The following is a 57671-nucleotide window of genomic DNA, read 5'->3' as shown; positions in this document are numbered from 1 at the left end:
GCCGGGCAGCACCCCTGCCGTGCTCGGCGGCAGGTCGAGGCGCAGCCGAAAGGCGTGGCTCTGGCTGTCGGCATAGTTGAAGCGGGTCAGTTTGAGGGGGGTAACGGCCTTGCCATCCGGCAATAGCACCTGCGCATCCGACGGCTGGCCGGCGAGGGCCAGCGCGGACTGGGGCAGCTCCACCTCCACCCGCAGGGCATCAAGGGAAAAGCCCGAGAGCAGCGGCGTCCCTGGGGCCACAGTCTCCCCCAACTCCACCAGCCGCTTGGTGACCACCCCGGCGTAGGGGGCGAGGATGCGGGTATAGCCGTAGGCCTCCCGAGCCTGGGTGAGGGCCGCCTCGGCGGCGTTCACCTCGGCGCGGGCAGATCTGTCGCTCGCCAGGGCGCTGTCGAGCTGGGCGCGGGTGATCACCCCCTTGGCAATCAGCGCCTGGAAGCGGGCGAGCTGGCGCTCGGCTTCCACCTGCTGGGCCTGGGCCCGGGCCAGTCGCGCCTCGGCGCCGGTCACGGCGGCAAACTGCTCCTTGCCGCTGATCTCGAGCAGGGGCTGTCCGGCCACCACCTCATCGTTCACATCCACCAGCATGCGGGAGACCCGACCGCCAGTCTGGGCCGCCACCGTCCCCTGATGGATGGCACTGACGGTGCCATCCAGAGTGAGCCAGTCGGTCACCTGACGGGGAGCCAGTGTCAGGGCCGCCTCGCCATTCGTCTCGGCAGACCATGCCGTCGACAGCGTCATGGGAGAGACAAGCGCAGAGGTCACGGCCAGCAGAATGGCCCCCGGCAAGCGGATCGGTTCCATGATAGTTCTCCTTCCCCGGCAGCGGGGGCAATCCATTCAGGCGGAGCGGGCGTGGCAGCGCTTCTCCCGCACCTTCACCAGGACCCGATCAACCAGCAAGATCCCGGCCACCATGGCGGCTACGAACAACAATATCATGGGCTGGCCACTGGAAATGAGACTCAAGGCAGGCCCCGGACAGATCCCCACCAATCCCCAACCTATACCGAACAGGGCAGATCCCCCGACGAGACGGCGATCCAGCTTGGGGGCTGGCACCACAGCCATGGGCTCTCCCAGCAGGCTCAGGCGCCGCGGCTTCACCAGCAAGAAATAACCCGGCATGAAGACCAGCAGGGCGCCCCCCATCACGAACCCCAGGCTGGGATCCCAGGCGCCGGCCAGATCGAGAAAACCGGTGACCCGGGCGGGGTCTATCATGCCTGAGATGGCCAGACCCAGACCAAACAGCAAACCGGCGAGCAGACTTGTCAACAAGGTCATCGCAATAGCCTCCTAGAAGAGATGATGAGTCAGAAACACGGTCAGCACACCGGTTGCCATGAAGGTGAGGGTCGCCACTATGGAGCGCACGGAGAGCCGCCCCATGCCACAGATGCCGTGGCCGCTGGTACAGCCATTGCCAAAACGCGTGCCGATGCCCACCAGCAGACCGGCCAGCAGCACCAGCGGCCAGGCGGGCAGCGCGGTGAATGCAGGCATGCTGGCCCAACCCAGCGTCAGTGCCAGCCAGGCTCCCGCTCCCAACCCCAGCAGGAAGAGCAGTCGCCACGGCGCTCTGTGTTGCAGCGCACCGGCCAGGATGCCGCTGATCCCGGCCACCCGGCCGTTGCACAGCATCAGGATCAGGGCCGCGAGCCCCACCAGCATGCCTCCCCCCAGGGAGAGCAGCCATTGGCTTTCCATCATCAAGATTCCTTATTTTCTGAGTGACAAAAATGGGTTTGCAGCGCCGCCAGCACATCGACGGCAGCCTCGCTCACCAGCGAGTAGTAGATCTGCTGGGAGACCTTGCGCGAGCGGACAAGACCCTGGCGCTTCAATACCGACAGTTGCTGGGAGAAGGCCGACTGGCCAAGCTGGCTGCGGGCCAGCAGCTCCCCGACTCCCTTCTCCCCCTCCACCAGCTGACAGAGCACCATCAGGCGTTCGGGATGAGCCAGCGCCTTGAGCAGGGAGGCGGCGGCCGTCGCGTGTCTGTTCATCTCGTCGAATTGGCTCATGGGAGTAAATTAGCAATTGCTGATATTTGGTTCTATTGTATAAAGTGACACTAAATTAGCAATATCTAAATTAACTAAGGAGAAGGTCATGACAGTAGAAAACGGAGTAAGAGTGGTCGCGGGCTGCATGTTGCTGCTGTCGCTGCTGCTCACCGCCTGGGTACACCCGGGCTTTGTCTGGCTGAGCGTCTTTGTCGGGGTCAACCTGATCCAGAGCGCCTTCACCGGCTTCTGCCCGGCCGCAATGATCCTCAAACGGCTGGGGTTGAAATAGCGGCGCGCCAAGGTAGAGAAAAACCTGCCATCTGAGGCGGGGTGAGGGGGCGGGGCATCTCGCCGCCCTCTTATGGCCACAGAGGTAGCCAGCCGGCCCCAACTATTGACGAACTTGTATCTAAATGTTGCTAAATGGGCGATGAGGCTTTACCCCACCGCTCTGGATGAGTACCATCAGGCCGTCCATCAACAGCGGAGACCATCAGTGGGCAACTCATCAAGTGACAGTTGTAGACCGACCCTCGTCGTCGGTCCCCGGGTCGCGAGCTAGCCGCAGGTCATCCTCTGCCGCATGCTCGCAGCCCTGCGAGAAGCGGAAATCCACTCCCCTCTTCTCTTTTTACACTTGACGTCTGGTGACCATTGGCCAAAAGCCATGGCCGCCATGCCTGCATAGTTTCTGCTTCCCACAAGGAGGCTGCTATGCGTTTTATTTCAACCCTGTCCGTAACCAACCGGACTCACCCCCTGCTGAGCAGACTGGGGCGCGGCCTGTTGCCGCTCTGGCTGCGTGGCAAGGAGCGCCAGCACCACTACCGGCTGCAGATCCGTTGCGAGGATCGGGCCGACATGGAGCAGGTGCTGGATCTGGTGAACCACACCCTGCAACCGGCGGGCCTGCACCCCCTGCAGTCCCTGCGACCCGGTCGCAGCGGCGGGCGGGAGCTGGTGCTCAATCTGCACTGCACCCCGCCCCAGCGGCGCTATCTGGTGCAGTTCGTGCACCAGGTAGGGGTACATCACCCGGTCCGCTGGGAGCTGCATCCCCGCCGCGACCCTGAACCGGCGCTCAATTGAGCAAGCCATAACCGGGGCCAGCCACGCTGGCCCCTTTCAATCCGTTTCGCAGCCCAGCCCGCCATCCAGCATGGCCGGGCCGGGCTTTCCGTGCGTTTTTTTGATGAGGTGGTGGCCTTCACGCACGGGGAGCAGACAAGGGAACCCTCGCTCGCCTTCAGGAAGGCCATCTGCAACAGAAGGAGTACGCCATGAGAATGTGGCAACAATTGGACATGATTTCCCTGCTCGACACCCTGGCCAGCCTGCTGCTCGCCTTCGTGCTCGGCAGTCTGGTGGGGCTGGAGCGTCAGTACCGCCAGCGTACCGCGGGCTTGCGCACCAATGTGCTGGTGGCGGTGGGCGCGGCCCTGTTCGTCAACCTGGCCCAGCGTATCTATGACCTGCACGGCGGCACCTACGGGGTAGTGCACGTGGTGGCCTACATCGTCTCCGGCATCGGTTTTCTCGGCGCCGGCGTCATCATGCGCGAATCCGGCAACATCCGCGGCATCAACACCGCCGCCACCCTGTGGGGAGTGGCCGCGGTCGGTGCCGCCAGCGGGGCCGGGCTGGCCATGGAGGCGATCCTCGGCGCCCTGTTCGTGCTGGCCGCCAACACCCTGCTGCGCCCGCTGGTGAACCAGATCAACCGCCGCCCGGTGGACAACACAGACACAGAGGTGACCTACCGGGTGACCGCCCTCACCCAGCGCGAATACCAGAAGGAGGTGCTGCACTGGCTGGAAGAGATGCTGGAGCAGGCCAACTATCCGCTGAGCGAGCTCGACATCGAGCCTTTTGGCGAGCGGGATCTGGAGATCTCGGCGGTGCTGCTGGCCACCTCCATCGATGGCGACGAGCTGGACGCCCTGATGGTGAAGCTCGGCATCCACCCTCACATCAAGCAGGTGTTCTGGCGCGCCAGTACCACGGATTGAGGCAAGCCCTCGCCCCACAGCAAAAAGCCCCGCACTGGCGGGGCTTTTTCATCTTTTCGGGTTAGCGGCGGCTGCGCCAGCGCACCCTGGGGGGGATGACCTGGGCGGTCTGGGTGGGGGGATTGCCCGCGATAAGTTGTTGCATCAGTTCGAAGGCGGCGCGAGCCAGGGCCGGGCAATCCTGGGCCACCGAGTCGATGCGCATGGGGATGCAGTCGAGCAGGTCGTGGTCGTCGAAGGTGCACAGCCGCATCCCTGTCTCCATCAGCCCCGCCTCGTTGAGGTAGCGCAGCACCCCCTCGAGCAGGGTGAAGGAGGCGGTGAAGAGCCCCTTGGGCGGTGCCCCGAGCTCGGCCACCAGCTCGGCCATCAACTGATAACCCGAGCTTGGCTGGTAGTCACGGTGACGGACCCGGTCTGATGTGGCCTCCAGCCCGGCGCGGTGCAACCCCAGCTCGTAGCCCGCCAGCCGGTGGCGGCTGGGGGAGAGATCCAGCAGGCCGCCGAAGTAGTAGATCTCCTCCCCGCAGCCGGCCGCCATGTCCTGCACCAGCTCGGCGGTGGCCTTGCAGGCATCCGAGATCACCATGGGCAGGCGCGACTCGCCGATGTGGCGGTCGAGCTGCACCACCGGCAGACGGTCGTGGATGCGAGCATAGATGTCGTCGCTGTGGCCGCTGGAGGCGACAATGAGGCCGTCCACCTGGCGGCTGATGAGGTTGTCCACCACCCGCTGCTCCAGGGTGGGGTCATCCTCCGAGCAGGCAATGAGCAGCTGGATCCCCGCCTCCCGGCAGTGGGCCTCAAGGGCCCGGGCGATGCTGGCGAAACCAAAGTTGGTGAGGTCGGGGATGACGAGTCCCCAGGTGTAACTGCGCGCAGCCCGCAGGGAGCGGGCATGGATGCTCGGCTGGTAGTGGCACTCGTCCGCCACCGCCTGGATCCGCTTGCGGGTATCGTCGGCGATGCGGTACTCCGCACTCTTGCCGTTGAGCACCAGGCTGGCGGTGGCCTTGGAGACCCCCGCGAGCGTGGCTATCTGGGCAATCGTGATCCGTTTCTTCTTCTCCACCTGACCTCCCGGCAAACTGACACCGGGCTATTGTACAAGGCAGGCCGCCAGCGGCCAGTGATCGAGGCAAATTTTGCTGTCGTTACCGTCACAACGTGCGGAAAGTATTGGGTTTTCACCGGGGAAGTAGCGGGTCGACAGGGTCTGGCGACCGCCATCCACGAAACACTCCAGGCTGGAGCTGTCGCACAAGACGGTGATGCTCCCCCCAAGCCAGGGGCAGCATCGCTCCTCCCACTCCCCGCTCTGCCAGTTCTGGCGGCGCAGGACAAGACGCCCCGGCTGCCACACCAGCTCGGCCACGGCGCCAAACCCGAGACGCCCCTCCCCGCTCAAGGCCAGGTCCAGCCAGGCCGAGTCGATGGCCAGGGCTGGCAGCTCGCCCGGCGCCCCCTCGAAGCGGGTCGGCTCCCCCTTGAGGGCTGAAATCTCCGCCACCGGCCGCTGGCAGAACCAGTCGTCCTGCCAGAACAGCTCCCGCGGGCAGCTCATCTGGTGGATCCAGCCATGCTCGAGGGTCGGCTGGCTCATCTCATTCTCCTCCGGCAGCCCCAGCCAGGCAAACAGCAGGCGGCGCCCCTGGCTGTCCTGGGTGGTCTGGGGGGCATAGAACTCGAAGCCCCGGTCCAGCTCGTGGAAGGCACCGTGCTCGAACTGAGTGCCATCGAAGTGGCCCGCCAGCCAGCCGCACTGGTAGAGGTTGCGATAATCCTCCCCTTGGGGCGCTATGCCCTGAGGGCAGCTGATCAGTACATGGCGCTCACCAAGTGCAAACAGATCCGGGCACTCCCACATATAGCCGAACTCGCCGAGGCCCCCGCGCCCGCTGCCGGCGATGGGGCCGACCAGCGTCCAACCATCCAGCGCGTCGCCGCGATAGAGCAGCACTTCCCCCTTGTCATCCAGGGTGCGGGCCCCCAGCACCATCAGCCACTGCCGGCCGTCGTGCCACACCTTGGGGTCGCGCACGTGGCCGCTGTAGCCTGCGGGCAGATCCAACACGGGCCCCAGCTTGGCAAAGCCCCCCATGCCGTCGGCGCGGGCCAGGCACTGGTAGGCGGTGCGGCTGCCGTCCGGGTACTTGACGTTGCCGGTGTAGATGAGAGTCAGGCGCCCCTGCTCGTCGCTCACCGCCGAGCCGGAGTAGCAGCCGCTCTGCTCGTAGGGCTCGATGGGCAACAGGGCCGGCGGCTCGTGCTGCCAGTGCAGCAGATCGCTGGAGGTGACGTGACCCCAGCCTTTGTTGGCGTGTGCGCAACCCAGCGGGTTCCACTGGTAGAAGAGGTGATAACGCCCGCCGTGCTCGATAAAGCCGTTGGGGTCGTTGAGCAGCCCCACCGGGGCTGCCAGGTGCCAGTGGGGCCGATGGGGATCGGCCGCCGCCTTGAGCTGGCCGGCCAGCAGGGACCGGACAACCTGTTTGAGGAGATGGCTTTCCTTCATCACTCCACCTTGTACTTGAGCAGGTAGGAGGCGGCGAAGGCGGCGCCAAAGGCGATCACCAGGCCGATGACGTAGTGGATAAGGCTCATGGGCTGGACGATGGCCATGCCCGGGATGCCGGTCAGGCCCACCGCCGTCATGCCGACCTTGGCCGCCACCACGTAGGCACCGCCGCAGGCCCCGCCGAACAGACCGGCCAGGAAGGGCTTGATGTAGCGCAGGTTGACCCCGAAGATCGCCGCCTCCGTGATGCCGAGCAGGCAGGACATGGCCGCTGGCACCGTGATGGCCTTGATCTTCACGTCCCGGGTCTTGAAGTAGACCGCGAGACAGGCGCCGCCCTGGGCCACGTTGGCCATGGCCCAGATGGGCAGCAGGAAGTTGACGCCGATGGCCGGGTTCGCCAGCAGGCCCGCCTCGATGGCGTGGAAGCTGTGGTGGATGCCGGTGATGACGATAAGCGAATAAGTACCGCCAAACACCAGACCCGCCAGCCAGCCCGCCTGCTCATAGAGGGCGCTCAAGCCGAACGAGATGCCATCCCCCAATACCCGACCTGCCGGGCCGATAAAGAGCAGCGCCACGAAACCGGTGATGATGACGGTCAGGAACGGGGTGAGGATGAGATCCAGGGCGTTAGGGACGCGCCTTCTCAGCTGTTTCTCCAGGTGAGACATGAACCAGACCGCCAAGAGCACCGGGAAGACGGTGCCCTGATAGCCGATCATGGCCACGTCCAGCCCGAAGAAGTCCATGGTCTTGAAGCCACCGGCCACCCCCCAGGCGTTGGTCAGGGCCGGGTGGGTGAGGATGCCGCCGAGGGTCGCCCCGAGGTACGGATTGCCGCCAAACTCCCGCGCTGCGGTGAACCCGATGAGGATCGGCAGGATGACGAAGGCCGCCGAGCTGAACATGTCCAGCATGATGAACAGCGCGCTGTCGGCATTGACCCAGCCATAGGTGCGCACCATGCCGAGCAGCCCCATCAGCAGGCCGGAGGCGACGATGGCCGGAATGATGGGCACGAAGATGTTGGATAGCGTCCGCGCCAGGCGCTGGGCCACGTTGAGCTTGGCCGCCGCCAGGTCGGTCAGCTCCGCCTTGCTGGCGGTGCCGGCGCCGGTCAGCGCTACGAACTCCGCATGGACCTTGTTGACCAGGCCGGTGCCGAAGATCACCTGGATCTGGCCGGCGTTGCTGAAGCACCCCTTGACCCCCTCCAGCTTGTCGATGGCGGCCTTGTTCACCTTGCTGTCGTCCGCCAGCACCAGCCGCAGCCGGGTGGCGCAGTGGGCGGCGCTGACGATGTTCTCCTTGCCCCCGAGCAGGGGCACAAGATCCTTGGCTATCGCACTGATATTCATATTCTTCCTCTTATGGCCCGCCGTCGGCAGGCCCGTGTCACATGAGAGTAGGGTCTGTCGACCCGCGGTTCTAGCCGCGGATCAACAACCGCTTGCCCCCGATCGCAAAAAGGCATCCAGTTCGGTGCGACTCGGCAGCGCCGTCATCGCCCCCTTGGCGGTGGTGGCCAGCGCCCCGCAGCCGTGGGCCCGGGCCAGGATGGCAGGCAACTCATCCAGAGCGGGCAGCGAGGTCCGTTCGGCCAAGGCCGCCAGCAGGCCGGCGACGAAGGCATCCCCCGCCCCCGTGGTGTCGATGGGCGTCACTTTGGGCCCCACCCACTCCAGCAGCTCGCCGCCGAGACGAGCCACCACGCCCCCCGCCCCCCGGGTCACCAGCACCAGGGCCGGGCCTGAAATGGTGGCGAGCCCCGCCGCCAGATCGTCCAGACCGCTCAGCAGTTGCAGCTCCTCCAGCGAGAGCTTGACCACGTCCGCCTGCGCAATGGCCTCGCGCACCACGGACAGCATCTCGGCCGGGTTGCCCCACACCTCGGACCTCAGGTTGGGGTCGAAGCAGACCCGCCCCCCGACGGCCCGGATGGTCGCCATGGCTTGCAGGCAGCTGCCACGCACCGGCTCGTTGGCAAGCGCAATGGAGCAGGTCAGCAGCCACTGCCCGGCCTGGAAGACCGGCAGATCGGCGGGGGTCAGGAACTGATCCGCGCTGGGCCTCACCATAAAGGTAAAGCTGCGCTCCCCAGCCTCATCGAGCTCCACCAGCACCGTGCTGGTGCGATAGGCCGGATCCTGGATCAAGTGATGGGTGTCGACTCCTTCGCTGGCCAGGGTGTCGGCCATAAAGCGGCCGAAGGGATCCGCGCCAACCCGACCGATAAAGGCCGACTCACCGCCAAGCCGGGCCACCCCGACCGCCACGTTGGCCGGCGCGCCGCCCGGACACCTGAGGTAGTGCTGCTCCCCTTCCGGGATCAAGTCCACCACCGCATCCCCCATTACCCACACACGATTCGTCACCTTGCTACTCCACTGCTGCATCGGATCGACTGTCAAACCCGGACTCTGTTTTGTTGGCTGGCATTATCAGCTAAACCGTTTTAGCCAACCAACAGATCCCGACGCCGACTGCCATTTTTGTGATCGGGATAACGAACTAGAACCAGGTTTCCATCTGCACGCCAAAGTTCCACTCACCGCCGGCGGTGAAGTTGCTCTGGCCCATGGCATCGGTGCTGGCGTAGTTGTCAAGCTCGGAGGACCAGTCCATCCAGGTGGCGAATACCCGCAACTCGGGCCGCTCGAAGAAGCCGGCGGTCTGCGCCTTGAAGGTGGGGGCGAAGGTGAGCTTGGTGAAGTCGCCGCTCACCGCCTGACGCCCCTTGTAGCCCTTGGGATCGAGATCCATGTACTGCCAGGTGGCCTCGTAGACCAGCTCGACGTTCTGGCTCAGCACCTGGGCCAGCCGGCCATTAAGGGTCACCCAGCGGTACTCGTCCCCCTTCACGTAACGGTCCTTGCTCTGCTCGGCCAGCAGGGCCGGGGCGACACGCCAGCGCGGACTGAGATCCGTGGCGCCAAACACGGCGACCCGCACCGCATCGGCGTCCGCCAGCAGCTCGCTGTCGGAACCCAGCCCCTTGAGTTCGGCACCCAGGCCGTGGCCATACAGCACGGCCGCCTTGGAGAAGCCGGGGTTGATGCCAAAGAAGCTGTCGGCGTGGTAGGCCAGCAGGGTGTGCGCCCCCTTGTTCGCCGCCTCGCTGCCAGCGCCACCGTCGTTGATGCGCGCCTCGTTGTCCTTGGCCGACAGGCCGTTCACCATCCACTGCCAGTTGCCGACGCGGTTGTTCATGGTGAGGATGTAGCTCTCGATGTCGGAGAGGCCGCTCGCACTGATGTCGCCGTAGTCGCGCCCGTAGAGGGAGAAATTCGCCTTCCAGCTGTCGGCCAGCTGCACGTCGTAGACGCCGCCGCCGGTGCCGGCCAGGAACAGCACGTCCGAGTCAAGCCAGTGGATGTCGAAGTTGTCCCGGTCAAAGCGCTTGCCCGCCCACAGCACAGCATGCTTGAAGGGACCGTCGAAGCTCGCCAGATCGCCGATCTCGGCAAATACCTGGCGGGTGTTGAGGCTGGAATCGCTGGCGGTCCAGTCGTTGCTGGTCTCCACCCCGTCCGCCAGCATCAGCTTGTAGCGGGCCCAGCTGCCATCGGCGAAGGTCTGGGTCTTCAGCAGGTTGGCCTCCATGTAGGTGTCATCCTCGTTGCCAAGGCGACCCACGGCGCCCCCCACCGAGCCGGCCGGGGTGATGTAGGGGCCGCCGCGACCGCCGTTGCCATTGCCGTTGACCAGCAGGCCCGAGCGGGCATAGCCGTGGAACTCGAAGCCCTGGGCCCCGGCGGTCTGCTTGTCCACCTTCTCGCTCTGGGCCTTGGCCACCACGGCCGTCTCGCGGGCTTCGTTTGCCTTGCTCTGGGCCTCATCGGCCCGCGCTTCGGCAGCGGTGGCGCGCGCCTCGGCCGCCTGCACCCGTGCCTCCAGCGCCGCCAGACGGGCCTCGATACCGCCATCCGCCGCCCACAGCGGGCTGCTCATCCCCAATCCCAGCGCTACCGCCAGCGCCAACTTGTGCTTGCACATCGTCATCGTCCTCACCTGTCATCTGTCGCCCGGTCGGGCCTGTTGTTATCGACGAAGAGAGCATAGCTAAACCAATTTAGCTAACTCAATACATCAGCTAAACCGTTTCAGCTCAAGTGTGAGCGGGATAACATTCGTACAGCAGGAATTGGCGGAAGTTGTGAGGAAGATCCCTCATCGGGATCCACTCAATAAGCGGGGATCTTGCTAAAGCTGGGGCAAAAAAAGAGCCGGCACAGGGCCGGCTCTTGATATCAGGGTCGCGAACATCAGCTGGTCAGATCGTCGAAGAAGCGTTTCACCCCTTCGAAGAAGCCTTCCGATTTCGGCTTGTGAGTCTTGGCGGCGGCACCGCTGAAGGATTCGTCCAGCTGGCGCAGCAGCTCTTTTTGCTGCTCGGTCAGCTTGACCGGAGTCTCCACCACCACCTTGCACATCAGATCCCCCACCTGGCCGGAACGCACGGACTTGACGCCCTTGCCCCGCATGCGGAACATTTTGCCGGTCTGGGTCTCAGGGGTGACCTTGAGCTTGACCCGGCCATCCAGGGTCGGCACTTCGATCTCGCCGCCGAGGGCAGCCGCGGTGAAGCTGATGGGCACTTCGCAGTAGAGGTTGTTGCCGTCACGCACGAAGATCTCGTGCTCCTTGACGTGCACCTGTACGTACAGATCGCCCGCCGGTGCGCCGGCCTCCCCCGCTTCCCCTTCGCCGGAGAGACGGATGCGATCGCCGGTGTCGACGCCAGCCGGGATCTTGACCGACAGGGTCTTGGTCTTCTGGTAGCGACCTTCGCCATGGCACTTGCGGCACGGATCCTTGATGATCTTGCCGCGGCCGTGACAGTGGGGACAGGGTTGCTGCACCGCAAAGAAGCCCTGACGCATCTGCACCTGGCCGGAGCCGTGGCAGGTCGGGCAGGTCTGGGCAGAGCTGCCGGTGTGAGCACCGGAGCCGTTGCACACTTCGCAGTGGACCAGGGTCGGCACCTTGATCTCCTTGGAGACCCCGCGCACCGCCTCTTCCAGAGTCAGCTCCATGGTGTAGCGCAGGTCGGAGCCACGGGCCGGACCGCGACGGCCACCACCACGGCTGCCACCGAAAATATCGCCAAACACGTCGCCGAAGATGTCGCCGAAATCGGCGCCACCGCCAAAGCCACCGTGGCCACCGCCACCCTGGCTCTGATCCACGCCGGCGTGGCCGTACTGGTCATAGCGGGCACGCAGGTTGGCATCGGTCAGGATCTCGTAAGCTTCCTTGACCTCTTTGAACTTCTCTTCAGCACCGGCATCCCCCTGGTTGCGATCAGGGTGATACTTCATGGCCAGACGCTTGTACGCCTTCTTGATCTCGCGCTCGTCGGCATCTTTCGATACCCCCAGCACTTCGTAGAAATCGCGCTTCGACATACTTATCCTGTTGCTATATCAGCAGTTACGCAGACGGGCGTTGGTCACCCAACGCCCGTAAATTCATAGAATCAAGCCGATGGGCGAAGCGGACTTCGCCCATCTGGGTCGGGCTTATTTCTTGTCGTCTTTCACTTCTTCAAACTCGGCGTCGACCACGTCGTCGTCAGCCTTGGCGGAAGAGGAGGACTGACCGGCGTCAGCACCGGCGGCGCCTTGCGCCTGAGCCTGCTGCTGGGCAATCTCCATCAGCTTCTGGGACGCTTCCAGCAGTGCCTGCTGCTTGGCCTCGATAACGGCCTTGTCGTCGCCCTTGATGGCGGTTTCCAGCTCGCTCAGTGCAGCTTCGACCTTGGTCTTGTCGTCGGCAGGCAGAGCTTCACCGGCTTCGGTAACCTGCTTGCGCACGGAGTGGACCAGACCATCAGCCTGGTTGCGGGCCTGCACCAGCTCTTCGAACTTCTTGTCCTCGGCCGCGTTGGCTTCGGCTTCACGTACCATGCGCTCGATCTCGTCATCAGACAGACCAGAGGAGGCCTGGATGGTGATCTTCTGCTCCTTGTTGGTCTCCTTGTCTTTGGCGGAGACGTGCAGGATGCCGTTGGCGTCGATGTCGAAGGTCACTTCGATCTGCGGCAGACCGCGCGGTGCCGGACGGATGCCTTCCAGGTTGAACTGGCCCAGGGACTTGTTGTCGCTGGCGCGCTTGCGCTCACCCTGCAGCACGTGAATGGTCACGGCAGACTGGTTGTCTTCGGCAGTGGAGAACACCTGGGACTTCTTGGTCGGAATGGTGGTGTTCTTCTCGATCAGCGCAGTCATCACGCTGCCCATGGTTTCGATACCCAGGGAGAGCGGGGTAACGTCCAGCAGCAGTACGTCGGTCTTGTCACCGGACAGCACGGCACCCTGGATGGCAGCACCCATGGCCACGGCTTCGTCCGGGTTGACGTCTTTGCGCGGCTCTTTGCCGAAGAACTCGGCAACTGTCTTCTGAACCAGCGGCATACGGGTCTGACCACCAACCAGGATGACGTCGTCGATCTCGCCAACCGCCAGACCGGAGTCTTTCAGGGCGACGCGAACCGGCTCCAGAGAGTCCTTCACCATGTCTTCCACCAGGGATTCCAGCTTGGCGCGGGTCACCTTGATGTTCATGTGCTTCGGACCGGTGGCATCGGCAGTGATGTACGGCAGGTTGACGTCGGTCTGCTGGGCGGAAGAGAGCTCGATCTTGGCTTTCTCGGCGGCATCTTTCAGACGCTGCAGGGCCAGCTGGTCGTTGCGCAGGTCGATGCCCTGCTCACGCTTGAACTCGTCAACCAGGTAGTTGATGACGCGGTTGTCAAAGTCTTCACCACCCAGGTGGGTGTTACCGTTGGTCGCCAGTACTTCGAAGGTGGTCTCGCCTTCCACTTCGTCGATCTCGATGATGGAGATATCGAAGGTACCGCCCCCTAAGTCATACACGGCAACCTTGCGCTCGCCCTTGACCTTGTTGACGCCGTAGGCGAAAGCCGCGGCAGTCGGTTCGTTGATGATGCGTTTTACATCCAGACCGGCGATGCGACCGGCATCCTTGGTAGCCTGACGCTGGGCGTCGTTGAAGTAGGCCGGTACAGTGATGACGGCTTCGGTGACCGGCTCGCCCAGATAGTCTTCGGCGGTCTTCTTCATCTTTTTCAGCACTTCGGCAGAGATCTGCGGCGGTGCCATTTTCTTGCCTTTCACCTCGACCCAGGCGTCACCGTTGTCGGCCTTGGCGATGGCGTACGGCATGATTTTCAGGTCACGTTGTACTTCGTCATCTTCGAAACGACGGCCGATCAGACGCTTGATGGCGAACAGCGTGTTCTTCGGGTTGGTGATGGCCTGACGCTTGGCCGGCTGACCAACCAGGATTTCGCCGTCATCGGCATAGGCAATGATGGACGGAGTAGTACGGTCGCCTTCCGCGTTCTCGATCACGCGAGCATGGTCGCCATCCAGAATAGCGACGCAGGAGTTGGTAGTACCCAGGTCAATACCGATGATTTTACCCATTTGACGAATCTCCAAATACTTTGAATAAACTGGCGAGGGGCTCGCCTTAATGCGTTAACGGCTAGGTGGGGCCTGCCAATCTGGCTTTCAAGCTCCCGGCATCAAATTTTTTGTGCCGCCGTGGCCTTGCATCCTATATGGGGTCGCAAGTGGCCACTTCAAGCCCCGCCCTGCAAAAACCCCGCCTTTTGTCATGGCCGGGCCATGACGCACCGCAGGGATACACAACAAAAAGCCCGCCAAGCGGCGGGCCTGGGCATCAAGCACCGACTCAGTCGACGGCCTTGGATACCATGACCATGGCCGGACGGATCACGCGACCGTTCAGCTCGTAGCCTTTCTGCATCACGGCGATGACGGTGTTCGGCACCACGTCGGCACTCGGCACCATGCTCATCGCCTGATGGGCGTTGGGGTCAAACGGCTGGTTGGTCGGATCCAGCGCCGCCAGACCGAACTTGGCCACGCCGCTCTGCATGGATTTCAGGGTCAGCTCGACCCCTTCGATCATCGGCTTGAGGGCGTCGTTTTCCTTGTCGGCCAGCTCGATGGCGCGCTCCATGTTGTCCAGCACCGGCAAGAGCTCGGCGGCGAACTTCTCCAGCGCGAACTTGTGCGCCTTCTCCACGTCCTGCGCCGCGCGACGACGCAGGTTCTCCATCTCGGCGACGGCACGAATGGCGCGCTCGCGCTCTTCGGCAGAGGCTTGCTGGGCAGCTTCCAGCTGCGCCTCCAGCTCGGCAATGCGGGCCTGCTCGGCTGTCACTTCACTGTCTACATCGGTCGGCTCGACTGGCTGGGCTTCCACTTGCTCCATCGCTTCAACCTTTTGTTCTTCGTGGTTCATGACATCTCCAATTGCGGGTTACTTATGAGGGCCCGTTCTCCGGTTGCGCGACCGGACGGCAACGGGCCGACTATGTTGGCGCTATTATGGGGATGGATCCCCGGCTTTCAAGGGGAAAAAGGCGCCATTATCGCCAAGGAGGTGACGCGACAGGCAATTTACGGTGTTTTCCCGCCCCATGACGCAAGCGGGCACGCCGGCAGCAGACAAATCCCCCCCAAAGCGCTGTATACTCCCCCCAATACTCATCCCAGACCCGACAGACCATGGATTCTCCGTTCAAAACCATCGCCCTGATTGGCAAGCCCCACCACGAAGGGGCCAACCAGACCCTGACCGGCCTGCATCAATACCTGACCACCCGCGGTTTTCGGGTGCTGGTTGAGAGCCGGGTGGCCCATGCCCTCGGCATCATGGACGAGAACGTGATGGATCTGGTGCAACTGGGCCAGCAGGCGGATCTCGCCATCGTGGTCGGTGGTGACGGCAACATGCTGGGGGCGGCGCGGGTACTGTCGCGCTTCGACGTGGCGGTGATCGGGGTGAACCGGGGCAACCTCGGCTTTCTCACCGATCTCTCGCCGCAGGATTACCTGCTGCCGCTGGAGCAGGTGCTGTGCGGCCATTACAAGAGCGAGCATCGCTTCCTGCTGGAGGCAGCGGTCTATCGCCACGGCGAGCGCAAGTCCAACAACCTGGCGGTCAACGAGGCGGTGCTGCACCCGGGCAAGATTGCCCACATGATCGAGTTCGAGGTCTACATCGATGGCAGCTTCATGTACAGCCAGCGCTCGGACGGCATCATAGTGGCCACCCCCACCGGCTCCACCGCCTACTCCCTGTCGGCGGGCGGCGCCATCCTCACCCCCAAGCTCAACGCCATCACGCTGGTGCCCATGTTCCCGCACACCCTGAGCAGCCGCCCCATCGTGCTGGACGCCGACAGCGAGGTGCGGCTGCTGGTCTCACCGGACAATCAGGACGACGCCATGCAAGTGAGCTGCGACGGTCAGGTGACCCTGGCGGTCCACCCGGGGGACGAGATCCTCATCAAGAAGAGCAGCCACAAGCTGCATCTGGTCCATCCGCTGGATTACAGCTACTTCCACGTGCTGCGCAACAAGCTCGGCTGGGGCAGCAAGCTGTTCTGATCCCCAGCCCTGCACTCCATCTCCCTCACAAAACGGTCCCTGGCGCGGGCCGTTTTGCATTCCGTCCCGCGGCGACATCTTTACTGTATGGAAAACCAGTATATACTGGATACATACACAGTAATGTTGGCCCATACAGGATGAGACCATGCTGACCCAGCTGACCGTCAACAACTTCGCCATCGTCAAGTTTCTCGAACTCGATCTGCAACCGGGCATGACCTGCATCACGGGTGAGACCGGGGCGGGCAAATCCATCGCCATCGATGCCCTGGGCCTGTGCCTGGGGGAGCGTGCCGAAGCGGGCATGGTGCGACCGGACAGTGACAAGAGCGAGGTCAGCGCCCGCTTCCTGCTGGACGGCAACCCGGCCGCTCGCGCCTGGCTGGCCACCAACGAGCTGGAAAACGAAGGGGAATGCATAGTGCGGCGGGTCATCTCCGCCGAGGGGCGCTCACGCAGCTACATCAACGGCGTGCCCGTGCCCCTCACCCAGCTCAAGAACCTGGGCCAGCTGCTGGTCAACGTCCATGGCCAGCATGCCCACCAGATGCTGCTCAAACCCGATTACCAGCTCGCCCTGCTCGATGGCTACGCCGGCCACCATCTGCTGCTCGATGAGGTGCGCCGCCAATACCAGCAGTGGCGCCAGCTGCAGAACGAGCTCAACCGGCTCAAGGCCGAGCAGCAGCAGCGGGAGGCCCGCCGCCAGCTCATCGAATACCAGGTGCAGGAGCTGGATGAATTTGCGCTGCAACCGGGGGAGTTTGAAGAGATCGAGGAGGAGCATCAGCGCCTGGCCAACGGCACCGAGCTGATGCAGGAGTGCGGCGCCTGTCTGGATCTGCTCTATGACAACGAGGAGACCACCATCGCCGGTCTGCTGCAGACCGTCGTCGATCGGGCCGAGGGGCTGGTCGCCATGGACAGCCGGCTGGGCGACGTGCTCGGCATGCTCAACGAGGCCCTGATCGGGGTGCAGGAGAGCCACAGCGAGCTGCGCAGCTACCTGGATCGGCTGGAGCTGGATCCCGAGCGCTTCAACGAGCTGGAGAGCCGCCTCTCCAAAGCCATCAACCTGGCCCGCAAGCACCACGTCAAACCGGCGGAGCTGGCCCTGCACCATCAGGAGCTGGCCGCCGATCTGGCGCGCCTCAACTCAGACGAAGAGCGGCTGGAGGGGATGGAAGACGAGCTGGCCGAGGCCCGCCAGGCCTTCGTGCAGGCCGCCGAGGCCCTGAGCCAGAGTCGCCAACGCTATGCCGAGGAACTCGGCGCCAAGGTGAGTGCCAGCATGCACGAGCTGGCGATGCCGGACGGCCGCTTCGCCATCGAGGTGCGCCCCGATGCCCAGAGCAGCCTGTCACCGCTCGGCATCGACCGCGTAGAGTTCATGGTCACCACCAACCCGGGCCAGCCCATCCAGCCGCTCGGCAAGGTGGCCTCCGGCGGTGAACTGTCGCGCATCAGTCTCGCCATCGTGGTGATCAGCGCCCGCAAGATCTCGACGCCGACCCTGATCTTCGATGAAGTGGACGTGGGGATCAGTGGCCCGACAGCGGCCGTGGTTGGTCGCCTGCTGCGCCAGCTCGGCGAGTCGACCCAGGTGATGGTGGTCACCCACCTGCCCCAGGTCGCAGGCAAGGGGCACCAGCACATGGTGGTGAGCAAGCACACCGACGGCAAGACCACCGAAACCCAGATGCAGGCGCTGGATCAAAGTGCCCGTCTCAACGAGCTGGCCCGTCTGCTGGGAGGCGATCAGATCACCGACAACACCCTGGCCAACGCTCGCGAACTGCTGGCCTGCTGAGGCAAAGGTCAGCCATCTGCACGCGGGGCCCACGTTGAGGATCATGTTCCCCGCGTAACCCCGCCTGCTGGTGACGGCGGTTTGCTGCGCCGCGGCGGGTGCATCATCACCATGCCGCCGTTGCCGCATTCTGGAGAGCTCCCCCCCCGAGAGATCACTTTCTGGCGGTTTGAATGGTCACGGCCTGCCTGGCCGGATCGAAGCCTCATAGCCTCTCGCTCATACCGAGACCCGGCCTAATCTCCTTGCTTGCCCATCCCCCTATCCACCTCTTGCAGCGTGAACCTTGCGGTCATGGGCGATCCCCCGGCGCTTGCCACACAGCCATCTCCTTCCGCTTGTCTCCCTGTCCGAGTGTGCCTCCCTGCCCTAATCTGCAACCCTGGTCTGCCTCCCTACCCAGCCCCAAGGCGATTCCGCTGCTAGTGTGCGCGCCCCTTTTACAACAGGGTCTCGCCCGGTACATAGCGGCCTGCGCCGGTTGCCATCAGCGGGGACGGCGCATAGAGTGAATCCAGAGCAGGGCAACCCCCTGTTTTCCCGTTTGCCCCGCATACCTGATCTTGCCTCAGGTACGTCATCAACCGCAGGAATGGCACCATGCTCCACGTGTTTGGCCACAAGAATCCCGATAGCGACAGCATCTGTACCGCCCTGGTGGCTGCCGACTGGCTCAATCGCCAGGGCCGCCCTGCCCAGGCCTATGCCCTCGGCGAGCCCATCGCTGAAACCCGCTTCATTCTGGAAACCGCCGGCGTCGCCGCCCCGCCCCTGCTGCAGGGCAGCGTGGCCAACAAGCAGGTGTTCCTGGTGGATTTCAGCGAGCTGGAGCAGGGGCCGGAGGGGCTGGCAGAGGCCGACGTGCAGGGCCTCATCGACCACCACCGCATCGGCACTCTCATTACCCGTGGGCCGCTCGATGCCTGGATCCGGGCCGTGGGCTGCAGCGCCACCGTGCTGCTGGAGCTGATGGGTTACCATACCCTCTCCCGCGCCCAGGCTCGCCTGCTGCTCGGGGCCATCATCAGCGATACCTTCAGTCTCACCTCGCCCACCACCACGGCGCGAGATCGCGCCGCCGTCCATGCCCTGCTGCCGCTGGCGGATCTGGCGCTGGAGCCCTTTGCCCAGACCCTGCTGGAACGCCGCACCCAGCTCGGTGACGCCCCAATGGCCGAACTGCTCGCTGCCGACGAAAAGGCGTATCGGATCGCCGGCTACCAGCTCTATGTCAGCCAGATCTGCGTGATGGATCCAGGTCAGTTGCACAGCCGGCAGGCGGAACTGGAACAGGCGATGCAACTGCGGCTGGCAGAGGATGGGCTGGATGCCTATGTCCTGATGCTGACCGACCTGGCTCAGGGGGGCAGCCAGCTCCATTTCGCCAGCAACGGCATCCTGCCCGCCCACCCTATCCAGCTCATTGGCGCCGTCAGTCGCAAGAAAGAGGGGCTGCCCTGGCTGACGAACTATCTGGCGGGCAAGCCACTCTGACGCTAACCCGGCGAGTCCCGTTTCACGCCGGACTCGCCGCTCTGCTCACCCGTCCCGCCCTCTCTCTTGTTATCTTGCCATCTGCCAGCCAACACTGTCCGGCATGGCTCCAGAGAGGGGCCAATTCCAGCTTTGCTCACACTTTTGACGGCTCGCACGTCATTTGCCCACCCAGCCCCGCTTTTCCTTCATTTTCCATTCAACTCAGTCTGTTATGATGATGTAAACGAACATGCCCTGGCGCTGCATCAGCGACACCCGGTGACACCGGCAGCCACAGAGACAGGTTCGTGCTATGCGACACATAGCGGGTACACAGTGATATGGGACAGGCCATTTGTCCCGGGTGACCCGCACCATGCCAAGGGAGAACTGCTTATGACCTCAACCAATATCGTGCTGTTGCTGGAAGGCAAGGATTACGAGCAGGAGACGCTGGCCAAAGCGAGTCAATTGGCACAAGGAATGGGGGGCGAGCTCACCCTGCTGCACCTGACCCACAGCAGCAAGATGCGCCGCAACAGCCTGTCGCTGTCGGAAGAGGAGCGCAGCGCCCAGGGTACGCTGGACGCCAAGGCCATCATCAGCGAGCTCATCACCACTCTGCAACACCCGGTGGATTACCAGTGCCTGGTGGTCGATGACGTGGTGCCCGACCTGAAACGCTGGCTGGCCACTCACCCGATGGATCTGCTGCTGGTCGGCAGCCGCCACCACTGGATGGAGGGCTCCTTGGCCCGCCTGCTTATCTACAAGCTGCCGCTCGACATCCAGATCTGCCACGAGCCCTACGCCGAACAACTCAAGGCCGTCGGCTGACGACCGGCCCCCGCCGACTCAGGCCGGGTGCCCGAATGACCTCCCGCAGCGGGCTTTTTCGCCCGCTGCCCCCCACCCCGTCTGCTCGCCAGGAAGCCCGGCCAGGGCATGCTAGTGACAAGACTATCTACATGTTTTCTTACATATTCATCACTGTTTTTTGAGCCTCGTTTGCTGCAGGATGTTGCCCTTGCACGCCTTCGTTCGCTTCTTTCAGGTGAAAAATGAACATCACTCCCAAGCAGAGAAAAATTGCCCTGCTCGCCCTCGTGCCCGTGCTCGCCATCGGCTGGCTGGCCTGGCCGAGCAAGGCTCCCGAGCCGGTACTGACCGCCGAGGTGACACGCCAGGACGTGGAGCAGACCGTGCTGGCCAGCGGTGTGCTGCAGGCCATCGAGCAGGTAGACGTCGGTGCCCAGGTCTCGGGCCAGGTCACCTATCTGGCGGTAGAGGCAGGTCAGAAGGTCAAGCAGGGAGACCTGCTGGCCGAGATCGATCCGCTGATCGCCCAGAACAACCTCAAGACCGCCGAGGCGGATCTCGCCAGCCGCCGCGCCCAGCTCAAGATCAAGCAGGCCCAGCTCAAGCAGAACGAGCTGAGCTGGCGTCGCCAGCAGCAGATGTTCAGGCAGGAGGCGAGCTCGCGCGCCGATCTGGAGAGCGCCGAAGCCCAGCTGGCCGTGACCAGAGCCGAGCTGCAGGGGGCATTGGCTGAAGTCGACAATGCCCAGATCAAGGTGGAGCGAGCCAAGACGGAGCTCGGCTACAACCGTATTCAGGCGCCCATGGATGGTACCGTCGTCAGCATAGTGACCCGCCAGGGGCAGACCCTGGCCGCCAGCCAGACGGTGCCGACCCTGCTCAAGCTCGCCAACCTGGAGACCATGACGGTCAAGGCGCAGATCTCGGAAGCGGACGTCACCCGGGTCAAGGCCGGCATGCCGGTCTATTTCACCCTGATGGGGGATCCGGACACCCGCTACCACGGCACCCTGCGCACCGTCGAACTGGCCCCCACCAACATCAACGAGCAGGCCACCAGCACCACGGCCACCAACAACGCCGCCGTCTACTACTACGCCCTGTTCGACGTGCCCAACCCGGATCACACCCTGCGGGTCGCCATGACCACCCAGGTCACCATAGTGCTCGGTGAGCGCAAGCAGGTGCTGACCATTCCGCAGACCGCCCTTGGCAAGAAGCTCGGGGAGAACGAGTACGAGGTCACCCTGCTCAAGGAGGATGACCAGAAAGAGACTCGCCGCATCAAGACCGGCATGAAGGATGACATCAAGGTGGAGGTGGTCAGCGGCCTGAGCGAACAGGAGAAGGTCACCCTGAACCAAGGTTCGCCGGTCAGTGGCAATGACGTGGAGATCATGTTGTGAGCGAGCCTCTGATCCAGCTCAAGGGGATCGAGCGCCGCTACCAGAGCGGAGAGCAGGAAGTGACCGTGCTCCACCCCCTCGATCTCGCCATCGAGGCGGGAGAGATGATCGCCATCGTCGGCGCCTCCGGCTCCGGCAAGTCGACCCTGATGAACCTGCTCGGCTGCCTCGATCGGCCGAGCAGCGGCCAGTACCTGTTCCGCGGCCAGGACACCGCCACCCTGGACGCCCTCTCCCTCGCCAGGCTGCGCTGCCACCACTTCGGCTTCATCTTTCAGCGCTACCACCTGTTGCCGCACCTCAATGCCGCCGCCAACGTGGAGATCCCGGCCGTCTACGCCGGCACGCCACGGGCCGAGCGCCAGGCCCGCTCGCAGGCACTGCTGGCGCGACTGGGGCTCAGTGAGCGCAGCCATCACACCCCGAGCCAGCTCTCCGGCGGCCAGCAGCAGCGGGTCAGTATCGCCCGGGCGCTGGCCAACGGCGGCGAGGTGATCCTGGCGGACGAACCCACCGGGGCCCTCGACAGCCAGAGCGGCAAGGAGGTGATGGCCATCCTCAGGGAGCTGCACGCCCAGGGCCACACCATCATCCTGGTGACCCACGACATGGAGGTGGCCAGCCACGCCGACCGGATCATCACCCTGAAAGATGGCCGGGTGCAGGAAGACAGCGGCCGCAAACCGGCCGCCGCCCCCGTGACCCCGACCGCCGCCCCCGCCGGCAAGGAAGGGGCAGGGCACGACTGGGATCGCTACCGGGAAGCGGCACGCATGGCGCTGCACGCCATGCTGGCCCACCGCATGCGCACCTTCCTCACCATGCTCGGCATCATCATCGGCATCGCCGCCGTGGTGAGCGTGGTGGCGCTCGGCCAGGGGGCCCGTGCCAAGGTGATCGACCAGATCAATGCCATGGGCACCAACACCATCGACATCTTCCCCGGCAAGGATTGGGGGGACGAGAAGGCCGCCAGCATCCAGACCCTCAACAAGCGGGATCTCGACGCCCTGCTCGGCCAACCCTACCTGGAAGGGGCCAGCCCCCAGATCGCCGCCTCCGGCCAGCTGCGCTATCGCAACAAGACCAACAGCGGCAGCATAGTCGGGGTCGGCAGCGACTTCTTCCGGGTCAAGGGGATGAAGCTCACCAACGGCCGGCTGTTTGACGAACGCGACATCCAGAACCGGACCGCGGTGGCGGTGGTGGACGGCAAGACCATAGAGAGCCTGCTCGGCAAACAGGATCCCGTCGGCCAGGTGGTGCTGGTCGGCACCCTGCCGGTGCGCATCGTCGGCGTGGTGGAAGAGGAGACCGGGTTTGGCCGCAGCGGCCAGTCGGTGAACGTCTGGCTGCCCTACAGCGCCGTGATGAGCCGCCTCATCTCCCAGAACCACTTCAGCCAGCTCACCATCCGGGTCAAGGATGGGGTGCAACCGGCGCTGGCCGAGCAGGCCGCCATCGAGCTGCTGACCCAGCGCCACGGAATGAAGGACTTCTTCACTTTCAGCAGCGACAGCATCATCAAGTCGGTGGAGAAGACCACCGCCACCATGACCCTGCTGGTCTCCGCCATCGCGGTGATCTCCCTCATCGTCGGCGGCGTCGGGGTGATGAACATCATGCTGGTATCGGTGGTGGAGCGCACCCGCGAGATCGGCATCCGCATCGCGGTCGGTGCCCGCCAGTCGGACATACTGCAGCAGTTTCTGATCGAAGCGGTGATGGTGAGCCTGCTGGGGGGCATGCTCGGGGTGGGGGTCTCCCTCTTCATCGGCCTGCTCTTCTCCCTGTTCGTGGAGAGCATCCAGATGCACTTCTCGCTCTTTTCCATCCTGATGGCGTTTGGCTGTTCCTCGCTCATCGGGATCCTGTTTGGCTATCTGCCCGCCCGCAATGCCGCCCGGCTCGATCCGGTCGAGGCGCTGGCGAGGGAATGACGATGTACCACTTATCCAAACTGGGGCTCTGCCTCACCCTGGCGCTCGGCCTCGGCGCCTGCAGCCAGCAGAGCAGCTATCAGCGGCAGGAGCTGGCATTGGCCGATCATTGGCAGCAGCCAGAGGACGGGCTCACCCGCCAGCTGGCCGGCCCCTGGTGGCAGGGCTTCCACGATCCCGAGCTCAATCGGCTGATCGAGGCCGTGCTGGCTGCCAACCCGGACATGCAGGTCGCCGGCCTGCGCCTGCGCAGCGCCCTGCTCAGTGCCGATCTGGCCGATACCAACCTGACCCCCTCGGTCGATGCCAGCCTCGGCGGCAATGGCACCAAGAATCTGAAAAGCGGCAAGAGTGAAGGCAGCATGGGCCCCTCCCTGACCCTCGGCTACGAGGTGGATCTGTGGGGCAGGCTGGCCTCGGTGCTGGATCAGGCGAGCTGGGAGGCCGAGGCGTCCGCCCAGGATCTGGCCGCCACCCGCCTGATGCTGATCGGCAAGGCGCTCGAGCAATATTGGCAGCTGGCCTACCTCGGCTCGGCCATTACCCTGGGCCAGCAGCAGCTCGCCAACTATGTGCGCGCAGAGCAGCTGACCCAGGCCAAGTACCGGGCCGGCGCCGTGACCCGGCTCGATCTGGTGCAGGCCAGCCAGCAGAAGGCCGGCAAGCAGGCGGAGCTCAGCTCGCTCCTGATGCAGCAGGAGCAGGCCCGCAACGCCCTGCGCCTGTTGCTCGGTCGCAGCAGCGGTCCGCTGGCGTTCGAGCCCAAGGCGCTGCCGACGGCCGCCATCCCCACCCTGGCGGTCGGCATTCCGGCCGACGTGCTGGCGCGGCGTCCCGACGTGCGTGCCGCCGAGCTGCGCCTGCGCAAGACCCTGGCGAAGGGGGACGAGATCCGCACCGGTCTCTACCCCACATTGAAGCTGACCGGCGGCGCCAACAGCAGCTCGGACACCCTGACCCAGGTGCTGCAAAACCCGGTGGGCACCCTGGGCGCCACGTTGGCGCTGCCCTTCCTCGAGTACAACAAGACCCGGCTCGCCATCGCCGGCGCCAAGCTCGATTACCAGATAGCCGAAGCGGAGTTTCGCAAGCAGCTCTACGGCGCACTGGTGGAGGTGGAGGATGGTCTGACCGCCCGCCACCACGGCGAGCAACGCCTGAGCTACCTGGCCGAGCAGCTGGACTTTGCCAAAGAGGCGGAGCGGCTGGCGAGAGCCCGCTACCAGGCTGGCGCCACCGGGGTACAACCCTGGCTGGATGAGCAGAACCGGCTGTGGGACGCCGAGCTCGCCCTGCTCGGCCAGCAGAAGGAGCAGCTCAACACCATGGCGAAGATCTACAAGGCGCTGGGGGGCAGCGATCGCCCCTGAGCCAGAGCCCCCCCTCGCCCCATGGCGAGGGGGGGCTATTTATCTGCACGCCACTCAACTTCCCTTCGCTTTCCCCTCTCTGACTCTGTCACACAAACCAATTGATAATAATTTTCATTTAATGAAGAATGAGCGCCATTATCAGTCAGGAGTATGCCCATGTCCCAGTCCGCCCCGGTCAACCGCCCCCGCCTGCTCACGGTCAAGCACATTCAGGATGTGAGCCCGCACCTGCGCCGGATCTGCCTGACCAGCCCGGAGCTCGCTGACTACCCCTTCACCTGTGGCGGCGCCCATATCAAGATCATGCTGCCCCAGCCGGGCCAGGCCCATGCCGTGCTGCCCACGCCCACCCCGCAGGGGCCGCGCTGGGAAGACCCGAGCCAGCGTCCCATCATGCGCACCTTCACCATTCGCGCGTTTCGCCGCGAGGCGCTGGAGCTGGATATCGACTTCGCCCTGCACGATGATGGCGGCCCCGCCAGCCGTTTCGCCAGCCAGGCCAAGCCCGGCAATCTGCTGGCCATCTCGGGCCCCGGTGGCCCGGATCCCATGCTGCAACCGGCCAGTTACTACTACATGGTGGGGGATCTCACCGCCCTGCCCGCCATCAGCGCCATGATTGAGGTGATGCCTGCCGATGCCCGCGGCCACATCGCCCTGCTGGTGCCCTATCAGGAAGATGTGCAGGATCTGTCGCTGCCCGCCGGGGTAAGCCTGCGCTGGTTTGTCGGCACCCCTGAGCAGACGGCGCCGCTGGTGGAGTACTTCACCGCCCTGCCGCTGGAGGAGCAACAGAGCTACTTCTGGTTTGGCGGGGAAGAGGGCTTGGTGGTCCCCATGCGCCGTCACGTACGGCGCACGCTCGAGGTGGATCGCACCCGGGTGTACGCCGTGCCCTACTGGCGCCACGGCAAGGATGAAGAGGCCTATCACCATGCCCGTCACGACGTGATGGACAGCTGAATCAGCTGATTTTGTCCTGAAATATCAAGCCCATGGCCTGCCGGTCATGGGCTTGATTGCCATTGGAGCGGCCTTGCCCGCCGGCGCTCTCCCCCCATTCTGGTGTGCCACTCGGTTGTGCTTGCATTTGCGGCCGACAACAAGATAATGATAATCACTCTCAACAATAACAGGTGATGACGCCCCATTGCAGCTCCCGTCCGGGTTCCGGTGTGGAGTGCACGTCACTCACTCCTATGCACAGCAAGGTAATCCAGATGGCAGTTTTAAACTCGGTAATGCGCGCCTTCGCGGTGGAGGTACTCCCCACTCCTGCCGACCTGTTGGCACTTCATCCCTGTCCCGCCGAGCTGGCGACCCGGATCGACCAGCACCGCCAGCAGGCTCGCCGGATCCTGGCAGGAGAGGACGATCGCCTGCTGGTGGTGATTGGCCCCTGCTCCATCCACGATCCCCTCGCCGCCCTCGACTATGCCAGACGGCTGGCCTCGCTGGCCCACGCCTATCAGGATCGGCTGCAGATAGTGATGCGCACCTATTTCGAGAAGCCCCGCACCACGGTGGGCTGGAAGGGGCTGGTGTTCGATCCCCATCTGGATGGCAGCAACGACATCAACCACGGCATGCGGCTCGCGCGCCAGCTGCTGCTCGACATCAACCAGCTGGGGCTGGCCACCGCCACCGAGTTTCTCGATACCACCAGCTTCCTCTACCTGGCCGATCTCATCAGCTGGGGGGCGATCGGTGCCCGCACCACCGAGTCGCAAGTGCACCGGCAGCTGGCCTCAGCCCTGCCCTGCCCCGTCGGCTTCAAGAACGGGACGGACGGCAACATCCGGGTGGCCATCGATGCCATTCAGGCGAGCGAAGCCTCCCACCTGTTTACCGCCCCCGGCAGCCAGGGCGGCATGGTGGTGATCAAGAGTGAAGGCAACCCGGCCGGCCACATCATTTTGCGCGGTGGCACCCGCCCCAATTACCACCAGCACGACGTGGAAGAAGCGGCCGAGCGGCTGGCACGGCAGGGGCTCCCCCCCCGGCTGATGGTGGATTGCAGCCATGGCAACAGCCAGAAGCTGCACAAGAACCAGATCCGGGTGGCGGGAGAGCTCTGCCGCCAGCTGGCAGAAGGCAGCGACGCCATCGCCGCCGTCATGGTCGAGAGTTTCCTGCAGGGTGGCAGCCAGAAACCGGCCCCTCTGAGCGAGCTGGTCTACGGCCAGTCGGTCACCGATGCCTGCCTCTGCTGGGACGATACCCAGACCCTGCTCGCCATGCTGGCGGATGCCGTCGAGCGGCGCCGCCAATATCCGGGACAGCCCCGGCCGGACCCTGTTCGCTGGCCGGCCCAGCTGGCAAGTTGAATCTATAGGGTGAATAAGGCTCTCGTAACGGGAGCCTTATTATTTCCCCACTCTCCTTTTCCAATCTCCCCGCCATACCACCGATTAAATGCCCAGGGCATCTCTTTCCCATAAAAAGTGCGCAGGTATCTTGCTCCCGCCGCAATAAAACAACCGGGGTAATACACTGTGGTTCGTCCAATCAGGTCGCTGACAGTGACCCGACCGATTAATGCCATGGGCACAACCAAGGGGAGAGGCAAGGCGCCAGAAACAGGCGATCTCTTAATGCTGATGGTATCGTCCTGGAATGACCTACCTAATACTTGACGGGCTATATGAGTCCAGCAACAGGAGGAGAAGAAGGCAGCCAGTCACACCATAAAAACGATGTCGGTGATGAAAAAACCAGCCAAGTGGAAATTAATCGTTCAATCAGGCGGCAACAAATAGGGGTGACATCATGCGAGTGTCATGCGACAAAAACCAGTCGGATAAAACAGCATGGGGAATTGACAGGGGCGGCTTTCAATGAGCACAAATAATAATGCCGCCTCATGGGCGGCATCATTCATGATCGACCCTCAGGGATCAGATCAGGAAATCATTCAGATCCTTGCCCAGCGCAACTTGCTCGGCAATGGCCTTGGGCATACGGCCCTGACCGGTCCAGGTCTTCTCCTGGCCATCTTCCTGATACTTGTACTTGGCAGGACGCGGAGCACGCTTGCTCTTGGTCGCGCCGGCAGCGGCAGCCGGGGCGGCAGCGCTGTTCAGCAGTTCACGGGGATCGATACCGGCCTGCTGCAGCATTTCGGTAAACTCGTTCAGCTTGCGCTGACGCTCTTCCTGCTCGGCACGCTCCTGTTCAACAGATTCGGCGCGCTCGTTATATACCAGATCGAACTTCTCTTTTGCTTCTTGCAGCTGTTCAAACGGCAATTCACGGATGGCCGCACGCAGGCTGCGAATGTTCAGCAGAACTTTCAGAAACTCGTTCATTACTTCCTCACAGAATTATTTTTGTTTGTCACAGGGATAACACAGCTTGAGAATAGCACGGCAGTTTGAGAACAACATAATGTTTTTATAAGAGCTGTCACTTTCTTAACAAAAAAGTTCTGGCTGAATATAGCGGCTACTTTATTCAGCCATTACTCATTGGCCCGCCTGCAAGATGGTTTACCATGCAATTCCCCCATGTAACGCATGGCAAATAGATCCGGCACAGCTTGTCATATTTTCCGGCAGGTGATGCCAGCTATTTTTACAATTAGCCACGGCTGTTAATTTTTCCGCCACTCACACGAGACTCTAGGTAGACAATTGACACTATATATTGCCGGCGATGGCTGCCGGCAACCTCCCCAGTGCGAATAGGCAAACGGGGCATGGCAAACCGGCTTATTCCAGGATCAGTCGCCGCCAGGGGCCGGTGATCTCGCAGTGGCCGGTTTCCGCCGTATTCTGCCAACCCAGCCGGTGATAAAACGCCAGCGCCGCCGTGTTGTTGGTGGCCACCTTGAGGGATGCAGGCTTGTTGAAGGGGGCCAGCCCCTGATTCAGCAGGGCCCGTCCCATGCCCTGGCCATGCCAGTCAGCCGAGACATAGAGGTGGTGTACGAAACTCTCATCGCCCCAGATGGAGATGAAGCCGCAGGGTGTTCCCCCCTGTTCGGCCACCCAGATCTGCTCGCCCCGGGTCTGCTCGTCAAAGTCTTCCAGCCGGAACTGGGCGGGGTCGACCCAGTGAAAGGTCTGCCGCCGCCCTTTCAAAAACAGCTGCGCCAACTGGGGAATATCCGTCTCTCGCATGGCTCTGATCATCAAACTGTCCCTGTCATATGAGTACCACCCCACTCTCCACGGAACACGGGGGCCCTGTCAAATCGCCGGCACAGAATAACGCCGCCGCGATGGCAGGGGTGTGACACACCTCTGTCCATTTCATGAGCCATGGGACTATACTGCCTGAGTCCCGTGTATGGATGTTTTGAGGCTCGCTGATTTATGGATAACAAGCAGATAGAAGGCAATATCTTTGTTCCGGCCCATATCGACGACGTCTGGCGTGCCTGGACAACCGAAAGCGGCCTGCGCAGTTTTCTGGCGCCGGAATGCCTGATGGTGCCGGAACCGAATGGTCCCTTCGAAATCTATTTCAGACCCGATGCCCCGCTGGGCGAGCGTGGCAGCGAAGGTTGCCGGGTGATGGCCGTCATGCCCCACGACCTGCTCAGTTTCAGCTGGAATTTTCCCCCCTCCCTGCCCCATATCCGCCAACAGAAGACCCAGGTCTGCCTGCGCTTCGTGCCGGAAGGTCAGGGCACCCGACTCTACTTCCTGCAGACCGGCTGGGCTAACGACCCGGACTGGGATCAGGGCTACGCCTATTTTCGGGATGAGTGGCTGGAGACCAGCCTGCCCCGCCTGCAATACCGCTTCACCCATGGCCCCATCGACTGGAACAACCCGCCGGACAAGCAGCAGTTGAAATCCCTGGCCCAATAAGCGCCCATAGAAAGCAAAACACCGCCAGCTGGCGGTGTTTCTTTTTCCTTGATAGTAAGCCCGGCACGGGCCGGCTCATACCCCCAGCCGATCGCGCAGGGTGTACCAGGCGGCGCCGGCGGCGGTGAAGGGGATCCGGAACAGGCGGCCACCCGGGAAGGGGTAGTGCGGCAGCTTGGCGAACGCATCGAAGCGCTCCGCCTGACCACTCAACACCTCGGAGAGCAGCTTGCCCGCCAGATGGGTACAGGTGACACCGTGGCCGCTGTAACCCTGCATGTAATAGATGTTGTGGCCGATGCGGCCAAACTGCGGCAGCCGCGACAGGGTAAGCAGGAAGTTGCCGGTCCAGGTGAATTCCACCTTGACGTCAGCCAGCTGGGGGAAGGTCTTGAGCATCTTGGGGATGATCAGCCGCTCGATGTCCGCCGGATCCCGCGCCCCATAGACCACGCCGCCGCCATAGATCAGCCGGTGATCGCCGGAGGTGCGGTAGTAGTCGAGCAGATAGTTGCAATCTTCCAGGCAGTAGTTTTGCGGCAGCAGCGAGCGGGCCCGCTCCTCTCCAAGCACCTCGGTGGCGATCACCTGGGTGCCGCACGGCATGCTCTTGCCGGCGAGCTCGGGCACCAGATTGCCGAGGTAGGCGTTGCCGGCCACCACCACGTAGCGCGCCTTGACCGCCCCCTTGGCGGTCTTGACCAGGGCCGGCTGACCCGGCGTGATGCTGGTGACGGCAGACTGTTCGAAGATCTTGCCCCCCTGCAAGCGGATGGCCTCCGCCTCCCCCAGCGCCAGGTTGAGGGGGTGGATGTGGCCGCCGCTCTTGTCGAGCAGGGCGCCGACGTAGCGATCACTCGCTACCACCTCGCGCACACCGTCGGCATCGAGCAGCTCCAGCTTGTCGTTGCCCCACTTCTCCCAGCGCGCCTGCTGCGCCTTGAGTTCGTGCAGCTGCTTCTCGGTCTCGGCTGCGAACACCCCGCCCTCCTGCAGATCACACTGGATGTTGTAGCGCTTGATCCGCTCGCGGATGATCTGGCCCCCCTCAAACAGCATGGAACCGAGCAGCCTGGCCTGTTCCGGCGGGCAATTCGCTTCTATGGTGTCGATGTCGCGGCTGTAGGAGTTGACGATCTGGCCGCCGTTGCGCCCGCTGGCGCCAAAGCCCACCCGGGCCGCCTCCAGTACCACCACCGAATAGCCCTTTTCCACCAGATGCAGCGCGCTGGAGAGGCCTGTATAACCCGCCCCGATGACGCAGACGTCACACTCCAGCTGTTCGGTCAGCGTCGGATAGGGTGCGTGTTGGTTGGCACTGGCTGTGTAGTAACTGTTTACATGTTCGGTCATGATCCCTGTTTCCTTACAAGTTCTTTTCCCAAACGAGACGATGTCTCGACACTAGAAGTTGGCCGGGGTGTGGGCGCTGACGATGCGGCAGACCTGCCCCGACGGATTGCTGAAACTGTGGGGCTCGCCCGTGTCGATCACGTAGCTGTCCCCGGCACTGAGCTGATAGGTCTGGCCCGCCACCGTCAGGGTCACCGACCCCTCCAGCACGGTACCCACCTCCTCCCCCAGGTGGGTGACCTGGCCGCCGGTATCAGTGCCGGGGGCGTAGGTCTCCAGCATGAAGCCGAGCTGGCGGCGGTTGTTGCCGTTGTGCACCAGCTTCATGGAGACCCCCTGGCTGCCCAGCTCGATCAGCTGCTCGGCCCTGATCACCACGCTCGGCGTGCTCGCCACCTCCTCTTCGGCGAAGAAGCGCGACAGCGGCAGCTCATAGACGCTGAGCAGCTTTTGCAAAGAGGCCACCGACGGGCTCACCTTGTCCTGCTCTATCATGCAGATGGCGCCATGGGTCAGCCCGCTCAGCTCGGCTACCCGCCGCTGGGAGAGCCCCAGCCGGCGGCGAGTGGCGGACAACCGCTCCCCCATGCTCTGCGCCTGGGTACTCTGCGCCAGCGGGTTGTCGGTCATGGACTGCCAGCGCGTCTCGCCCTGTGGTTGCTGCATTCGGCCACCTCCCTGTGTGCCTGGTAGGAGCCATTGGCGGCCCCGGTTAAAATAGCGAGTCAATCCGACCGACCTGTTTGTTATCCTGCACAGTGCACTCCGTTCATTATTTTGCACACCCTGCACCACAGAAACCGGTAAAATCGCTCCAACAGCTCCATTTCTAGCACGCGAGACACAGTTTACTCAAATATATTTAACACTTGAAAAACATTTCAGCTCAATTTATGGTCTTCCTGTGCTTATTATTCTATACGGTGGCGGCACAGGATGAGCCGGCCCCCTGACCCACAATCGAGGCTTGCTATCTATGTCAGCATCACAACCCGCACTCTCCCTGATCAAATCCCTTGCCTATATAGATGGTCGCTGGTGCGAAGCCAGCGGCGGACGCCGGTTCGAGGTGCACAACCCGGCCACCGGCCAGGTCATCACCCAGGTACCCGACATGGATGAGGGCGACACCCGCCGCGCCATCGCCGCCGCCCACGCGGCCCAGCCGGGCTGGGCTGCGCTCACCGCCAAGGAGCGCAGCAACCGACTCTACGCCTGGTTCGAGCTCATCATGGCCAACCAGGAGGAGCTGGCCCGCATCATGACCTGCGAGCAGGGCAAGCCGCTGGCCGAGGCCAAGGGGGAAGTGGCCTACGGTGCCAGCTTCATCCAGTGGTTCGCGGAAGAGGGCAAACGCGCTTATGGCCGCACCATTCCGGGTTTCTCCAGCGACCGCCGGCTGGCCACCATCAAGCAGCCGGTGGGGGTAGTCGCCGCCATCACCCCCTGGAACTTCCCCATCGCCATGATCACCCGCAAGGCGGGCCCGGCGCTGGCCGCCGGTTGCACCATCGTCATCAAGCCGGCCGCCGAGACCCCGCTCTGCGCCCTGGCGCTGGCGGCACTGGCGGAGCAGGCAGGGATCCCGGCCGGGGTCATCAACATCGTCACCAGCCATCAGGCCGCGGCGGTGGGCAACGAGCTGTGCAACAACAAGACGGTGCGCAAGCTCTCCTTCACCGGCTCTACCCGCATCGGCAAGCTGTTGATGCGCCAGTGCGCCGACACCATGAAGAAGCTGTCGCTGGAGCTCGGCGGCAACGCCCCCTTCATCGTGTTTGACGACGCCGATCTCGACGCCGCCATCGCCGGGGCACTCGCCTCCAAATACCGCAACGCCGGCCAAACCTGTGTCTGCGCCAACCGTATCCTGGTGCAGGCCGGCATCTACGACGCCTTCGCCGAGAAGCTCACCGCCGCGGTCAAGGCCTTCAAGGTGGGCGACGGCATGAGCGAAGGCACCCAGATAGGCCCGCTCATCAACCCGGCCGCCGCCAGCAAGGTGGCCGAGCTGGTCAAACAGGCCACCGCCGCCGGCGCCGAGCTGCTGCTGGGGGGCGAAGCCCACCCCGCCGGCCCGCTCTTCTACCAGCCCACCATTCTGGGCAAGGTGGATAGAACCAACCCCATCCTGCAGGAGGAGATCTTCGGCCCGGTCGCCCCGCTGGTGCGCTTCGAGACCGAGGCCGAGGCCATCGCCCTGGCCAACGACACCCCCTATGGTCTGGCCGCCTACTTCTATGGCCGTGACATCGCCCGCGTCTGGCGGGTGGCCGAGCAGCTCGAATACGGCATGGTCGGCATCAACGAGGGGATCATCTCGACCGAATTGGCCCCCTTTGGTGGCATCAAGGAGTCGGGCCTGGGTCGTGAAGGGGCGGCCGAGGGGCTGGAGGAGTACCTCGAGACCAAATACCTCTGCTTCGGCGGCATCCGCTAGGCAGTCACATCTTGCGCCGGCGGCCGGGCCTGCAACAGGGGCCTGCCACCCGCCGGCGCAGCCATATCGCTTAACAAGGACGAAGTGAGTGCTCCCAAGGGGCCTCGCCACATTGAGACAGGGGCCCCCGGCCCCTCAGGGAGGAAAGATGAGTCAGTCAGCATCAAACAAGGCGTGGCAAGCGCGCCGTGAAGCCGCCGTGGTCAACGGTGTCGGCACCCTGCTGCCGGTGTTTATCGACCGGGCGCAAAACGCCGAACTGTGGGATGTGGAGGGCAACCGCTACATCGATTTTGCCTCCGGCATCGCCGTGCTCAACACCGGCCACAACCACCCGAGAGTGGTGGCCGCGGTGCGCGCGCAGCTGGAAAAATTCAGCCACACCTGCTTCCAGGTCACCCCCTACCCCGGCTATATCGAGCTGGCGGAGAAGTTGAATGCCCTGGTGCCCGGCCCCACCCCGAAACGCACCCTGTTTCTCTCCACCGGTGCCGAGGCGGTAGAGAACGCCATCAAGATCGCCCGCGCCCACACCGGCCGCAGCGGCACCATCGCCTTCAAGGGGGGCTTTCACGGCCGCACCATGATGGGGATGGCGCTCACCGGCAAGGTGGTGCCCTACAAGACCGGTTTCGGCCCCTTCCCTGGCGAGGTCTATCACCTGCCCTTCCCAAGCGACTATCTGGGAGTGAGCGAGGCCGATGCGCTGGCCGCGCTGGATCTCTGCTTCAGCTCGGATATCGAACCGACCCGGGTGGCCGCCATCATCATCGAACCGGTGCAGGGTGAAGGGGGCTTCTACCCCGCCTCCGCCAGCTTCATGCAGCGCCTGCGCCAGCTGTGCGATCAGCACGGCATCCTGCTCATCTGCGACGAGATCCAGAGCGGTTTCTGTCGCACCGGCAAGACCTTCGCCACCGAATACAGCGGCATCGAGCCGGACATCATGACGCTCGCCAAGAGCCTGGCCGGCGGCTTCCCGCTCTCCGCCGTGGTGGGCAAGGCGGAGGTGATGAACGCCGCCAAGCCGGGTGGCCTGGGCGGCACCTATGCCGGCTCCCCCATCGCCTGCGCCGCCGCCCTGGCGGTGCTGGAGGTGATCGAAGAGGAGCGTCTCAACCAGCAGGCCCAGGCCCAGGGCGAGCAGATCAAGGCGCGCCTGCAACAGCTGGCCGAGCGTTTTGACTGCATCGGCGACATCCGCGGCCCCGGCGCCATGGTGGCCATGGAGCTGGTCAAGCAGCGCGATGCAAGCCAGCCGGATGCCGACCTCACCAAGCGACTGGTGGCCGAGGCGGGCAAGCGCGGGCTGGTGCTGCTGGCCTGCGGTGTGCGCGCCAACGTCATCCGCTTCCTGGCGCCGCTGACGGCCTCGCCGGCCATCATCGAGGAGGGGCTGACCCTGCTTGAACAGGCCCTGCAGGCGGCTCACGCCTGATCTGAAACAGAGCATTCGCCCATTAGTGCAAAAAAATGCGTTTTTGCCCCCTTGATATGCTTGTCAAGGGGGCAACACGAATGCACAATGCGCCGCCGCGTAAAAGGACCGACCACTTGCTGAGTCAGGTTCTTTTTTTGCGGCAAACAAATCCACAACGAGGCCGGAACCGACCGGAAAAGATAGCGAGATGGGTTGCCATCTCACGACACCCGCTTCTCTAGTGAGGAACACCATGGGGTATTTCACTGCTTTCCTGCCGGCCCGCGCCGGTCTGCGCCGCATTGCTGGCGCCCCCTATGCCCAGGTTGATGCCGTCAGCCTGATCCCTTCGGCCCGGATTGAGGGGAAAGCACAATGAATGCCCAACCCGTCGGCCTGAAAAAAAGCCTGAAGCTGTGGCACGTCGTCATCATGGGTCTGGCCTACCTGACCCCCATGGCGGTGTTTGACACCTTCGGCATCGTCACCGAAATCACCGAAGGCCATGTGCCCACCGCCTACCTGTTCGCCCTCATCGGCATGCTGTTCACCGCCATGAGTTACGGCCACCTGGTACGCAAGTTTCCCTCGGCAGGCTCCGCCTACACCTATGCCCAGAAGGTGTTCCACCCTTACGTGGGCTTCATGGTGGGCTGGGTCTCCCTGCTCGACTACATGTTCATGCCGATGATCAACATGCTGCTGGCCAAGATCTACATGGAGGCCCTGTTCCCGAGCGTGGAACCCTGGACCTACATCCTGGGGCTGGCCGCCGTCATGACCTTCCTGAACCTGCGCGGCATCAAGCTGGTGGCCAACTTCAACAGCCTGATCGTCATCATGCAGTTCAGCATCATCGCCGTCTTCATCGGCCTCATCGCCTGGGGTGTCTACCATGGCGAGGGGCTTGGCACGGTGGCGAGCAGCCGTCCCTTCTTCTCCGATCAGATGGCGGTGGCCCCCCTGCTCACCGGCGCCTCCATCCTCTGTCTGTCGTTCCTCGGCTTTGACGCCATCACCACCCTGTCGGAAGAGACGCCGAACGCGGATCGGGTGATCCCCCGCGCCATCGTGCTGACGGCGCTGATCGGCGGCGTGCTGTTCATCTCCGTCTCCTACTTCCTGCAGCTGTTCTTCCCGGACATCTCCCGCTTCCAGCAGCCGGATGCGGTACTGCCGGAGATCGCCCTCTATGTGGGCGGCAAGCTGTTCCAGGCGGTGGTGCTGGTCTGCACCACGGTGGCGGTGCTGGCCTCGGGGCTCGCCTCCCACGCCGGCGTGTCGCGCCTGCTCTACGTGATGGGACGGGATCGCGCCCTGCCGAGCCGCTTCTTCGCCTATATCCACCCGACCTGGCAGACCCCGGCGCTGAACGTGCTGCTGGTGGGGATCCTGGCCCTCTCGGCGGTGTCGTTCGATCTGGAGATGGCGCTGGCACTGATCAACTTCGGCGCGCTGGTGGCCTTCACCTTCGTCAATCTGGCGGTGATTGCACACTTCTACGTCAAGCTCGGTCACAACAAGACGCTGCGGGATCACCTGATCTTCCTGCTGCTGCCCCTGTGTGGCGCCGCCTGCATCGGCGTGCTCTGGCTCAATCTGGAGCCGGCCTCCTTCGAGCTGGGGCTGATCTGGGCCGCCCTCGGCGCCCTCTATCTGCTGCTGCGCCTCACCGTGTTCCGGGTCCAGCTGCGCCGGCCCGAAACCGACGCCTCCTGAGCCCCCTTTCATGACTACTGCGCCCGCCTTTCGCGGGCGTTTTTTTACCCCTGTTCATCCGCCGTGACAGCGGCCTTCGCGCCAGAGCGGCTCCGCTCGCGCCCCTGTCAGCACAGGCTGCCAGCCGGGGGCGCAACCCCGACCTGACCCAGGTCAACAAAATCCCCCGACGGGGGCATTTTTGCTTGTGTCCTCCCCCCCCTGAGGGCACAATACGCCGCCCCTGAGAGCCGATGTTTTTTGCAACATCGGTTCTTCGTTTTTAAGGGGTAAACCACATTCACCAAGAGGCCGGACTTTGTACCGGAATTGATACCGAGATTGCCAGGCAATCTCCCGACGTTGTGAGGAAATACATGGGGCATTTCATTGCTTTCCTGCCGGTCCCCGCCGGCGTGCGCCACTTGTCTGTGCCACAGACCGGCGCCCCCTGTGTCCAGCGACGCGCTGCGTCCCTGATCCCGTCCCCCTTCGCCGCCCTGGCGATCACAGAGGAGAAAGCGTGATGGCCGGTGCCAAGCTGCTCAAGACGCTCACCCTCTTCCAGGTAGTGGTGATGGGTCTGGCTTACCTCACACCCATGGCGGTATTCGATACCTTCGCCATCGTCGGTGACATTACCGAAGGCCGCGTCGCCACCGCCTATCTGCTGGCGCTCGGCGGCATCCTGCTGACCGCCATCAGCTACGGCCACCTGGTGCGCAAGTTCCCCTCCGCGGGCTCTGCCTATACCTACGCCCAGAAGGTGTTCAACCCCTACATCGGCTTCATGGTCGGCTGGTCTTCCCTGCTCGACTACATGTTCATGCCGATGATCAACATCCTGCTGGCCAAGATCTACCTGACCGCCATGTTCCCCGGCGTCGAGCCCTGGATCTTCATCTTCGGTCTGGTGACCGTGATGACCTTCCTCAACCTGCGCGGCATCAACCTGGTGGCCAACTTCAACGGCGTCATCGTCTTCATCCAGCTGGCCATCATCACCGTCTTCCTCGGCCTGATGGGCTGGGGCATCTATCAGGGTGAAGGGGCTGCGACCCTGCTGAGCAGCCGTCCGTTCCACTTCGAATCGGCCGGCATGGTGCCGCTGTTCACCGGCGCGACCATCCTCTGCTTCTCGTTCCTGGGCTTCGACGGCTTGAGCTCGCTCTCCGAAGAGACCCCCAACGCCGGCAAGGTGATCCCGCGCGCCATCGTGCTGACTGCGCTCATCGGCGGCATCATCTTCGTCACCGTCTCCTACTTCCTGCAGCTCTACTTCCCGGATCTGGCCCGCTTCAAGGAGCCGGACGCCGTGCTGCCGGAGATCGCCCTCTACGTCGGCGGCACCCTGTTCCAGAGCGTGGTACTGGTGTGCACCACGGTTGCCGTGCTGGCCTCCGGCATGGCCGCCCACGCCGGCGTGTCGCGCATCCTCTACGTGATGGGGCGCGATCGCATGATCCCGGAGCGGGTATTCGGCTACATCCACCCGAAATACCGCACCCCGGCCATCAACGTGCTGATGGTGGGTGCCCTGGCCCTCTCCGCGGTGTCGTTCGATCTGGACATGGCGCTGGCGCTGGTGAACTTCGGTGCCCTGGTGGCCTTCACCTTCGTCAACCTGTCGGTCATCGGTCAGTTCTGGGTGCGCGAGAAGCGCAACAAGAGCCTCAAGGAGCACCTGCTGTTCCTGCTGCTGCCGCTGCTGGGTGCCGCCACCATAGGCGCGCTCTGGATCAATCTGGAGCAGAGCTCGCTGGAGCTGGGCCTGATCTGGGCCGGCCTCGGCGTCACCTACCTGTTCCTGCGCCTCGCGGTGTTCCGCATCCCCTTCCGTCAGTACGAAGAGGCGGCCGACTCGCAGTAAGCGGCCAGCGCCAACCAAGCAGAAGGGGAGCCATGGCTCCCCTTCTTCGTGCACGTCATCTGATCACCGCCCTCGCGGTGGCCGGGCTCAGCCCTGGTTGATCACCGCGGTGGCGGCCGCCTTGAGCGGATCCTTGGCCACCGCCTTCACATCCTGCTGGGTCTGCTTTAGCTGCTGACCGGCCTGATCGACCTTCTGCTGGGTCCCCTGCAGCTGGCTCTTGCCCTCCTTGAGGCCGGCGGTTTTCTTCTCCAGCACATCCGTGGTGTGCTTCTTCACCTCGGCCCCGGCCTTCTCTTTCTGCTGGCGCACCAGCTTGTCGGTATCACAGCGCCCCTTGACCCCCAGGGTCGCATTGAGCGCCTCGTTCTTCATTGCCTTGTCGAGGTTGCACTCGGATTTCAACACGCTCGCCTGGGCACCGACAGACAGCAGACCCAGGGACAGACACAACACCCATGCACGCATAACAACACCACGTTGGTTGAGATAAGAAAGACCGCAGCATAACGCCCTGTCCCCCGGCTGCAAGCCGCCAGACACATTCGCAGCCAAACGGGGCGAGTTCCCGGCCCAATCCGACACCTTCTGTCCCATCTTCCCCATCCGACCATGTCATCAAATCATCACAAAAGTGTCACTTTGTCATATTTCTGTCATGGTGCCCTGCTGTAATGCGCCCGTCCATTTTCAAGCAGACTGTCCCAAGAGGCTTCATGCACAGCACCCCATCTTTTGCACAACAGCAGACCCGTCGTACTGGCCCACTGTTCAACTGGCTCGCTGTGATCACCCTGATCTACCTGATCCTGGTTGCCGTCGGCGCCGTCTCCCACGGCTTCAAAGGCTTCTCCGGCGGCGCCGAGGGCGCGGCCCAGATCTTCGCCTTCGCCAACAACCCCTTCGTCGCCCTGCTGCTCGGCATCCTGGCCACCGCGCTGGTGCAATCCTCCAGCACGGTCACCTCGGTGATCGTCGGTCTGGTGGCCGGCGGCCTGCCCATCGGCATGGCCATCCCCATGGTGATGGGCGCCAACCTCGGCACCACCATCACCAACACCATCGTCTCCCTCGGCCATATCCGGGATCGGGGCGAGTTTCGCCGCGCCTTTGCCGCCGCCACCGTGCATGACTTCTTCAACCTGCTGGCGGTGTTCATCTTCCTGCCGCTTGAGCTGATGTTCGGTCTGCTACAAAAGAGTGCCGAGGCGCTGGCCACCCTGCTGGTAGGCTCCGCCGACATGTCGATGAAGGGGATGGATTTCATGAAGCCCCTCATCTCCCCGGCCCTCAACTTCATCGATGACCTGGTGGCCTTCTTGCCGGGCAAAGGGCCGGCCATCGCCACCATCGTCATCGGCATCCTGCTGATCCTCGGCTGCGTCACCTGGCTCGGCAAGGTGCTGCAACGGGTGCTGGTCGGCCGTGCCAAAGAGGTGCTGCACAAGGCGCTGGGCCGCGGCCCGCTGACCGGCATCGCCTCCGGCACCCTGGTTACCGTGATGGTGCAGTCCTCTTCCACCACCACCAGCCTGATGATCCCGCTGGCCGGCGGCGGCGTGTTCAGCACCCGTCAGCTCTACCCCTTCACCCTGGGCGCCAATATCGGCACCACCATCACCGCCCTGCTGGCCGCCACCGCCATCAGTGGTGCCGGGGCCAAGCTGGCGCTGACCATCGCCCTGGTGCACGTGCTGTTCAACCTGTTCGCCGTGGTGCTCATCTACGGGGTGCCCTTCCTGCGCGAGCTGCCGGTCAAGGCGGCCGAGGGGCTGGCCCGGGTCGGCAGCGAGAACAAGCTGCTGGCGCTCGGCTACGTGGCGGGCCTCTTCTTCGCCCTGCCCGCCCTGATGATGGTGGCCGCCAAGTAACGACAGGGGCCGGGGGATGCGCTGCGTCCCTCGGCTCTGGCTTTGCCCGTCCAGTCACATCTTGCCGCCCGCCGGCTCGCCCTGACGCCCCGGCTGGGATAAGATGCCGCACTCACTGCCCTCCCGGCATTTCACGACATAGGGATACCCGATGAAACTCGTTCTGATCGCGCTGCTGGTTGCCGGCGTCGCCTACTACTTCTACTCGAGCAGCAACAACAGGAAGCTGGCGGAAGAGAATGTGCGCAAGGGGGCCGAGTTCCTCGCCGCCAACAAGGAAAAACCCCTGGTGACCACCACCGCCTCCGGCCTGCAGTACGAAGTGCTGACCCCGGGCACCGGCACCGTTCACCCCACCGCCACCAGCAAGGTGAAGGTGCACTACGAGGGCAAGCTGCTGGACGGCACCGTCTTCGACAGCTCGGTCGCCCGCGGCGAGCCCATCGAGTTCGGCCTCAACCAGGTGATCAAGGGCTGGACCGAAGGGGTGCAGCTGATGGTGGAAGGGGAGAAGACCCGCTTCTACATCCCCGCCAATCTGGCCTACGGCGATCGCGCCGCCGGCAAAATCCCGCCGGGATCCGTTTTGATCTTCGACGTGGAGCTGCTGGGTATTCAGTAAACCGGCCAGATCCCACCCAGCGCCCGTGCTGATCTTCGATGTGGAGTTGCTGGGTATTCAGTAAATTGTTGATGGCAGGCCTGTCGCCTGCCAGCTCCCCCAGGGCCGGCCACTGCGCCGGCCTTGTTATTGGTGCTCTCCCCTCCTTCCCACCCATCACTATCAACCAATAGTGAACAGTGCTTATTCATAAAGCCGGATTGTTAACTTACATTTCGGGGCAGATAATGACCATATCGTCAGCGGCATGTCGCCCTGGCCCTGGGTTTTCGGTGCGCCTCGCACCGGTACAACGCATATGGAGTCTGTCATGTCTATCGCCCCCGTCTGGTTCATCTCCCATGGCGCCCCGGATCTGGTTCTGCGCGACCAGCCGGCGACCCACTTCCTCAAAAATCTGCGCCTTGGCGATCTCAAGGGGCTGGTGGTCATCTCGGCCCACTGGTTTACCCGCAGCGAGCTGCAGATCAACGTCGAGCCCAATCCGACCCTGATGTACGACTTCTACGGCTTCCCCGAGCCGCTCTACCACATCCGCTGGCCGGCCAGCAGCCCGCTCTGGCTGCAGGAGGCGGTGAGCGATCAGCTGCTGCTGGCGGGCCTGCCCGCCGAGCCGGTGCGCCGCGAGCTGGATCACGGGGTCTGGTCGCCGCTCTCGCTGATGGATCCCGCCAGCACTGTCCCGCTGGTGCAGCTCTCCATCCCGGCCAGCTTCACCCCGCGCCAGCTGTGGCAGCTGGGGGAGGCGCTGCAGCAGCTGCGTGCCCAGGGGATCGGCATCCTGGCCTCCGGCGCCATCACCCACAACCTGCGGGCGCTGGGGCCGGAAAACTCGCCGGTGCCGGGCTGGGCCCGCAGTTTCGTCGACTGGCTGGAGCTAACCATGGCCGAGGGTGACAGAGCGGCGCTGGAAGATTACCGCGCCCGCGCGCCGGGGGCGGTGGAATCCCATCCCCACGACGATCACCTGCGCCCGCTGTTCGTGGCGCTTGGCGCCGCCGGCCAGGACAAGCCGGTCAAGCTGCACGACAGCTGGGATGGCGGCAGCCTTTACATGGGCTCCTACCGCTTTGCATAGACGCGGCTGCCGTTCAGGCCAAGGTGACGAGCAGGAGAATCGGATACAAACGCCTGCGATTAATGCTAAGTTATGTTGCAACTCATTTGATACCACTTGGGATCGACGCAGAGCGCCCCCCTTCGCGCTCTGCGTTTTGAATGCGGGATATCAGGGTTTACTTTCAATGCATTAACGCGACTCAATAGTCGTATCGGGTGTGCTCTACGTCATCAGCGAGGCAAGGAGGCTTCAGCTTGCGCAATCACCACCCCTTTTTAGGGTTGAACCGCAGTGCAGGCCTGGTATTGCTCATCGGCCTGCTGCTCTCCCTGCTCGGCACCCTCCTCCTCCATTACAGCAATGACAAGCAGGTGCAAGCCAGCATCACGGCTGCCACGGAGCACGTCGCAGATACCGTCAAGGCGCGACTCGATCTGTATCAGTACGGTCTCAGAGGGGTACGTGGCGCCATCCTGACCGCCGGCGAACACGCCTTCAACAACGAGGACTTCGTTCGTTACAGCCTGACCAGGGATGTGGACAGTGAATTCCCCGGTGCCCGGGGTTTTGGCTTCATCAGGCGAGTGAAGGATGCCTATCTCGACGACTTCATCCAGCGCGCCCGACGAGATGGGCGGCCAGGTTTCACCCTTCAGCTGCTCTCGCCCTATCGGGGTGAACATTTCATCATCCAGTTTATCGAGCCGCTATCACGCAACAAGGCGGCCATCGGGCTGGACATCGCCTCGGAACCCTCACGCCGTGAGGCGGCCCTCGCCGCTATCCGCAGCGGCGAGGTACGGCTGACCCCCCCCATCACCCTGGTACAGGCCACGGGCAAGCCAAGGCAATCCTTTCTGATGCTGATGCCCATCTACCGCACCGTGACCACTCCAGCGACTCCCGAGGAGCGAGAGGCCGCCGGGTTTGGCTGGAGCTATACCCCCTTGCTGATGGAAGAGTTGCTGGACGCCCTGCATCTGGAGAGCCCGGCCTTTCACATCAGACTGATCGATGTGACCGACCCCCGGCATATCCAGCCCTTCTATACCAGTGCCATCGACCACGAGTCGCGCAATCCGCACCACATCACCATGTCCAGAGCCGCCGAGCGGGAAATTCATGGCCGCCGCTGGCAGATCAGGCTCGACGCCCACCCCCTGTTCGTGGCGCAGCTCAACCAGACCTCCCCCTATGTGGTGTTGTTCACCGGCGGCCTCTTCACTCTGCTGCTCACCCTGCTCGCGCGCATGCGGGCTCAGGGGCAACAGCAACGTCTGCAACTCATTGAGGAACAGGCCAGGCTGGCCGCCATCGTGGCCGGTGCCAGTGACGGCATCATCGCCAAGACCCTGAACGGCGTCATCGTAAGCTGGAACAAGGGGGCCGAAGATCTGTTCGGTTACCCTGCCGGCGAGGCGCTGACCCGTACCGACAGTGCACTGTTTCAGACGGATCACGACAGCGCCGGCGAGAAAGCGCGGCTCGCCGACCTCAGGCAGGGCGTCCGGATCCCGAGCTTCTCCGCCCGGCGTCGCCACAGGGACGGCCATCTGCTGGATCTCTCCATCTCCATCGCCCCCATCTATGACCATCAGGGCAAGCTGGTCGGCACCTCAGAGACCATCCGGGACATCACGGCCCAGAAACAGGCAGAGGCCAAGATCCTGGAGCTCAACGCCAATCTGGAACATCAGGTGGCAGAGCGCACGGCTGAGCTGAGCAAGATCAACGTGTTATTGAGCAACGTCCTGCGCTCCGCCTCCGCAATCTCCATCATAGCGGCCGATCTGGAGGGCACCATCACCCTGTTCAACGAGGGGGCCGAGCAGCTGCTGGGATACAGCGCCGCCGACGTGGTCGGCAAGGAGACCCCCGGCATCTTCCACACCCGCGACGAGATGCAGGCCCGCAGTGTCGAGCTCAGCACCCAGTACGGCGAGCAGATCAGCGGTTTCCAGGTGTTCGTCTACAAACCGGAACGGGAAGGGGCGGAGAGCCGGGAGTGGACCTACGTGCGCAAGGATGGCAGCCGCTTCCCCGTCACCCTGGTGATCACCGCCATCCGTGATGAACAGGGGCGCAGTCAGGGCTACCTTGGTATCGGCCTGGACATCACCGACAGCAAGGCGGCCGAGAAGAAGCTGGCCGAGAGTCTCGAGGTCACCCGCGCCATCCTGGACACCGCCGTCAACCCCATCATGACCATGGATCCTGACGGTCGCATTCACTCCCTCAACCCGGCCGGTCAGACCACCTTCGGCTATCAGGCCGGCGAGATCCAGGGCCGACAGGTGCAGACCCTGTTGCAAAGCAGCGATGAGCACGCGCTGGGTGAGGTGCCACTCGGTTCCCTCAGCGACAACCAGCTGGCCGCCCTGATGGAGAGGGAGTTTATCGGGCGTCGGCGCGATGGCAGCGAGTTCCCGCTGCAGATGTCGATCGGCCGGATGCAGGCGGCGGGCTCCAGCATGTTCGTCTGCATCATGACCGACATGACCCAGCAGCTGGCCCAGCGCAACGAGATCCTGTCGACCCGCGATCAGCTGCAGATGGCGGCCGACGTGGCCGAGCTGGGGATCTGGTCATGGGAGCTCGACAGCAACGCCCTGAGCTGGAACAACCGCATGTTCGAGCTCTACGATCTGCCGCTGACGCTCAGGGACGAGGGGCTCAACTACCAGCACTGGGCAAACCGGGTGCACCCGGACGATCTGGCGGCCACCACCGCCAGCCTGAACCGCGCCGTGGCCGGCACCGGCATCTACGACCCCGTCTTTCGGGTGATGCAGGACAACGGCGATCACCGGGTGATCCAGGCCGGGGCCAAGGTGGAGCGGGACAGCAGCGGTCAGGCGCTGCGCGTCATCGGCTTCAACCGGGACATCACAGCCCAGACCGAGCTGGAGTCCCGCCTGCTCTATGCCAAAGAGCAGGCAGATGCCGCCAGCCAGACCAAGTCCTCCTTCCTCGCCAACATGAGCCACGAGATCCGCACCCCCCTCAACGCCGTGCTCGGCATGTTGCAGCTGATCCAGTACACCGAACTCACCGCCCGCCAGCTCGACTATGTGGTCAAGGCGCACTCGGCGGCCAACTCCCTGCTGGGCTTGCTCAACGACATTCTCGACTACTCGAAGATCGAGGCCAGCAAACTGCAGCTCGATCTGCACCCCTTCGACATCGAGCTGCTGATGCGGGACCTGGCCATCGTACTGGACGGCAACCAGCGCCAGAAAGAGATCGAGGTCATGTTCGATATCGACCCCCACCTGCCCAATCTCCTGATCGGTGACAGCATGCGCCTGCAGCAGGTGCTCACCAACCTGGCGGGCAATGCCCTCAAGTTCACCATCAAGGGCCAAGTGGTGATCACCATGGCGCTGCTGGCCCGCCATGAGCAGACGGTCACCATCCGCGTGGCCGTCACCGACAGCGGCATCGGCATCAGCGCCCACCAGCTGGAGCGCATCTTCGAGAGCTTCACCCAAGCCGAAGCCTCCACCACCCGTCGCTTCGGCGGCTCCGGGCTGGGGCTGGTGATCTGCAAACGCCTGCTCAAGCTGATGGGGGCAGAGCTGCGGGTCGAGAGTGAACCTGGCCGTGGCAGCCGCTTCTGGTTCGACATCACCCTGGCACAGGCCGCCCCCCAGTCTCTCAAGGAGGCCTGTCCGGACATGGCACCGCCCCCCTACATTCTGGTGGTCGACGACAGCGAGCTGGCGGCAGAGCTGCTGCAACGCACCCTGCTGCAGCTCGGCTGGCAGGCCGAGCTGGTCCACTCGGGGGCAGAAGCCGTCCGCCGCGTCGGCGAGGCCCGTGCTCTGGGCCGTCCCTTCGACATAGTGCTGATGGACTGGAGCATGCCGGGCATGGATGGACTGAATGCCGCCGCCCAGATCCGGCAACAGGCCGGGCAAGACCCGGCCCCCGGAGTCATCATGGTCACCGCCTACGGCCACGAGGTGTTCACCGAGTCGCACCAGTCGGGCGCCACCCCCTTCGTCAGCCTGCTGACCAAACCCGTGACACCCAAGCAGCTGGCAGAGGCCATCTATCAGGCCCTCCATGGCCAGGACGCCGCGCCCGCTCTCCCTGCCCAGCACACCCGCCGGCTGAGTGGTCTCACCCTGCTGGTGGTGGAGGACAATCTGCTCAACCGCCAGGTCGCCTGCGAGTTGCTGAGCTGCGAAGGGGCCAGGGTGCTGCTGGCCGAATGCGGGCGGGACGGGGTCGCCATGGTGTTGCAGCAAGCCCCCTCGTTTGATGCCGTGCTGATCGACATGCAGATGCCGGATATTGACGGGCTGGAGGCCACCCGCCAGATCCGGGCCCACCCGCAGTTTGCCAACCTGCCCATCATCGCCATGACCGCCAACGCCTCGGAAGCGGATCGCCAGCTCTGCCTGGCTGCCGGCATGAATGAGCATGTGGGCAAGCCCATTGCCCTCGAACAGCTGGTCTCCACCCTGCTGGCCCAGCTTGGCAAGGCTGACCAGCCAGCCCTTGCCCAGCCCCCTGCTGCCAGCGAAGCCCTGCTGGAAGCGGAATCCGTCATACGCCAGCGTTTTGACAACGATATCGAACTGCTGCAACGGATCCTGAGCCTGTTCGGCCCCGACATGGCAGAACAGCTGGAGGCCTTGCACCAGGCCATCGCCGCTGGCCAGGTCACGGAGGCCTGTCGCATATTGCACGCGATCAAGGGCAGCGCCAGCACCATGGGGGCCTGCCGACTGGCCACCCTGGCCAAGGCGCAGGAGCAGGCCCTGCTCCACGCCGACCAGCCGCAGGCCGCTGCGCTGCTGGCTGACGCCGGCTGGCTGCAGCTGTTGCAGGAGACGGTGCGGCTCAGCCTGGAGAGCCTCGAAAAAGCTTTCGCCCCGCCCCCCGATACCACCGCACAGCCGGCCGATGATGCCTTGTCCCTCGCCGAATGGCGGGAGGCCATGCAGCACATCCTGGCGCTGCTGGAGGATGGCAATCTGGCGGCGGTCGAGCTGACCGAGGCCCTGGCACCCAAGACGCCGCCGCAGCTGCACACCACCTTTCGCCAGTTTGCCGGCCTGATCGACAACCTGGAGTTCGGCGCCGCCCTCAAGTTGGGGAAATCCCTGTGCGACAACCAATGATGGAGCCCAAGATGGTCCCCTGGAACCTGCCCACCAACCGTCGCCCCAAACTGCTGATCGTCGATGATCAGGCGATCAACATCAGGCTGCTGCACCAGCTCTTTCGCGAAGAGTGCGAGATTTTCATGGCGACCAGCGGGGAGCAGGCTCTTGCCCTCTGCCGCAGCCTGCTGCCCGACCTTGTCTTGCTGGACGTCATCATGGACGGCATGAGCGGCCACGAGGTCTGCCAGCAACTCAAGGCGGATCCCGACACCCGGGACATTCCCGTCATCTTCGTCACGGCCCAGCAGGAGGAAACGGACGAAGAGTACGGCCTGGCCCTCGGCGCGGTGGATTTCATCAGCAAGCCCATCAGCCCCAACATCGTCAGGGCCAGGGTGAAGACCCACATCACCCTCAAGCTGCAGGGGGACTTGCTGCGCAACCTGGCCATGCTCGACGGCCTCACCGGCATACCGAACCGGCGCCAGTTCGATGATGAGCTGATGCGGCAGTGGCGCCAGGGTTGCCGGGACAACACCCCTCTCTCCCTCATCATGCTCGATGTCGATTACTTCAAGCGCTACAACGACCGCTATGGCCATCAGGCCGGCGATCACTGCCTGCAGGCCATCGCCGCCGTGCTGGCCGAGCGGCTGGGCAGGCCGCACGATCTGGTGGCCCGCTACGGCGGTGAGGAGTTTGCCTGCGTGCTGCCCAACACCCCCCTGGCCAGCGCCGTCCATCTCGCCGACAGCATGTGCAGCGCCGTGCGCGAGCTGGCCATCGAGCACCTCGCCTCCGAGGTGGCCAGGGTGGTGACCATCTCCCTTGGCGTGGTCTGTGCCATCCCCAGCCAGACCGGCACGCCGCAACAGCTGCTGGAGGCGGCCGACCGCCAGCTCTACCGGGCCAAAGAGGCAGGACGGGCCAGAGTCGCCGCCGATGGCGAGGGTGTGTGAGTCCTCTGCCGTGCCTGCCCCTGTCCAAATCAGGAGTCAGGGCGGACAGTTGGCAGGCCGCTGGCGAGTCCCGCCCCGCCCACGGCCTTGCCGTTTGCACTGACAAACTGCTGATTAAAGGTTCATTGTGCGTCGCTCTTCGGTAGAATCGCCGCTTTCAATCACCATCCAACCGGCGGGAGGGGCACAATCTGGCAATGAACCTGATCCGACCCCTGCTGCTGCTCTGCCTGCTGCTGCCCCTCTGCGCCCAGGCGCTCACCCTGCACAGTCGCCCTTACCTGCAGAGCCCCCCGGCGCCCGCCAGCACGGCTGACCAGCCCTGGCTCGCCGAAATGACGGCGCTGCGGGTCGGCGTGCTGCGCCACGACTATCGCCCGTTTGCCATGATCGGGCCCGATGATCACTTCGAGGGGATCGCCGCCGACTACCTCGACATCCTGGCCAGGGCGCTGCAAAAACCGGTGAAACTGCGGGCATTCAACGACACGCGCAGCGCGCTGGCGGCGCTGCGGGCCGGGGATCTCGACCTCGTCAACCTCGGCAACCTCAACCTCGGCGCGGCCGAACAGGCAGGCATCGCCCTCAGCCGGCGCTATTTCAGCAGTGCCCCCGTCTTCTCGGCCCTCGCCGCCGAACAGGGGCCGCTGCTGCTGCCGGGCCAGCGGGTCGCCACCGTGCGGGGCTACGTGAACGAGGCCGCCTTCAAGCGCTACTACCCGGATCTGGTACTGGTCAGCTACCCCTCCAACGTGGCAGCCTTCGATGCGGTCTTCTTCGGCCACGAGCCGCTGCTGCTAAGCGACCCCCACTCCCTGCACTACCTCAACAGCGAGCGCTTCGACAAGATCCGCCAGCGCAGCCAGGCGCAGCCCGCCATAGCGGCAGACGGCTTTCGCTTCGCTGTGTCAGCCGCTCACCCCGGCTTGCTGGCCCTGCTCGACCAGACCCTGGAGGGGGTGAGCGACGTCACCCGCAGCCTCATCTTCAACCAGTGGAACGGCCCCATCCGCGACATCGTCGAGCGCCCCAGCGATCTCTACAGCCGCGAGGAGCGCGCCTGGCTCGCCAGCGCCGGCCCGGTGAAGGTGTGGCTGATGGACGACCTCTACCCCTACGGGGTGCGCGACTACGACAACCAGCTCACCGGCATGTCGGTGGAGATGCTGGAGAAGATCAGCAAGCGCTCCGGCCTGCGCTTCAAGTTCGTCAGTTACGGCTCGGAGCAGGCGCGCAAGGAGGCCCTGCTCAAGGGGGAGCTGGATCTTATCGGTGCCATCTCCCGCCCGGTGGCCGAGGGCTATCGGCTGCGCCCCTCCCTGCCCTACGCCACCGACGACATCTATGTGCTGGTGGCCCGCAAGGGGGATGCCTTAAGCGGTGATCTGGCACAGCTCGCCGGCAAACAGGTGGGCAGCACCATCTACAACCCCATCGCCAGAGGACTTGGCGACAGCCAGGTGAGCTTTCTGGAGAGCGCCGACGAGGCGATGGAGGCGGTCAACGAGGGGCGCCTCGATGCCGCCATCGTGCCGCTCTATTTTGCCCAGCATGCGGTGGAAGGGGGGCGGCTTCAGCAGATCCGCATCGCCGGCCCCGCCGACGACCAGCCCATCCGGATGGGCTTTGCAGGCCTCTCCGCCAACCGGATGCTGATGGACATCATCGACAAGACCATCCTCTCCATCGCCCCCAACGAGCTGGCGATGATGAGTTACCAGTGGCGCAACCGCAAACTGCCGGCCCCCACCTTCATGGAGCGCAACGCCCCCTACTTCTACCTGCTGCTGGCGGGGCTGTGCGCCGTCGCCCTGCTGCTGTTTTACCGCAATCGTATGCTCAACCGGCTGGCCCGCTCGGAGCAGGCCTCCCGCCGCCAGCTGGAGGAGCACGTGCGCTTCATCGAGGCGCTCGGCGAGAGCCTGCCCCACCCCATAGTGGTGCGCGACAAGGGGGGCAAGGTGATCCTCTGCAACAGCAAGTACCTGGCCACCCTCAACGCCCCCATCGAGCGGGTACTCGGTACCTCGTTTGCCGAGGGGCTCAAGGGACTGCTCGGCGCCGAGGCCATCGCCGCCCTGGAGCAGGATTTTCAGCAGGTGCTGCGAAGCGGCAGCCCGATACTGTCGGATCGCATCTTCAGCCAGCGCGGTCCGCGCCAGTTCGTCTACCACTGGATGGTGCCCTACTTTGACTACCGCGGCGCCATCAGCGGGGTGATCAACGGCTGGATCGACATCACCGAACGCAAGACCATGGAGGAGGCGCTGCGCCGCGCCAAGGAGCAGGCCGACCGCGCCAGCCGGGCAAAGAGCGACTTTCTGGCCACCATGAGCCACGAGATCCGCACCCCCATGAACGCCATTCTCGGCATGCTGGAGCTGGCGAGCCAGGATCCCGCCCTCGCCCGCCACACCGGCGAGCAGCTGCGCATCGCCTCCGAATCCGCCAACGGCCTGCTCGATCTCATCGGCGACGTGCTGGACATCTCCAGCATCGAATCGGGCCAGCTGACGCTCGCCCCCGAGCCGTGCGAGCTGGCGCCGCTGCTCCACTCGGTGGCCCGCGCCTGCAAGGGGATGGCCCAGCAGAAGGGGCTTGGCTACCGGGTCGAGCTGCCCCCCCTGCCGCGGGTGCTCATCGACCCGCTGCGCCTGCGCCAGATCGTCTTCAACCTGCTCGGCAACGCCATCAAGTTCACCGAGCGGGGAGAGGTGAGCCTGCAGGCCAGCCTCACGGGGAGCACGGAGCAGCCGCTGCTGCACCTCATCATCCGCGACAGCGGGGTGGGCATCGCCCCCGACAAGCTGCCCGGGCTGTTCAGCCCCTTCTACCGCGCCCACGACCCCTACCAGTTCGCCGGCACCGGCCTTGGCCTCAATATCGCCCGCATGCTGTGCCAGTTGATGGGGGGCAAGATAGCGGTCAGCAGCGAGCTTGGCAGCGGCACCGAGCTCAGGATCCGGCTGCCCCTCACCCCGCTGGCCGCCCCCCACGAGCCCCTCGACGCCGCGTCGCCGCAGGCCGGGCCACTGCTTGTGCCCTCCCCCCGGCCGTTCGCGCCAACCCGGCTGCGGGTGCTGGTGGTGGACGACAACCACGCCAACCAGGTGCTGCTGCGCCAGCAGCTCAAGCACCTGGGCCACGAGGTGTGCGTGCGCGGCAACGGCGCCGAGGCGCTACAGGCCAGCCAGAGCCAGCCCTTCGATCTCGTCATCACCGACTGCCAGATGCCGCTGATGGATGGCTTCGAGCTGACCCGCCGCCTGCGCGCCCGCGGCCACACCCAGCCTATCTGGGGCTTTACCGCCCACGCCACAGCGCGCGAGCGGGAACTCTGCCTGGCCGCCGGCATGGACGACTGCCTCTACAAGCCCATCGGGCTGGCCCGGCTGCGCACGGCCCTGTCCAGCCTTGAGCAGAGCAGTGTCGGCGCCCTGAGCCCGGCCTGATTATCTGGGCCGGATGGCGCGGGGCTGTGCTCCCGCCGTATCCGCTCCAGCCGTGTCCGCCCCAGTCCCGCCAGCCCGATCTCCGTCACACCCTCGCATGCTCACGCCGGCCCTCATCGCCTTCGGGCTGGAGTCTGCCAGCGGCAGGGTGTGTAATAGCCGTTTGTGTTTGGCGACGACCCGGAACCCCATGCAACTCAAACCCCTTCTCAAGGGGCGCTTTCAGCCCCACTGGCAAGCCGGCCACGATCTCATCGAACAGGTGGTCAGCTCCTGCATCACGGAGCCGCGTCTCATCCCCGAGGGAGAGCCCCTGATGCGCCAGGGCGAACCGCTGCGGGATCTGGTGCTGGTCAAGAGCGGCCGTATCGCCATGGGCCACACCGCCATGAATGGCCGCCGCTTTCAGCTCGGCACCCTGGAGTGCGACCACCAGCTGTTTGGCGAGATGGAGTTCTTCACCGGCTACCGCTGCCAGCTCGACATCATCGCCGAGGAGCCGCTGGAGGTGGCCCGCATCGATGGCGAGCAGCTGGAGCAGGCGCTGGTCGCCCACCCCAGGGTGGCGCTCTTCTTTGCCACCGCCATTGCCATCGACTATCAGGACACGGTGGATATCTTCACCTGCCGCATGCTCTACCCCATCAGCTACAACATCGCCCTCGATCTCTACCACAGCCACTGCCACCACAACCCGGTGAGCGGCTTTCGCAAGGGGTATCAGGAGGCGGAACGCTTTGGCACCACGGACCGGGTCTACCGGCGGGCGGTGAAAGAGCTGATGGATAAAGGACTGGTAGAGCGCGGCGAGGAGGGATTGCAGATCCGCGATCTGGCGGGGCTCAAGGCCTTTCTGGAACAGCCATAAGTCGCGGGCATGAGTGGCCGGTTAAAGACAAAAAAGAGGGGCGGTTTATACCGCCCCTCTTGCTGTTTACTCTCCCGCTCAGGCGAGACAAGGCTGGGGCCGAGCCATGCGCAGCGAGGCCACCAGCATGGCGAGGATCACGCCGTAGATAAGCGGGATGGCGTACATCACCGCCTGCAGACCGATCACCTGCTCGAACATGGCGCTGATGGCCGGGCTGAACATGGCCCCCGCGCTGCCGCTGATGAGGATATAGGAGACGTTCTTGCTCGATGCCTGCCGCACAAACGACACCCCGTAGGCGATAAAGGCGTTGTAGAGGGCCGCGCAGACAAAGCCGTAACCATAGGTGAGATAAGGCAGCTGGCTCAGGTTGTCGGTGGTGACGATGAGCGCCGTCATCCCCATCGCCAGCGTGATGATCACCAAGAGGAAGGTGCGGATCGCAATGCGGGTCACGATGGCGGTCGAGACAAGCGCGCCGAGCAGGGCCGCCGTCCAGTACTGGGTGATGATGTTGCCCGCCTCCTCGAAGGGGATGCCGAACTTGTTCTTCACGAACATGGGCGCCCAGGTGAGGAAGGTGTAGAGCGCCAGCATGCCGAGAAAAAGCCCCACCCCGCCGCTGATGATGCCGAGATTCCACTCCGAGTGCTCGTTGCCGGCGCTCTCGCCGCCCGCCTCGCAACTGCGGAAGTTGGTCAGCACCGCCACCAGCATGGTCGCCAGCGCCACTACACCCACCGCCAGATAGCTCCAGCTCCACGCCATGGCGTGAGTCAGGGTGTAGGTGGTGATAAGCGGGAAGACCACCCCGGCCACGTTGAAGGTGGCATCCTGCACCACCAGCATGGTGCTCTGCATCCGCGCCTGCCAGACGCTCACCACCAGGGTCCCTGCAATGCAGAGCCCCACCCCGCCGCACAGGCCGATCACCGTCATGGCCGCCATCACCACATAGAGCGAGCCGGTCAGATGGAGCGAAGCCGCCGCCAGCGCGATCAGGCCGTAGCAGAGCAGCGTCATCCGCTTGAGGCCCACCTTCTCGATCAGGAAGAAGGCGGCAATGGTGCCCGCCAGCGCCCCGCCGTTGAGCAGGGAGAAGATGGAGGCCACCTGATTGACGTCGGCGCCAAACTTGGCGGCGATGGGGTCGATCAGCATGCCGAACTGGGTCGCAAAACCGGCCATCACGAAGTTGGCCAGGAAGCTGATGGCAGTGAGGGAGAGCTTATTGTTCATATTGGATCTCTCATAAGGGTCAGGGTGCGTGCAGGGTTGGGCGGGCCGCGGCGCTTACAGCGCGGTGTGCAGCGCCAGCTCGATCATCTGGTTGAAGGAGAGCTGCCGCTCGGAGGCCGTGGTCTCTTCACCGGTCAGGCAGTGGTCGGAGACCGTCAGAATGGCGAGCGCCTCGATCCCCTGCTGATGGGCCAACCCGTAGAGACCGGCCACCTCCATATCGATGCCGAGCACGCCGAACTTCTCCAGCGCCGGAATGAGGTTGTCGTCCGGATCGTAATAGAGGTCACCGGTGAAGATATTGCCCACCTTGACCGGAATGGCCTTCTCCTGCGCCTTGGTAAACGCCTTGTGCAGCAGGGCGAAATCGGCCGAGGTGGCCATCTGGTAACCGGCGCTGCGCTTGGCGTTGGTGGGGGAGTCGGTGCCCGCCGCCTGCGCCAGGATCACGTCACGCATCTGCACGTGGCGCTGGGTCGCCCCCAGACTGCCGATACGGATGATCCGCTTGACCCCGAAGTCGTTCACCAGCTCGTGGGCGTAGAGCACCATGGAGGGGATCCCCATGCCGTGTCCCATCACCGAGATACGCTGGCCGTTGTAGTAGCCGGTGTAGCCCAGCATATTGCGCACATTGGTCACCTCGCGCGCATCGGTCAGAAAGGTCTCGGCGATATAGCGGGCCCGCAGCGGGTCCCCCGGCATGATGACGGTCTCGGCGAAATCGCCCGGGTTGGCATTGATATGAGCGGTCATTGTTGTTGTGCTCCAGTTTGACTCGTTTTTTTGTTTTGATGCGGCCATCCTAGCGCCCGTCCCGCCTCCCCTTGCAGGACAAAAGTCCTGTTGCCCCGATCGAGATCCCAGTTCCGGCAACTTCTCCAGGGCCGCCCCAGCTTGCCCCTCTTCGTCGCCACTCGGCTGCCCCTAATCAGCCCTGCCCTTGCATCACCCGCTCAGCGATAATGCCCCCGCGCCCCAAAAAGCGCGGGGGGCCTGCTGGCCCCCCGCAAACACACCGGACAAGAAAACCCCTTACTTGGCGGCGCTATCCTTCACGCACTTCTGGACAAAGCTGTTCTTGGCCGCGCCAGCCAGCTTCTTGTCGGCCGCCGCCTTCTCGCACTTGGCCGCCGGATCCATCGCCGCCCCCGTCTTCACGCACTTCTGGATAAAGCTGTTCTTGGCCGCACCGGCCAGCTTCTTGTCGGCTGCGGCTTTCTCACACTGGCCGGTCGCGGCGCCAGCGGCATCTTTCACGCACTTGCCGACAAAGCTGGTCTTGGCAGCGCCCGCCAGTTTTTTCGCCGCGGCCTGCGCCTCGCACTGCAACTGGGCAGCGTCGTTGGCAAAGACCGGATTGGCCAGCAGCACGCTGCCGCAGAGCAGGCCGAACAGGATGGCAATACGCTTCATATGACGTTCCTTATTGTGATGTGTTGGCATGGTGACCCGTTTGCATGATGATCTGATTGCAAGTAACTGTTATGACAACAGCTGATTGTTGCCGCAGATCCCCCGCCTCGCCAGCCAGGGCCACGGAGCACAGGGCACCATAGCCAGCACTATAGCGCCGATTGGCTAAGCGAGATTCTCCCCGGCCAGCTCCGCCTTAACAGCAAGCCAGCACCCTCTTCCCCGCCACGCTCGCCAACCCCAATAAAATCAAGATCCATGGGAATCCGATGCCCGACCTCTGCCATTTTTTGAGCCAGCGCAAAAAAGGCGACTTTTCTGATAGTTACGTCACTTTTTGACTGGCACGACCAGATTCTATGGGCTTAACATAGCCATCCGGTGCCTATTCATCAGTGATGGGCTGCTGCCCTCACTGGTCAATGGAGCATTTTGGAAGCTGTAATCCACGGGCGGTAGCGTGCGTTTTGGTTACGTTACTCTCCTCCCCAAAAGGTGGGTGTCCCAGATTTCCGGTGTATTGATATATATAAAAACGCCAATAATGACCAAGCTCAATATTTTAAAAAACTCACATTAAGAGACTGGTGATAGTATGAAAGTTTGCTATATCTGGGTAGAAGAGTTTCGAAACTTCCGTAACTTTGGACTTAACTTATCAAATGATTTTACTTATTCATATGACTCAGAAAAACACCATATAAGTAGAGTGGAAAAGCCCCCACTACCAAGAGATTTTTTCCATTCAGATATAACAGATGTAACTGGTATAATTGGAAAGAATGGCTCCGGGAAAACTAACTGCCTTGAACTAATTTGTATGATTCTAAAGGGAGGATTAAGCAGATTAAAAACTCCATTTATTGTTATTACGCAAGAGAGGGACTATTTAACCTGCTATTCAAATAATAGGGGGCGTACAGTTCCTTGGGCACCTACAACAAGCTTTGAGGCTACACAGGTTGAATATTCAAAACAAATAAATGGCATAAAGCCGATATTTTTCTCCAATGTATCTGATGGACGAGAATATAATTTCCACAAAGATGTCGCAAATATCTCTTCAAATAAACAAGGACGAAGGCAGAACTCCATCAAGGAGCATTTGGTTTTTATTAATTCAGAGAAATTTAATTATCTAGAGATAGAAAGACCCAAATTCGTATCTTTGAACTTAATTGTTAGTGATATTTTACCATCAAAAAAAGATCTGGAACAAAAAGCAAGCCCATTTACACACGAACAAATAAATAAATTTTTGAAGATGGCTGCCAGTTATACACCTACTAGGCAGGTTATAACCATCATTAACCTTTTGCTAATTCAAAAGCTTTCCTCTTATGTTTCAGCAGTTGGCCTCGAAGAAGAAAAAAATGATATTTTTGGAGTTGATATTAAAAAAAGGATTATTAGCTCATCGATAAGTGATGAAAATATAGATTACTTAATGGATGAAATATGTTCGGAGTACATTCTATTAATAAAGAAAAATGAACACATTGTAAAAAACCTCGATAAATTAAAAACCAATGATATTCGCATAGAAATTAACTCTCTAGAAAATTTATCTACCATTAAAAATCTTATACAGGATTGTGATATTGAAGCACTAAAAACAAATCACAAGAACAAACTATGCTTCACTATTAGCTTTAATAAAAAATCACATTCCGTATTGCAATGGATATTTGAAGTCCTTAGTGAAAAACAACATTTTGAATGCACTTGGCTTGGAATAAGCTCTGGACAAAAAGCATATATAAATATTTTTTCATCTATTTACAATTCATTATTCCGTTCTAGAAATGCATCAATTATCTGCATTGATGAGGGAGACTTATATTTGCACCCTGAATGGCAGATTCAGTTTTTCGAAAAATTAAATAATGTTCTCCCAAACCTATCTAGTGGGAAAATACAGCTTGTGATCAGCTCCCACTCTCCATTTTTATTGTCCGATCTTCCTAATCAATGTCTTGTTGTACTTGATAATGATCAAGCAAAAGCAGGTTTCGATACACTTACTTTTGGCGCGAACCTTTATGACCTATATTCTCATGGCTTCTTTTTAGGTAACCGAGTATGTAGCCAATTTGCATCAAACAAAATTGACGCCATACTTTCATTATATCGTCAGAGTAGTGAAAAAACGCTTTCTGAAACAGAGCAAAAAAAGATAAAGGATTATATTGGTATCATTGGGGAAGAAATAATAAGCTTTCACTTAAAGAGACTTATAAAAAATGGTTAGACTAGATGGTATTATCAGTTCCATTGATCCTGACATCTATCTTAGCAATAAATCAGAATCACTGTGGAAATATCTCAACAAAAAAACTCGCATTGATAAAAAACTTGCTGATACAGCATTAATAATACGCTGTGAGAAAACATTGCTGAAAACAAAAACATCTGATTATTTAAAAAAATATGCTGATAATGATGCCTTTGCTTTAAAAAGACAAATCAATTACCTTGAATATTTATCACAAAACGTCAAGAGAATCATTGTCAGCAAACCTGATGAATTCACCAAAATCATCAATGAAACATACATTATACTAAAGAGCGGGAATTCAGATAATAAGTGCGACACTCATGGATGAATGGCGAGAGGTGGCCAACTGCTGATTGGTGGTACCCTT

At 62.7% G+C, this 57671-nt stretch carries 48 protein-coding genes (1 of these 48 running past the window's edge); 28 read left to right on the top strand and 20 right to left on the bottom strand.

Features of this window, described 5'->3' with window-relative positions; all coding sequences use genetic code 11:
- The 4 genes in view from PG897_RS12915 to PG897_RS12900 are tightly spaced (at most 36 nt apart) and all read right to left on the bottom strand, a layout consistent with a single transcriptional unit that may run on beyond the window.
- Positions 1–807: the 5' portion of an efflux RND transporter periplasmic adaptor subunit gene (locus PG897_RS12915; RefSeq protein WP_270829083.1), read on the bottom strand. 243 nt of this gene lie to the left of the window's left edge; 807 of the gene's 1050 nt are visible here — the first part of the coding sequence; the start codon lies at positions 805–807; its stop codon lies off the left edge, out of view.
- 36 nt (positions 808–843) lie between these two features.
- On the bottom strand, positions 844–1290 hold the full coding sequence (locus PG897_RS12910) for a YeeE/YedE family protein (RefSeq protein ID WP_258116920.1): 447 nt from the start codon (positions 1288–1290) through the stop codon (positions 844–846).
- 12 nt (positions 1291–1302) lie between these two features.
- A complete protein-coding gene (locus PG897_RS12905; protein ID WP_010633373.1) occupies positions 1303–1716 on the bottom strand; it encodes a YeeE/YedE family protein in 414 nt (137 codons plus the stop codon).
- A complete protein-coding gene (locus tag PG897_RS12900; protein WP_206220442.1) occupies positions 1716–2030 on the bottom strand; it encodes an ArsR/SmtB family transcription factor in 315 nt (104 codons plus the stop codon). Before PG897_RS12900 ends, PG897_RS12905 begins: the two co-directional genes overlap by 1 nt.
- 88 nt (positions 2031–2118) lie before the next feature.
- Between PG897_RS12900 and PG897_RS12895 the strand changes: the two genes are divergently transcribed.
- The 3 genes from PG897_RS12895 to PG897_RS12885 all read left to right on the top strand — a co-directional run bounded on the left by PG897_RS12895 (position 2119) and on the right by PG897_RS12885 (position 4024).
- Positions 2119–2304, top strand: coding sequence for a YgaP family membrane protein (locus PG897_RS12895; protein WP_005302992.1), 186 nt, complete (start codon positions 2119–2121; stop codon positions 2302–2304).
- A 425-nt stretch (positions 2305–2729) separates the two neighbouring features.
- A complete protein-coding gene (locus tag PG897_RS12890; RefSeq protein ID WP_005302994.1) occupies positions 2730–3104 on the top strand; it encodes a hypothetical protein in 375 nt (124 codons plus the stop codon).
- A gap of 191 nt (positions 3105–3295) precedes the next feature.
- Positions 3296–4024 carry an MgtC/SapB family protein gene (locus PG897_RS12885; protein WP_005302996.1) on the top strand — a complete coding sequence of 243 codons (729 nt, stop codon included), beginning with the start codon at positions 3296–3298 and terminating at the stop codon, positions 4022–4024.
- Between the two features lie 61 nt (positions 4025–4085).
- On the opposite strand, the gene PG897_RS12880 is transcribed toward PG897_RS12885, so the two are convergent.
- The 8 genes from PG897_RS12880 to grpE all read right to left on the bottom strand — a co-directional run bounded on the left by PG897_RS12880 (position 4086) and on the right by grpE (position 14843).
- Entirely contained in the window at positions 4086–5096 is a 1011-nt protein-coding gene (locus PG897_RS12880) for a substrate-binding domain-containing protein (RefSeq protein WP_017784837.1), read from the bottom strand.
- A gap of 27 nt (positions 5097–5123) precedes the next feature.
- Positions 5124–6539: a glycoside hydrolase family 32 protein gene (locus PG897_RS12875; protein WP_270829081.1), complete on the bottom strand. Its 1416-nt coding sequence runs from the start codon at positions 6537–6539 to the stop codon at positions 5124–5126.
- Entirely contained in the window at positions 6539–7903 is a 1365-nt protein-coding gene (locus tag PG897_RS12870) for a sucrose-specific PTS transporter subunit IIBC (protein WP_270829080.1), read from the bottom strand. The genes PG897_RS12875 and PG897_RS12870 overlap by 1 nt, the downstream gene beginning before the upstream one ends.
- A gap of 81 nt (positions 7904–7984) precedes the next feature.
- Complete coding sequence (locus PG897_RS12865) at positions 7985–8941, bottom strand: aminoimidazole riboside kinase (RefSeq protein ID WP_270829098.1); 957 nt, start codon at positions 8939–8941, stop codon at positions 7985–7987.
- A gap of 115 nt (positions 8942–9056) precedes the next feature.
- Positions 9057–10547, bottom strand: a complete 1491-nt coding sequence (locus PG897_RS12860; RefSeq protein ID WP_201882301.1) for a carbohydrate porin — start codon at positions 10545–10547, stop codon at positions 9057–9059.
- A gap of 263 nt (positions 10548–10810) precedes the next feature.
- Complete coding sequence (dnaJ, locus tag PG897_RS12855) at positions 10811–11953, bottom strand: molecular chaperone DnaJ (RefSeq protein WP_005303007.1); 1143 nt, start codon at positions 11951–11953, stop codon at positions 10811–10813.
- 114 nt (positions 11954–12067) lie between these two features.
- Positions 12068–13996 (bottom strand): molecular chaperone DnaK, encoded by a 1929-nt coding sequence (gene dnaK, locus PG897_RS12850; RefSeq protein WP_005303009.1) that lies wholly within the window; start codon positions 13994–13996, stop codon positions 12068–12070.
- Positions 13997–14267: 271 nt separating this feature from the next.
- Positions 14268–14843 carry a nucleotide exchange factor GrpE gene (grpE, locus tag PG897_RS12845; protein WP_201882303.1) on the bottom strand — a complete coding sequence of 192 codons (576 nt, stop codon included), beginning with the start codon at positions 14841–14843 and terminating at the stop codon, positions 14268–14270.
- 266 nt (positions 14844–15109) lie between these two features.
- Here grpE and nadK point away from each other — a divergent pair, with 266 nt between their 5' ends.
- From nadK to PG897_RS12800, 9 genes are all read left to right on the top strand, one after another.
- Positions 15110–15994: an NAD(+) kinase gene (nadK, locus tag PG897_RS12840; RefSeq protein ID WP_005303013.1), complete on the top strand. Its 885-nt coding sequence runs from the start codon at positions 15110–15112 to the stop codon at positions 15992–15994.
- A gap of 148 nt (positions 15995–16142) precedes the next feature.
- Positions 16143–17807, top strand: a complete 1665-nt coding sequence (recN, locus tag PG897_RS12835) for a DNA repair protein RecN (protein WP_010633364.1) — start codon at positions 16143–16145, stop codon at positions 17805–17807.
- 600 nt (positions 17808–18407) lie between these two features.
- Complete coding sequence (locus PG897_RS12830; RefSeq protein WP_201882304.1) at positions 18408–19301, top strand: DHHA2 domain-containing protein; 894 nt, start codon at positions 18408–18410, stop codon at positions 19299–19301.
- Positions 19302–19679: 378 nt separating this feature from the next.
- A complete protein-coding gene (locus PG897_RS12825; RefSeq protein WP_005303019.1) occupies positions 19680–20120 on the top strand; it encodes a universal stress protein in 441 nt (146 codons plus the stop codon).
- A gap of 224 nt (positions 20121–20344) precedes the next feature.
- The gene (gene macA / locus PG897_RS12820) at positions 20345–21508 is read left to right on the top strand and encodes a macrolide transporter subunit MacA (protein ID WP_017780716.1); all 1164 of its coding nucleotides are present in this window, start codon (positions 20345–20347) and stop codon (positions 21506–21508) included.
- The gene (locus PG897_RS12815; protein ID WP_042051204.1) at positions 21505–23448 is read left to right on the top strand and encodes a MacB family efflux pump subunit; all 1944 of its coding nucleotides are present in this window, start codon (positions 21505–21507) and stop codon (positions 23446–23448) included. Before macA ends, PG897_RS12815 begins: the two co-directional genes overlap by 4 nt.
- Positions 23445–24818 carry an efflux transporter outer membrane subunit gene (locus tag PG897_RS12810; protein WP_270829078.1) on the top strand — a complete coding sequence of 458 codons (1374 nt, stop codon included), beginning with the start codon at positions 23445–23447 and terminating at the stop codon, positions 24816–24818. The genes PG897_RS12815 and PG897_RS12810 overlap by 4 nt, the downstream gene beginning before the upstream one ends.
- Before the next feature lie 159 nt (positions 24819–24977).
- Positions 24978–25784 (top strand): siderophore-interacting protein, encoded by an 807-nt coding sequence (locus PG897_RS12805; RefSeq protein ID WP_201882308.1) that lies wholly within the window; start codon positions 24978–24980, stop codon positions 25782–25784.
- A gap of 257 nt (positions 25785–26041) precedes the next feature.
- The gene (locus PG897_RS12800; RefSeq protein ID WP_201882310.1) at positions 26042–27148 is read left to right on the top strand and encodes a 3-deoxy-7-phosphoheptulonate synthase; all 1107 of its coding nucleotides are present in this window, start codon (positions 26042–26044) and stop codon (positions 27146–27148) included.
- Positions 27149–27718: 570 nt separating this feature from the next.
- On the opposite strand, the gene PG897_RS12795 is transcribed toward PG897_RS12800, so the two are convergent.
- On the bottom strand, positions 27719–28129 hold the full coding sequence (locus PG897_RS12795; protein ID WP_043171531.1) for an H-NS family histone-like protein: 411 nt from the start codon (positions 28127–28129) through the stop codon (positions 27719–27721).
- A 402-nt stretch (positions 28130–28531) separates the two neighbouring features.
- A complete protein-coding gene (locus tag PG897_RS12790; protein WP_005303034.1) occupies positions 28532–28954 on the bottom strand; it encodes a GNAT family N-acetyltransferase in 423 nt (140 codons plus the stop codon).
- Between the two features lie 183 nt (positions 28955–29137).
- Here PG897_RS12790 and PG897_RS12785 point away from each other — a divergent pair, with 183 nt between their 5' ends.
- A complete protein-coding gene (locus PG897_RS12785) occupies positions 29138–29638 on the top strand; it encodes an SRPBCC family protein (RefSeq protein ID WP_005303036.1) in 501 nt (166 codons plus the stop codon).
- A gap of 75 nt (positions 29639–29713) precedes the next feature.
- On the opposite strand, the gene PG897_RS12780 is transcribed toward PG897_RS12785, so the two are convergent.
- Entirely contained in the window at positions 29714–30991 is a 1278-nt protein-coding gene (locus tag PG897_RS12780; RefSeq protein WP_201883002.1) for an NAD(P)/FAD-dependent oxidoreductase, read from the bottom strand.
- A 51-nt stretch (positions 30992–31042) separates the two neighbouring features.
- Positions 31043–31657, bottom strand: coding sequence for an HTH-type transcriptional regulator PuuR (gene puuR / locus PG897_RS12775; RefSeq protein ID WP_043171528.1), 615 nt, complete (start codon positions 31655–31657; stop codon positions 31043–31045).
- A 310-nt stretch (positions 31658–31967) separates the two neighbouring features.
- Between puuR and PG897_RS12770 the strand changes: the two genes are divergently transcribed.
- The 6 genes from PG897_RS12770 to PG897_RS12745 all read left to right on the top strand — a co-directional run bounded on the left by PG897_RS12770 (position 31968) and on the right by PG897_RS12745 (position 38419).
- On the top strand, positions 31968–33431 hold the full coding sequence (locus tag PG897_RS12770) for an NAD-dependent succinate-semialdehyde dehydrogenase (protein ID WP_043171526.1): 1464 nt from the start codon (positions 31968–31970) through the stop codon (positions 33429–33431).
- Between the two features lie 148 nt (positions 33432–33579).
- Positions 33580–34869, top strand: coding sequence for a 4-aminobutyrate--2-oxoglutarate transaminase (gene gabT / locus PG897_RS12765; protein ID WP_201883003.1), 1290 nt, complete (start codon positions 33580–33582; stop codon positions 34867–34869).
- A 235-nt stretch (positions 34870–35104) separates the two neighbouring features.
- Positions 35105–35230, top strand: a complete 126-nt coding sequence (locus tag PG897_RS12760; protein WP_264082757.1) for a hypothetical protein — start codon at positions 35105–35107, stop codon at positions 35228–35230.
- On the top strand, positions 35227–36570 hold the full coding sequence (locus PG897_RS12755) for an APC family permease (protein ID WP_005303048.1): 1344 nt from the start codon (positions 35227–35229) through the stop codon (positions 36568–36570). Before PG897_RS12760 ends, PG897_RS12755 begins: the two co-directional genes overlap by 4 nt.
- A 356-nt stretch (positions 36571–36926) precedes the next feature.
- Positions 36927–37076 carry a hypothetical protein gene (locus PG897_RS12750; protein WP_017765716.1) on the top strand — a complete coding sequence of 50 codons (150 nt, stop codon included), beginning with the start codon at positions 36927–36929 and terminating at the stop codon, positions 37074–37076.
- Positions 37076–38419: an APC family permease gene (locus tag PG897_RS12745; RefSeq protein ID WP_005303054.1), complete on the top strand. Its 1344-nt coding sequence runs from the start codon at positions 37076–37078 to the stop codon at positions 38417–38419. Before PG897_RS12750 ends, PG897_RS12745 begins: the two co-directional genes overlap by 1 nt.
- A gap of 87 nt (positions 38420–38506) precedes the next feature.
- Here PG897_RS12745 and PG897_RS12740 read toward each other — a convergent pair whose 3' ends face one another.
- The gene (locus tag PG897_RS12740) at positions 38507–38887 is read right to left on the bottom strand and encodes a hypothetical protein (RefSeq protein WP_043171522.1); all 381 of its coding nucleotides are present in this window, start codon (positions 38885–38887) and stop codon (positions 38507–38509) included.
- 248 nt (positions 38888–39135) lie between these two features.
- On the opposite strand from PG897_RS12740, the gene PG897_RS12735 reads away from it, so the two are divergent.
- From PG897_RS12735 to PG897_RS12705, 7 genes are all read left to right on the top strand, one after another.
- A complete protein-coding gene (locus tag PG897_RS12735; protein ID WP_010633351.1) occupies positions 39136–40290 on the top strand; it encodes a sodium dependent phosphate pump in 1155 nt (384 codons plus the stop codon).
- A gap of 151 nt (positions 40291–40441) precedes the next feature.
- Positions 40442–40912 (top strand): FKBP-type peptidyl-prolyl cis-trans isomerase, encoded by a 471-nt coding sequence (locus PG897_RS12730; protein ID WP_043171520.1) that lies wholly within the window; start codon positions 40442–40444, stop codon positions 40910–40912.
- Between the two features lie 310 nt (positions 40913–41222).
- Positions 41223–41990: a DODA-type extradiol aromatic ring-opening family dioxygenase gene (locus tag PG897_RS12725; protein WP_201883005.1), complete on the top strand. Its 768-nt coding sequence runs from the start codon at positions 41223–41225 to the stop codon at positions 41988–41990.
- 236 nt (positions 41991–42226) lie between these two features.
- Positions 42227–47104 carry a PAS domain S-box protein gene (locus PG897_RS12720; protein WP_270829072.1) on the top strand — a complete coding sequence of 1626 codons (4878 nt, stop codon included), beginning with the start codon at positions 42227–42229 and terminating at the stop codon, positions 47102–47104.
- A gap of 11 nt (positions 47105–47115) precedes the next feature.
- On the top strand, positions 47116–48048 hold the full coding sequence (locus tag PG897_RS12715; protein ID WP_201877601.1) for a diguanylate cyclase: 933 nt from the start codon (positions 47116–47118) through the stop codon (positions 48046–48048).
- A 197-nt stretch (positions 48049–48245) separates the two neighbouring features.
- The gene (locus PG897_RS12710; RefSeq protein WP_270829071.1) at positions 48246–51500 is read left to right on the top strand and encodes a response regulator; all 3255 of its coding nucleotides are present in this window, start codon (positions 48246–48248) and stop codon (positions 51498–51500) included.
- A gap of 190 nt (positions 51501–51690) precedes the next feature.
- On the top strand, positions 51691–52368 hold the full coding sequence (locus PG897_RS12705; RefSeq protein ID WP_270829070.1) for a Crp/Fnr family transcriptional regulator: 678 nt from the start codon (positions 51691–51693) through the stop codon (positions 52366–52368).
- A gap of 78 nt (positions 52369–52446) precedes the next feature.
- On the opposite strand, the gene tsgA is transcribed toward PG897_RS12705, so the two are convergent.
- From tsgA to PG897_RS12690, 3 genes are all read right to left on the bottom strand, one after another.
- Positions 52447–53610, bottom strand: a complete 1164-nt coding sequence (gene tsgA, locus PG897_RS12700) for an MFS transporter TsgA (protein ID WP_201883011.1) — start codon at positions 53608–53610, stop codon at positions 52447–52449.
- A gap of 54 nt (positions 53611–53664) precedes the next feature.
- On the bottom strand, positions 53665–54366 hold the full coding sequence (gene deoD / locus PG897_RS12695; RefSeq protein WP_171281322.1) for a purine-nucleoside phosphorylase: 702 nt from the start codon (positions 54364–54366) through the stop codon (positions 53665–53667).
- Between the two features lie 279 nt (positions 54367–54645).
- On the bottom strand, positions 54646–55026 hold the full coding sequence (locus PG897_RS12690) for a hypothetical protein (protein WP_181969345.1): 381 nt from the start codon (positions 55024–55026) through the stop codon (positions 54646–54648).
- Between the two features lie 595 nt (positions 55027–55621).
- On the opposite strand from PG897_RS12690, the gene PG897_RS12685 reads away from it, so the two are divergent.
- Together PG897_RS12685 and PG897_RS12680 are read left to right on the top strand one after the other, a co-directional pair.
- A complete protein-coding gene (locus tag PG897_RS12685) occupies positions 55622–57277 on the top strand; it encodes an AAA family ATPase (protein WP_270829068.1) in 1656 nt (551 codons plus the stop codon).
- Entirely contained in the window at positions 57270–57632 is a 363-nt protein-coding gene (locus PG897_RS12680; protein ID WP_270829067.1) for a hypothetical protein, read from the top strand. The genes PG897_RS12685 and PG897_RS12680 overlap by 8 nt, the downstream gene beginning before the upstream one ends.
- Positions 57633–57671: the final 39 nt, after the last annotated feature.

It is taken from the genome of Aeromonas sp. QDB20 (genome assembly GCF_027707805.1).
In the GTDB taxonomy this organism is placed as follows: Bacteria; Pseudomonadota; Gammaproteobacteria; order Enterobacterales; family Aeromonadaceae; genus Aeromonas; species Aeromonas dhakensis.
The sequence above is the reverse complement of the archived record's forward strand: the minus strand, read 5'-3'. Positions and strand labels throughout refer to the sequence as shown.

What these genes read in the sequence shown, in the direction of transcription:
- deoD (WP_171281322.1), bottom strand. Translation starts at nt 54,366, where the DNA reads ATGACCGCTCATATCAATGCCAACCCGGGCGATTTCGCCGAGACCGTC.
- PG897_RS12710 (WP_270829071.1), top strand. Translation starts at nt 48,246, where the DNA reads ATGAACCTGATCCGACCCCTGCTGCTGCTCTGCCTGCTGCTGCCCCTC.
- PG897_RS12885 (WP_005302996.1), top strand. Translation starts at nt 3,296, where the DNA reads ATGAGAATGTGGCAACAATTGGACATGATTTCCCTGCTCGACACCCTG.
- nadK (WP_005303013.1), top strand. Translation starts at nt 15,110, where the DNA reads ATGGATTCTCCGTTCAAAACCATCGCCCTGATTGGCAAGCCCCACCAC.
- PG897_RS12755 (WP_005303048.1), top strand. Translation starts at nt 35,227, where the DNA reads ATGAATGCCCAACCCGTCGGCCTGAAAAAAAGCCTGAAGCTGTGGCAC.
- PG897_RS12800 (WP_201882310.1), top strand. Translation starts at nt 26,042, where the DNA reads ATGGCAGTTTTAAACTCGGTAATGCGCGCCTTCGCGGTGGAGGTACTC.
- PG897_RS12690 (WP_181969345.1), bottom strand. Translation starts at nt 55,026, where the DNA reads ATGAAGCGTATTGCCATCCTGTTCGGCCTGCTCTGCGGCAGCGTGCTG.
- PG897_RS12745 (WP_005303054.1), top strand. Translation starts at nt 37,076, where the DNA reads ATGGCCGGTGCCAAGCTGCTCAAGACGCTCACCCTCTTCCAGGTAGTG.
- PG897_RS12860 (WP_201882301.1), bottom strand. Translation starts at nt 10,547, where the DNA reads ATGACGATGTGCAAGCACAAGTTGGCGCTGGCGGTAGCGCTGGGATTG.
- PG897_RS12785 (WP_005303036.1), top strand. Translation starts at nt 29,138, where the DNA reads ATGGATAACAAGCAGATAGAAGGCAATATCTTTGTTCCGGCCCATATC.
- PG897_RS12805 (WP_201882308.1), top strand. Translation starts at nt 24,978, where the DNA reads ATGTCCCAGTCCGCCCCGGTCAACCGCCCCCGCCTGCTCACGGTCAAG.
- PG897_RS12780 (WP_201883002.1), bottom strand. Translation starts at nt 30,991, where the DNA reads ATGACCGAACATGTAAACAGTTACTACACAGCCAGTGCCAACCAACAC.
- gabT (WP_201883003.1), top strand. Translation starts at nt 33,580, where the DNA reads ATGAGTCAGTCAGCATCAAACAAGGCGTGGCAAGCGCGCCGTGAAGCC.
- PG897_RS12680 (WP_270829067.1), top strand. Translation starts at nt 57,270, where the DNA reads ATGGTTAGACTAGATGGTATTATCAGTTCCATTGATCCTGACATCTAT.
- PG897_RS12875 (WP_270829081.1), bottom strand. Translation starts at nt 6,539, where the DNA reads ATGAAGGAAAGCCATCTCCTCAAACAGGTTGTCCGGTCCCTGCTGGCC.
- PG897_RS12790 (WP_005303034.1), bottom strand. Translation starts at nt 28,954, where the DNA reads ATGATCAGAGCCATGCGAGAGACGGATATTCCCCAGTTGGCGCAGCTG.
- recN (WP_010633364.1), top strand. Translation starts at nt 16,143, where the DNA reads ATGCTGACCCAGCTGACCGTCAACAACTTCGCCATCGTCAAGTTTCTC.
- PG897_RS12870 (WP_270829080.1), bottom strand. Translation starts at nt 7,903, where the DNA reads ATGAATATCAGTGCGATAGCCAAGGATCTTGTGCCCCTGCTCGGGGGC.
- PG897_RS12865 (WP_270829098.1), bottom strand. Translation starts at nt 8,941, where the DNA reads ATGCAGCAGTGGAGTAGCAAGGTGACGAATCGTGTGTGGGTAATGGGG.
- PG897_RS12890 (WP_005302994.1), top strand. Translation starts at nt 2,730, where the DNA reads ATGCGTTTTATTTCAACCCTGTCCGTAACCAACCGGACTCACCCCCTG.
- PG897_RS12795 (WP_043171531.1), bottom strand. Translation starts at nt 28,129, where the DNA reads ATGAACGAGTTTCTGAAAGTTCTGCTGAACATTCGCAGCCTGCGTGCG.
- PG897_RS12810 (WP_270829078.1), top strand. Translation starts at nt 23,445, where the DNA reads ATGACGATGTACCACTTATCCAAACTGGGGCTCTGCCTCACCCTGGCG.
- PG897_RS12910 (WP_258116920.1), bottom strand. Translation starts at nt 1,290, where the DNA reads ATGACCTTGTTGACAAGTCTGCTCGCCGGTTTGCTGTTTGGTCTGGGT.
- PG897_RS12725 (WP_201883005.1), top strand. Translation starts at nt 41,223, where the DNA reads ATGTCTATCGCCCCCGTCTGGTTCATCTCCCATGGCGCCCCGGATCTG.
- grpE (WP_201882303.1), bottom strand. Translation starts at nt 14,843, where the DNA reads ATGAACCACGAAGAACAAAAGGTTGAAGCGATGGAGCAAGTGGAAGCC.
- PG897_RS12760 (WP_264082757.1), top strand. Translation starts at nt 35,105, where the DNA reads ATGGGGTATTTCACTGCTTTCCTGCCGGCCCGCGCCGGTCTGCGCCGC.
- PG897_RS12900 (WP_206220442.1), bottom strand. Translation starts at nt 2,030, where the DNA reads ATGAGCCAATTCGACGAGATGAACAGACACGCGACGGCCGCCGCCTCC.
- PG897_RS12685 (WP_270829068.1), top strand. Translation starts at nt 55,622, where the DNA reads ATGAAAGTTTGCTATATCTGGGTAGAAGAGTTTCGAAACTTCCGTAAC.
- PG897_RS12830 (WP_201882304.1), top strand. Translation starts at nt 18,408, where the DNA reads ATGCTCCACGTGTTTGGCCACAAGAATCCCGATAGCGACAGCATCTGT.
- PG897_RS12750 (WP_017765716.1), top strand. Translation starts at nt 36,927, where the DNA reads ATGGGGCATTTCATTGCTTTCCTGCCGGTCCCCGCCGGCGTGCGCCAC.
- PG897_RS12905 (WP_010633373.1), bottom strand. Translation starts at nt 1,716, where the DNA reads ATGATGGAAAGCCAATGGCTGCTCTCCCTGGGGGGAGGCATGCTGGTG.
- dnaJ (WP_005303007.1), bottom strand. Translation starts at nt 11,953, where the DNA reads ATGTCGAAGCGCGATTTCTACGAAGTGCTGGGGGTATCGAAAGATGCC.
- PG897_RS12730 (WP_043171520.1), top strand. Translation starts at nt 40,442, where the DNA reads ATGAAACTCGTTCTGATCGCGCTGCTGGTTGCCGGCGTCGCCTACTAC.
- dnaK (WP_005303009.1), bottom strand. Translation starts at nt 13,996, where the DNA reads ATGGGTAAAATCATCGGTATTGACCTGGGTACTACCAACTCCTGCGTC.
- PG897_RS12715 (WP_201877601.1), top strand. Translation starts at nt 47,116, where the DNA reads ATGGTCCCCTGGAACCTGCCCACCAACCGTCGCCCCAAACTGCTGATC.
- PG897_RS12770 (WP_043171526.1), top strand. Translation starts at nt 31,968, where the DNA reads ATGTCAGCATCACAACCCGCACTCTCCCTGATCAAATCCCTTGCCTAT.
- tsgA (WP_201883011.1), bottom strand. Translation starts at nt 53,610, where the DNA reads ATGAACAATAAGCTCTCCCTCACTGCCATCAGCTTCCTGGCCAACTTC.
- PG897_RS12740 (WP_043171522.1), bottom strand. Translation starts at nt 38,887, where the DNA reads ATGCGTGCATGGGTGTTGTGTCTGTCCCTGGGTCTGCTGTCTGTCGGT.
- PG897_RS12705 (WP_270829070.1), top strand. Translation starts at nt 51,691, where the DNA reads ATGCAACTCAAACCCCTTCTCAAGGGGCGCTTTCAGCCCCACTGGCAA.
- PG897_RS12825 (WP_005303019.1), top strand. Translation starts at nt 19,680, where the DNA reads ATGACCTCAACCAATATCGTGCTGTTGCTGGAAGGCAAGGATTACGAG.
- PG897_RS12735 (WP_010633351.1), top strand. Translation starts at nt 39,136, where the DNA reads ATGCACAGCACCCCATCTTTTGCACAACAGCAGACCCGTCGTACTGGC.
- PG897_RS12895 (WP_005302992.1), top strand. Translation starts at nt 2,119, where the DNA reads ATGACAGTAGAAAACGGAGTAAGAGTGGTCGCGGGCTGCATGTTGCTG.
- puuR (WP_043171528.1), bottom strand. Translation starts at nt 31,657, where the DNA reads ATGCAGCAACCACAGGGCGAGACGCGCTGGCAGTCCATGACCGACAAC.
- macA (WP_017780716.1), top strand. Translation starts at nt 20,345, where the DNA reads ATGAACATCACTCCCAAGCAGAGAAAAATTGCCCTGCTCGCCCTCGTG.